Source organism: Paeniglutamicibacter antarcticus (assembly GCF_039544305.1).
Classification (GTDB): Bacteria; Actinomycetota; Actinomycetes; order Actinomycetales; family Micrococcaceae; genus Paeniglutamicibacter; species Paeniglutamicibacter antarcticus_C.
On record NZ_BAABLK010000015.1, the window covers coordinates 57,672 to 114,952 of the forward strand.

53 protein-coding genes and 1 tRNA gene (1 of these 54 only partly in view) are annotated in these 57,281 nt (G+C 63.6%); 12 read left to right on the top strand and 42 right to left on the bottom strand.

The features are described 5' to 3' along the window. Positions 1–156: 156 nt before the first annotated feature. Genes ABEA12_RS04040 through ABEA12_RS04050 form a run of 3 tightly spaced genes read right to left on the bottom strand, consistent with a single transcriptional unit; the run spans position 157 to position 3,644 of the window. A complete protein-coding gene (locus ABEA12_RS04040; RefSeq protein ID WP_210100436.1) occupies positions 157–579 on the bottom strand; it encodes a PRC-barrel domain-containing protein in 423 nt (140 codons plus the stop codon). 60 nt (positions 580–639) lie between these two features. Next, positions 640–1,728 carry a transaldolase gene (tal, locus tag ABEA12_RS04045; RefSeq protein WP_210100435.1) on the bottom strand — a complete coding sequence of 363 codons (1,089 nt, stop codon included), beginning with the start codon at positions 1,726–1,728 and terminating at the stop codon, positions 640–642. Between the two features lie 53 nt (positions 1,729–1,781). Next, the gene (locus tag ABEA12_RS04050) at positions 1,782–3,644 is read right to left on the bottom strand and encodes a transketolase (RefSeq protein WP_210100434.1); all 1,863 of its coding nucleotides are present in this window, start codon (positions 3,642–3,644) and stop codon (positions 1,782–1,784) included. Positions 3,645–4,336: 692 nt separating this feature from the next. Between ABEA12_RS04050 and gnd the strand changes: the two genes are divergently transcribed. Genes gnd through pgi form a run of 3 tightly spaced genes read left to right on the top strand, consistent with a single transcriptional unit; the run spans position 4,337 to position 7,808 of the window. Beyond that, positions 4,337–5,356, top strand: a complete 1,020-nt coding sequence (gene gnd / locus ABEA12_RS04055; protein WP_210100433.1) for a phosphogluconate dehydrogenase (NAD(+)-dependent, decarboxylating) — start codon at positions 4,337–4,339, stop codon at positions 5,354–5,356. A 58-nt stretch (positions 5,357–5,414) separates the two neighbouring features. Further along, entirely contained in the window at positions 5,415–6,089 is a 675-nt protein-coding gene (locus ABEA12_RS04060; RefSeq protein WP_210100432.1) for an HAD family hydrolase, read from the top strand. Positions 6,090–6,119: 30 nt separating this feature from the next. Further along, a complete protein-coding gene (pgi, locus tag ABEA12_RS04065) occupies positions 6,120–7,808 on the top strand; it encodes a glucose-6-phosphate isomerase (RefSeq protein WP_210100431.1) in 1,689 nt (562 codons plus the stop codon). Between the two features lie 230 nt (positions 7,809–8,038). Here pgi and ABEA12_RS18605 read toward each other — a convergent pair whose 3' ends face one another. The 10 genes from ABEA12_RS18605 to clpS form a co-directional block, all read right to left on the bottom strand. Then, positions 8,039–8,449: a hypothetical protein gene (locus ABEA12_RS18605; RefSeq protein WP_425571729.1), complete on the bottom strand. Its 411-nt coding sequence runs from the start codon at positions 8,447–8,449 to the stop codon at positions 8,039–8,041. 430 nt (positions 8,450–8,879) lie between these two features. Continuing rightward, the gene (locus ABEA12_RS04075; RefSeq protein WP_210100429.1) at positions 8,880–9,434 is read right to left on the bottom strand and encodes an RNA polymerase sigma factor; all 555 of its coding nucleotides are present in this window, start codon (positions 9,432–9,434) and stop codon (positions 8,880–8,882) included. A gap of 53 nt (positions 9,435–9,487) precedes the next feature. Beyond that, positions 9,488–10,174, bottom strand: coding sequence for a class F sortase (locus ABEA12_RS04080; protein ID WP_210100428.1), 687 nt, complete (start codon positions 10,172–10,174; stop codon positions 9,488–9,490). A gap of 5 nt (positions 10,175–10,179) precedes the next feature. Beyond that, entirely contained in the window at positions 10,180–10,998 is an 819-nt protein-coding gene (locus tag ABEA12_RS04085; RefSeq protein ID WP_210100427.1) for a DUF4397 domain-containing protein, read from the bottom strand. A 249-nt stretch (positions 10,999–11,247) separates the two neighbouring features. After that, positions 11,248–11,883, bottom strand: a complete 636-nt coding sequence (rdgB, locus tag ABEA12_RS04090) for an RdgB/HAM1 family non-canonical purine NTP pyrophosphatase (RefSeq protein ID WP_210100426.1) — start codon at positions 11,881–11,883, stop codon at positions 11,248–11,250. Further along, on the bottom strand, positions 11,880–12,635 hold the full coding sequence (rph, locus tag ABEA12_RS04095; protein ID WP_210100425.1) for a ribonuclease PH: 756 nt from the start codon (positions 12,633–12,635) through the stop codon (positions 11,880–11,882). The genes rdgB and rph overlap by 4 nt, the downstream gene beginning before the upstream one ends. 76 nt (positions 12,636–12,711) lie before the next feature. Beyond that, positions 12,712–13,623 carry an MBL fold metallo-hydrolase gene (locus ABEA12_RS04100; RefSeq protein ID WP_210100424.1) on the bottom strand — a complete coding sequence of 304 codons (912 nt, stop codon included), beginning with the start codon at positions 13,621–13,623 and terminating at the stop codon, positions 12,712–12,714. Then, positions 13,620–14,549 carry a glutamate racemase gene (gene murI / locus ABEA12_RS04105; protein ID WP_210100423.1) on the bottom strand — a complete coding sequence of 310 codons (930 nt, stop codon included), beginning with the start codon at positions 14,547–14,549 and terminating at the stop codon, positions 13,620–13,622. The genes ABEA12_RS04100 and murI overlap by 4 nt, the downstream gene beginning before the upstream one ends. A 65-nt stretch (positions 14,550–14,614) precedes the next feature. Beyond that, a complete protein-coding gene (locus ABEA12_RS04110) occupies positions 14,615–15,184 on the bottom strand; it encodes a DUF2017 domain-containing protein (protein WP_210100422.1) in 570 nt (189 codons plus the stop codon). 2 nt (positions 15,185–15,186) lie between these two features. Then, positions 15,187–15,483 (bottom strand): ATP-dependent Clp protease adapter ClpS, encoded by a 297-nt coding sequence (gene clpS, locus ABEA12_RS04115; RefSeq protein ID WP_210102516.1) that lies wholly within the window; start codon positions 15,481–15,483, stop codon positions 15,187–15,189. 295 nt (positions 15,484–15,778) lie between these two features. Between clpS and ABEA12_RS04120 the strand changes: the two genes are divergently transcribed. Next, positions 15,779–17,092 carry a nicotinate phosphoribosyltransferase gene (locus tag ABEA12_RS04120; protein ID WP_210100421.1) on the top strand — a complete coding sequence of 438 codons (1,314 nt, stop codon included), beginning with the start codon at positions 15,779–15,781 and terminating at the stop codon, positions 17,090–17,092. A 23-nt stretch (positions 17,093–17,115) separates the two neighbouring features. Then, positions 17,116–17,751: an isochorismatase family protein gene (locus tag ABEA12_RS04125; RefSeq protein ID WP_210100420.1), complete on the top strand. Its 636-nt coding sequence runs from the start codon at positions 17,116–17,118 to the stop codon at positions 17,749–17,751. Positions 17,752–17,848: 97 nt separating this feature from the next. Here ABEA12_RS04125 and ABEA12_RS04130 read toward each other — a convergent pair whose 3' ends face one another. From ABEA12_RS04130 to ABEA12_RS04155, 6 genes are all read right to left on the bottom strand, one after another. Further along, complete coding sequence (locus ABEA12_RS04130) at positions 17,849–19,645, bottom strand: DEAD/DEAH box helicase (RefSeq protein WP_210100419.1); 1,797 nt, start codon at positions 19,643–19,645, stop codon at positions 17,849–17,851. 92 nt (positions 19,646–19,737) lie between these two features. After that, the gene (locus tag ABEA12_RS04135; RefSeq protein WP_210100418.1) at positions 19,738–20,043 is read right to left on the bottom strand and encodes a DUF3039 domain-containing protein; all 306 of its coding nucleotides are present in this window, start codon (positions 20,041–20,043) and stop codon (positions 19,738–19,740) included. A gap of 97 nt (positions 20,044–20,140) precedes the next feature. Beyond that, a complete protein-coding gene (locus tag ABEA12_RS04140; RefSeq protein WP_210100417.1) occupies positions 20,141–21,703 on the bottom strand; it encodes a transporter in 1,563 nt (520 codons plus the stop codon). After that, positions 21,685–22,464: an ABC transporter ATP-binding protein gene (locus ABEA12_RS04145; RefSeq protein ID WP_210100416.1), complete on the bottom strand. Its 780-nt coding sequence runs from the start codon at positions 22,462–22,464 to the stop codon at positions 21,685–21,687. Before ABEA12_RS04145 ends, ABEA12_RS04140 begins: the two co-directional genes overlap by 19 nt. Positions 22,465–22,635: 171 nt before the next feature. Next, positions 22,636–23,562: a tetratricopeptide repeat protein gene (locus tag ABEA12_RS04150; RefSeq protein WP_210100415.1), complete on the bottom strand. Its 927-nt coding sequence runs from the start codon at positions 23,560–23,562 to the stop codon at positions 22,636–22,638. 230 nt (positions 23,563–23,792) lie between these two features. After that, the gene (locus ABEA12_RS04155; protein ID WP_210100414.1) at positions 23,793–25,493 is read right to left on the bottom strand and encodes a hypothetical protein; all 1,701 of its coding nucleotides are present in this window, start codon (positions 25,491–25,493) and stop codon (positions 23,793–23,795) included. 223 nt (positions 25,494–25,716) lie between these two features. Between ABEA12_RS04155 and ABEA12_RS04160 the strand changes: the two genes are divergently transcribed. Further along, positions 25,717–27,000 (top strand): AI-2E family transporter, encoded by a 1,284-nt coding sequence (locus ABEA12_RS04160; protein WP_345466552.1) that lies wholly within the window; start codon positions 25,717–25,719, stop codon positions 26,998–27,000. 16 nt (positions 27,001–27,016) lie between these two features. Here ABEA12_RS04160 and ABEA12_RS04165 read toward each other — a convergent pair whose 3' ends face one another. After that, on the bottom strand, positions 27,017–27,367 hold the full coding sequence (locus ABEA12_RS04165) for a hypothetical protein (RefSeq protein ID WP_210100413.1): 351 nt from the start codon (positions 27,365–27,367) through the stop codon (positions 27,017–27,019). 114 nt (positions 27,368–27,481) lie between these two features. Here ABEA12_RS04165 and nucS point away from each other — a divergent pair, with 114 nt between their 5' ends. The 3 genes from nucS to ABEA12_RS04180 all read left to right on the top strand — a co-directional run bounded on the left by nucS (position 27,482) and on the right by ABEA12_RS04180 (position 30,113). Continuing rightward, positions 27,482–28,177, top strand: a complete 696-nt coding sequence (nucS, locus tag ABEA12_RS04170) for an endonuclease NucS (RefSeq protein WP_210100412.1) — start codon at positions 27,482–27,484, stop codon at positions 28,175–28,177. Between the two features lie 150 nt (positions 28,178–28,327). Continuing rightward, positions 28,328–29,578, top strand: a complete 1,251-nt coding sequence (locus tag ABEA12_RS04175) for an N-acetylglucosamine-6-phosphate deacetylase (protein ID WP_210100411.1) — start codon at positions 28,328–28,330, stop codon at positions 29,576–29,578. 331 nt (positions 29,579–29,909) lie between these two features. Continuing rightward, positions 29,910–30,113: a cold-shock protein gene (locus ABEA12_RS04180; RefSeq protein ID WP_210100410.1), complete on the top strand. Its 204-nt coding sequence runs from the start codon at positions 29,910–29,912 to the stop codon at positions 30,111–30,113. 142 nt (positions 30,114–30,255) lie between these two features. On the opposite strand, the gene ABEA12_RS04185 is transcribed toward ABEA12_RS04180, so the two are convergent. The 20 genes from ABEA12_RS04185 to argS all read right to left on the bottom strand — a co-directional run bounded on the left by ABEA12_RS04185 (position 30,256) and on the right by argS (position 52,024). Further along, positions 30,256–30,693 carry a DUF2550 domain-containing protein gene (locus ABEA12_RS04185; protein ID WP_345466557.1) on the bottom strand — a complete coding sequence of 146 codons (438 nt, stop codon included), beginning with the start codon at positions 30,691–30,693 and terminating at the stop codon, positions 30,256–30,258. Positions 30,694–30,700: 7 nt separating this feature from the next. After that, complete coding sequence (locus ABEA12_RS04190) at positions 30,701–30,985, bottom strand: F0F1 ATP synthase subunit epsilon (RefSeq protein WP_210100409.1); 285 nt, start codon at positions 30,983–30,985, stop codon at positions 30,701–30,703. Positions 30,986–30,987: 2 nt separating this feature from the next. Next, a complete protein-coding gene (atpD, locus tag ABEA12_RS04195) occupies positions 30,988–32,445 on the bottom strand; it encodes a F0F1 ATP synthase subunit beta (protein WP_210100408.1) in 1,458 nt (485 codons plus the stop codon). 55 nt (positions 32,446–32,500) lie between these two features. Continuing rightward, entirely contained in the window at positions 32,501–33,394 is an 894-nt protein-coding gene (locus ABEA12_RS04200) for a F0F1 ATP synthase subunit gamma (RefSeq protein WP_210100407.1), read from the bottom strand. Between the two features lie 78 nt (positions 33,395–33,472). Then, a complete protein-coding gene (gene atpA / locus ABEA12_RS04205) occupies positions 33,473–35,110 on the bottom strand; it encodes a F0F1 ATP synthase subunit alpha (protein ID WP_210100406.1) in 1,638 nt (545 codons plus the stop codon). Positions 35,111–35,225: 115 nt separating this feature from the next. Next, on the bottom strand, positions 35,226–36,038 hold the full coding sequence (locus ABEA12_RS04210; protein WP_210100405.1) for a F0F1 ATP synthase subunit delta: 813 nt from the start codon (positions 36,036–36,038) through the stop codon (positions 35,226–35,228). Further along, entirely contained in the window at positions 36,038–36,592 is a 555-nt protein-coding gene (locus ABEA12_RS04215) for a F0F1 ATP synthase subunit B (RefSeq protein ID WP_210100404.1), read from the bottom strand. Before ABEA12_RS04215 ends, ABEA12_RS04210 begins: the two co-directional genes overlap by 1 nt. Positions 36,593–36,668: 76 nt before the next feature. Then, positions 36,669–36,884 (bottom strand): F0F1 ATP synthase subunit C, encoded by a 216-nt coding sequence (locus ABEA12_RS04220; protein WP_210100403.1) that lies wholly within the window; start codon positions 36,882–36,884, stop codon positions 36,669–36,671. A 96-nt stretch (positions 36,885–36,980) separates the two neighbouring features. Further along, positions 36,981–37,787 carry a F0F1 ATP synthase subunit A gene (atpB, locus tag ABEA12_RS04225; protein ID WP_210100402.1) on the bottom strand — a complete coding sequence of 269 codons (807 nt, stop codon included), beginning with the start codon at positions 37,785–37,787 and terminating at the stop codon, positions 36,981–36,983. A 313-nt stretch (positions 37,788–38,100) separates the two neighbouring features. Next, positions 38,101–38,598, bottom strand: a complete 498-nt coding sequence (locus ABEA12_RS04230; RefSeq protein ID WP_210100401.1) for a hypothetical protein — start codon at positions 38,596–38,598, stop codon at positions 38,101–38,103. Positions 38,599–38,765: 167 nt separating this feature from the next. After that, positions 38,766–39,884 (bottom strand): MraY family glycosyltransferase, encoded by a 1,119-nt coding sequence (locus ABEA12_RS04235; protein ID WP_210100400.1) that lies wholly within the window; start codon positions 39,882–39,884, stop codon positions 38,766–38,768. Next, entirely contained in the window at positions 39,881–40,804 is a 924-nt protein-coding gene (locus tag ABEA12_RS04240; protein WP_210100399.1) for an L-threonylcarbamoyladenylate synthase, read from the bottom strand. The genes ABEA12_RS04235 and ABEA12_RS04240 overlap by 4 nt, the downstream gene beginning before the upstream one ends. Positions 40,805–40,825: 21 nt before the next feature. Continuing rightward, entirely contained in the window at positions 40,826–41,695 is an 870-nt protein-coding gene (prmC, locus tag ABEA12_RS04245) for a peptide chain release factor N(5)-glutamine methyltransferase (RefSeq protein ID WP_210100398.1), read from the bottom strand. Between the two features lie 5 nt (positions 41,696–41,700). Beyond that, entirely contained in the window at positions 41,701–42,786 is a 1,086-nt protein-coding gene (gene prfA / locus ABEA12_RS04250) for a peptide chain release factor 1 (protein WP_210100397.1), read from the bottom strand. Positions 42,787–42,917: 131 nt separating this feature from the next. Further along, complete coding sequence (gene rho / locus ABEA12_RS04255; protein WP_210100396.1) at positions 42,918–45,278, bottom strand: transcription termination factor Rho; 2,361 nt, start codon at positions 45,276–45,278, stop codon at positions 42,918–42,920. Positions 45,279–45,587: 309 nt separating this feature from the next. Next, positions 45,588–46,523 (bottom strand): homoserine kinase, encoded by a 936-nt coding sequence (gene thrB, locus ABEA12_RS04260; RefSeq protein ID WP_210100395.1) that lies wholly within the window; start codon positions 46,521–46,523, stop codon positions 45,588–45,590. A gap of 35 nt (positions 46,524–46,558) precedes the next feature. Next, positions 46,559–47,659 carry a threonine synthase gene (gene thrC, locus ABEA12_RS04265; protein ID WP_210100394.1) on the bottom strand — a complete coding sequence of 367 codons (1,101 nt, stop codon included), beginning with the start codon at positions 47,657–47,659 and terminating at the stop codon, positions 46,559–46,561. Further along, entirely contained in the window at positions 47,660–48,946 is a 1,287-nt protein-coding gene (locus ABEA12_RS04270; RefSeq protein WP_210100393.1) for a homoserine dehydrogenase, read from the bottom strand. A 7-nt stretch (positions 48,947–48,953) separates the two neighbouring features. Next, positions 48,954–50,375, bottom strand: coding sequence for a diaminopimelate decarboxylase (lysA, locus tag ABEA12_RS04275; protein ID WP_210100392.1), 1,422 nt, complete (start codon positions 50,373–50,375; stop codon positions 48,954–48,956). Between the two features lie 8 nt (positions 50,376–50,383). Further along, positions 50,384–52,024: an arginine--tRNA ligase gene (gene argS, locus ABEA12_RS04280; RefSeq protein WP_210102513.1), complete on the bottom strand. Its 1,641-nt coding sequence runs from the start codon at positions 52,022–52,024 to the stop codon at positions 50,384–50,386. Positions 52,025–52,220: 196 nt separating this feature from the next. Between argS and ABEA12_RS04285 the strand changes: the two genes are divergently transcribed. From ABEA12_RS04285 to cls, 3 genes are all read left to right on the top strand, one after another. After that, positions 52,221–52,296 (top strand) — tRNA-Arg (locus ABEA12_RS04285). Positions 52,297–52,809: 513 nt separating this feature from the next. Further along, a complete protein-coding gene (locus tag ABEA12_RS04290) occupies positions 52,810–54,276 on the top strand; it encodes a carboxylesterase/lipase family protein (RefSeq protein ID WP_210100391.1) in 1,467 nt (488 codons plus the stop codon). Positions 54,277–54,377: 101 nt separating this feature from the next. Next, positions 54,378–55,886 (top strand): cardiolipin synthase, encoded by a 1,509-nt coding sequence (gene cls, locus ABEA12_RS04295; protein ID WP_210100390.1) that lies wholly within the window; start codon positions 54,378–54,380, stop codon positions 55,884–55,886. Positions 55,887–56,104: 218 nt separating this feature from the next. Here the strand turns inward: cls and ABEA12_RS04300 are convergent, their stop codons facing one another. Together ABEA12_RS04300 and ABEA12_RS04305 are read right to left on the bottom strand one after the other, a co-directional pair. Beyond that, the gene (locus ABEA12_RS04300; RefSeq protein WP_210100389.1) at positions 56,105–56,896 is read right to left on the bottom strand and encodes an ABC transporter ATP-binding protein; all 792 of its coding nucleotides are present in this window, start codon (positions 56,894–56,896) and stop codon (positions 56,105–56,107) included. Next, a protein-coding gene (locus ABEA12_RS04305; protein WP_210100388.1) for an ABC transporter permease crosses the window boundary here: on the bottom strand, positions 56,889–57,281 show its end. 531 nt of this gene lie beyond the right edge of the window; the window shows 393 of its 924 coding nt (coding positions 532–924); the start codon falls outside the window, past its right edge; its stop codon occupies positions 56,889–56,891. Before ABEA12_RS04305 ends, ABEA12_RS04300 begins: the two co-directional genes overlap by 8 nt.

A 57,281-nucleotide genomic window follows, 5' to 3' on the forward strand; every position in this document is an offset into this window, starting at 1 on the left:
TGGCGACCAACCCGGCCGGGCCGCACAGGTTATGGATCGGCGAGCCCAGATCACCGATGGACCCGCCGGGCATGTCCTAATCGATGCGACCGGTTTCCCCGTTCCAGGCCCGTTGCGATGCCCCAAGCTTGGTCCTGGGCCTCCGGCATCCGGACCCTAGAATTGGAAGGGGATGCCGGGAACCGAATATCCCCCCATCCAGTAGGGCGTATAGCCGTAGTAGTCGAAAGCGTCTTGGTGGTAGGAGCGGGTGCCCACCAGCTCGGGGTCATACGGCGGTGCACCGGCCACGCGTTCACGGGTCTGGTCGATGTGGACCTCCTCCTTGGCGATGCGTGCGATCGCATCGACGGGAATGAAGGACTTGCTCACACCCATTCCCAGGAACCCGCCGGATTCCACCAGCAGGAAGCGGACCGTGTTCTCGCTCTGGTCGATCAGCAGGTCCTCGACCTTTCCGATCACCTCGCCTTCCTTGTCCTTCACCACGTACCCGCGGATATCCAGGTCACCGAGCTTGATCGTTTCCTTGATGTCGCTAAGTTTCACCAGCTGGTCGTTCTGGTCATGCTTTCCCATGGTTCGTCCTTCCCGAAAATGGTGTCCGATGCCGCGCGCGAATCCCCGCCGCATCGGTTTCTAGTGACCGCTGCCGGCCAGATTGTTGCCCTTGGCGGCAATGCTGCCCAGAAGGTTCTTCCACGAGGCCTCAAAAGACTCGGTTCCCTCGCGTAGGAGCTCTTTGGCCAATGCCTCGTGCTCGATGCCGAACTCAGCGAAAGATGCCAGTGTCTGCTTGGCGCCCCGGGGGCTGGACTCCTGCAGGTCCCCCACCACGCCGTGCTCGCCAAACGCCAGCAGCGTGGCCTCGGGCATGGTGTTAATGGTAAATGGTGCGCTAAGCGCCTCGATGTACAAGGTGTCCGGAGCATTCGGGTTCTTGGTGGAGGTGCTGGCCCAGAGCAGGCGTTGCGCCCTGGCACCTTCATTGGCCAACCGGCCCCAGCGCGGGGAATCAAACAACCTACGGTACCCCTGGTAGACCTGCGTCGAGACCGCGATGCCCAACCGGTCCTCGAGATGGCCCGGAACCCGCCCGGCGACCGCCTTATCCCACCGGCTGACGAAGACCGAGGCCACCGAGTGGACCACGGGATTCCGGCCGGCGGCCACCCGCCGCTCGATGCCCCTTAGATATGCCTCAGCGGCGTTCTGGTATTGCCCGGCCGAGAAAAGCAGGGTCACGTTGATGGGTACCCCGGCGAAGATGCACTCCTCGATGGCCGGCAGTCCCTCCGGGGTCCCGGGGATCTTGATGAAGATGTTCGACCGTCCGGCCTTGGCATGCAGAGCCTTGGCTTGTTTTATCGTGGCACCGGTGTCATGTGCCAGCAGCGGGGATACCTCCAGGGAAACCCAGCCGTCCACCCCGTCGGTTTGTGCGTGTATGGGGGCAAAAATATCCGCAGCACGGCGCAGGTCGGCGATGGCCAACTCGAAGAAGACTTCCTCATCCGGGGTCCCGGCGCCCTTGGCTGCCGCGATGTCCTGGTCGTAGTCCGAACCGGTCCCGATGGCCTTCTCGAAGATTGTCGGATTGGAGGTCAGCCCGGTGATCGAGTCCTCTTTGACATAGTGCTCAAGTGTGCCCGAATCCAGGAGGCTTCGGGTGATGTTGTCCAGCCAGAGGCTTTGGCCCGACTCATGCAGCTGCTGTGTGGGTTTCATCGTGCGTCCTTGTTTCTCGGGGGTTTGATTGTTCACCGGAACTTTATGCTCTTTCATTGCCCGGCAAGTTTCCGTGCGGCTGCCACGATATGCCGGGAAGAGATCCCTGCTGCGTCCAGGAGTTCGGCCGGCTTGCCCGAGGTGGGCAGTGACTGCACCGCGAGGTGTGCGATATTCAGTGCTGGCACGGAGGCGTCCGCCAATGCTTCAAGCACGGCACTGCCCAGTCCCCCTTCGGGGTAGTGGTCCTCCACCACGACCAGGCGGCTGCCGGTGGCCATGCACGCCTCCACCAGGGCATCACGGTCAATCGGCTTGATGGAGTAGGCGTCGATGACCCGGGCCTGGATGCCCAGTCCGCCAAGCTCCTTGGCCGCTGCCAGGCATTCGTGAAGCGTCACTCCTGCCCCGATCAGTGCCACTTGGTCCCCGGGGGCGGCATGGTGCACCTTGGAACCGCCGATCGGGAAGGCTTCCCCGGCCGGGTAGATCACCGGGTAGGCGCCCCTGGTGGTGCGCAGGTAAACGATTCCCCGGGTATCTGCCATCGTCGCGGTAAGAGCTGCCGTGCAGGTGGCATCGCCCGGGTAAAGGACAACGGACCCGAACACGGCGCGCAGGGAGGCAAGGTCCTCCAACGCCATCTGGGATGGTCCGTCTTCCCCGATCTCAACCCCTGCGTGGGAACCGACCAAACGGATATTGGCACGCGAGATCCCTGCCATGCGGATGAAGTCGAAGGCGCGTGAGAAAAAGACGGCGAAGGTGGAAGCGAACGGGATGTAACCGCGCACCGCCAGGCCGACGGCCGATGCGACCAGCTGCTGCTCGGCGATGAACATCTGAAAGTACCGCTCGGGGCATACCGCCCCGAAGTCCTCGGCGTGCGTGGAGTTCCCGACTTCCCCGTCCACCACGACGATCTCCGGGCGGGCCGCCAGCGCGGCGATGGCTGCCCCGAAGGCCACCCGGGTGGCAACCTTTTCACCAAGTTCGAAAACGGGAAGATCGATTTTGGCGCCCGGGTCCGGCCTGATGGCCGGTTCCACCTGGCCATCGGCGGGCGAAGGGGAAGAGATCCGCAAATCCGTGGCTCCGCCCAAGACCTTGATCGCCCGTTCTGCCATGTCAGGGGGCAGCGCCTTGCCGTGCCAGCCGTTCTTGTCTTCAAGCTCCGGGACCCCCTTGGCCTTGATGGTCCTGGCCAAGATCACCGTCGGCTGGTCAGTGCCTTCGCGTCCCTGGCCCAATGCGGCATCGATGGCTTCCAGATCGTGGCCGTCGATGACGATGGCGCGGGCGCCAAAGGCCTGGACCCGGGCGGCATAGCGCTCCAGGTCCCATTGAAGTTCGGTGGGGCCTCGCTGGCCCAGACGGTTGATGTCCACGATCGCGGTCAGGTTCCCGAGCTTGTAGTAGCTGGCTTTGTCCAGTGCCTTCCAGATCGATCCTTCGGCCGTCTCGCTGTCCCCGCACAGCACCCACGAATGGTAGTCCAGTTCATCGAGGTACTTCCCGGCCAAGGCGATGCCGACGGCGTCGGGCAGGCCCTGTCCCAGGGAGCCGGTTGCCACATCGACCCATGGCAGCGCCGGGGTGGGGTGCCCGGCTAGGCGCGCGCCCAGCCGACGGTAGGTATTGATGAGCTCATCTGCATTGACCACCCCGACGGCCCGGTACATCGAATACAGCAACGGGGAGGCATGGCCCTTGGAGAAAATCAGGTGGTCGTTTCCCGGTAAATCGGGCCGGTCCCAGTCATAGCGCAGGTGTCCCACCAGCAGCACGGCCATCAGGTCCGCCGCCGACAAGGACGAGGTGGGATGCCCGGAACCTGCGCTGGTGCTGCAACGGATGGAATCCACCCGCAATTGCCTGGCCAGGTTGCTGCTGAGCTCGAGCTGGTCTTGATCCATCGTTGCGTTCCTTACCGTGCGCGGCCGGCAACCGATGCAACGTATCGCGTGCCGGGAACAGCCGGCTCTTCCTGGCACGGGGGCACTGCTCACGGATCGTATCAGCGGCACCTAGCCCCCTTGTGCTGGCTTTCAAGCCACCAAGGAGGCACGGGCGCCAGCGTCCTGGTTGCGGTACCTGCTATTCAATCTACGCCCGAGGACCACCGCATTCTAGGGTAGGTGTTGGTCCCTTGGAGCTGTTGGGCAAATCAATGAAAAGCTTCGTGGTAGCCGTTGACTCCTGAAAGGATTGAAGCCTAGATTTAATGTGTTCGACCGGCCCCCGCGGCCAACTCTTCGCGAGAGCCCCCGGGATAAGAATGACTACGACGAGAAGAACCGCAAACACAGCCAACGCGTTTCCCGCGTGCAGGTGCCACCCAAGGCGATGGCACCAGATGTTTGCGTCGCTCAGCGGGTGCTCGAAACGGCAGGCGATGCAGGTCCAAGCACGTGACCGCCGTGGATGCGGTGTACCTCGCAGCCACTTGGCAACCCTGTCCCGCGAAGAATCTCCCCACACTCCGCGCGGGGACGAACACCACCACGGCCTTCCCTTCCCCGCGGCCGTGCACCGGTGCGCTGAAGCGGGATCCGCAATCACCAAAAAGTCCTGGGTTGCGCCCGGGAACAGAGGCTAGGAGAGCGCCATGCAGATAGGAATGATCGGTCTGGGCAGGATGGGTGCGAACCTTGTCCGGCGGCTATCGCGCGACGGGCACCAATGCATCGTCTACGACCCCGATCCCAAGGCGGTCAAGTCCCTTTCCGGCGAAGGTGCCACCGGAACGGGTTCGGTCCAGGAACTGGCCAAGGCCCTGGCCGCGCCCCGGGCGGTGTGGGTGATGGTGCCTGCCGGCAAGATCACCACCTCGGTGATCGATTCGCTGGCCAACGCACTGGACTCCGGGGACATCGTCATTGACGGCGGCAACTCCTACTACCGCGACGACATCCGCCATGGGAAAAAACTCGCCAAACATGGGATCCGTCTCCTCGACTGCGGCACCAGCGGCGGGGTGTGGGGGCTGGATCGCGGGTACAGCCTGATGATCGGCGGGGAAGCGGACGCCTTCGCCCAGGTAGAGCCGGTCTTCGCTTCGCTGGCCCCGGGTGTGGAAGCCGCCGAACGCACCCCCGGACGTGACGGGGAGGTGTCCACCTCAGAACAGGGATACCTCCACTGCGGGCCCAGCGGAGCCGGGCACTTCGTGAAGATGGTCCACAACGGCATCGAATACGGAATGATGGGCGCTATCGCCGAAGGCATGAACATCCTGCACAAGGCGAACATCGGAAGCCAGTCCCAGAACGGCGACGCCGAGACCGCACCCATGGAGGATCCGCAATACTACCGCTACGATCTTGACCTTCCCGAGGTCGCCGAGGTGTGGCGCCGTGGCACCGTGATCGGTTCCTGGCTGATCGATCTCAACGCGGCGGCGTTGCGCCAGTCCGCCGACCTTCAGGACTATGCCGGAAGGGTCTCGGATTCCGGGGAGGGGCGCTGGACGGCCATCGCGGCCATCGACGAAGGCGTTCCGGCACCCATCCTCAACGCCGCACTGGACTCCAGGTTCTCCTCGCGGCGTCTCGACGAGTTCGCGGACCGTGCACTGTCGGCAATGCGCAAGGAATTCGGTGGGCACGACGAGAAACCCTCCACCTAGCCAGGTCCCGCGCCCAACGCGGAGACGAGCACACCAGAAGCAAGGGGAAGCTGGCGTCATGAAGCAGCCGATAGCGGTACTGTTCGACATCGATGAAACCCTGGTGCACACCGGTGGATCCGGAACCCGGAGCTGGGCGTGGGCCTTTGAGAAGCTCCACGGGGTACGTGCCGACATCGGCGAGCACAGTTCCGCCGGGGAGACCGATCCCCAGGTGGGCCGTGCAACGTTCAAGGCGGTGCTGGGCCGCGATCCGACCCACCAAGAAATGGCACGGCTGTATTCAAAGTATCTCTGGCATCTTTCCGAGGACATCTGGGCCGCGGAGGGCTACAAGGTTCTGGAGGGTGCTCGGGAGCTGCTGGACCGGCTCTCCGATGCCGGGGTGATCCTCGGGGTGATCTCCGGGGCCATGGAGGGCGCTGCACGGATCAAGATGGATCCGGGGAAACTCAACCGCTACTTTGTCTTTGGCGCCTATGGCTCTGACTCCCCGGACCGAGCCGAAGTGACCCGGTATGCCATCTCCAAGGCGGCGCGGCTGCACGGCTGCGACCTTGCCCCTTGGGAGGTGTTGGTCGTCGGCGACACCCCGCACGACGTCGAATCCGCACGTGCCGCCGGTGCCACCGCCGTCGGGGTCGCCACCGGCAACTACGGGCCCGACGAGCTGCGCGCGGCCCAGGCCGACCACGTACTGGCCTCGCTCACCGAACCGTTTCCGGGCCTCTAGAGCGCTCACTGCACCACCAGGAGGAAGACGATGTCCACGTCAAGCACCGAAAACCACGAGCCCGAATGCTCCGCCGATGCCTCCGGCCGCACGGGGCTTTCCGCCTGGCGCGCCCTGCATAGCCACGCCGAAGCGATGCGCGGGGTGACCCTTCAAAAGCTATTCGACGCTGATCCGGAGCGCTGCGGCGCTCTAGCCCTCGAGACTCCGGGGCTCTATGCCGACTTCGCCAAGAACCGGATCAACGGCGAGACCCTGGAATTGTTGTTCGACCTTGCAGAGCAGTGCGGTTTGCGCCAAAAGATCGCGGCCATGTTCGAGGGGCAAAAGATCAACGTCTCGGAAGACCGCGCCGTGCTGCACACCGCATTGCGCGCACCGCGTGAGGCAAGGATCCTGGTTGACGGCGTGAACGTGGTGCCCGAGGTCCACCAGGTGCTGGACAAGATGGCGGCCTTCGCCACCAATCTCCGCAACGGGCAATGGACCGGACACACCGGCCAGCGCATCCGCAACGTCATCAACGTCGGGATCGGTGGGTCGGACCTGGGTCCGCGGATGGCCTGCCAGGCGCTGCGTGCGTTCAGCGACAGGGGCCTGCGGCTCGAGTTCGTCTCCAACGTCGACGGAGCCGAGTTCACCGAAGCGACCCGGGACATGGACCCGGCACAGACGCTGTTCATCATCAGTTCCAAGAGCTGGCACACCCTGGAAACGCTCACCAACGCCGCCACCGCCCGTGAATGGATACTGTCTGGACTCGGCGGTGACAACTCGGCCATCGCCCGGCACTTTGTCGCGGTGTCCACCAATACCCACGGCGTCACCGAATTCGGTATCGATCCGGAGAACATGTTCGGTTTCTGGGACTGGGTGGGCGGGCGGTATTCCATCGATTCCGCCGTCGGCCTGTCCTTGATGGTCGCGATCGGCCCGGAAAACTTCACCGAGATGCTCGGCGGTTTCCACGACGTCGACGAGCATTTTCGCACCGCACCGCTCGGGCGCAACATCCCCGTGATCATGGGGCTGGTCTCCGTTTGGTACAACAATTTCCTGGGTGCCGCGTCCCAAGCCATACTCCCCTACAGCCACTACCTCGCACATTTTCCCGCCTACCTGCAGCAGCTGGAAATGGAAAGCAACGGGAAACATGTCACCGGCTCCGGTGAGCAGGTGGACCAGCAGACCGGGCAGGTCATCTGGGGTGAGCCGGGGACCAACGGTCAGCACGCGTTCTATCAACTACTGCACCAAGGAACCAAGTTGGTCCCGTGCGACTTCATCGCCGTGATCGAGCCGCTGAGCGATCTTGGCCACCAGCACGACCTGCTGGCGGCCAATGTTTTTGCCCAAGCTGAAGGGCTGGCATTCGGCCGAACGGCCGCGCAGCTGCGCGAGGCCGGCTCACCGAAGGACCAGATCCCGCATCGTATCTGCAAAGGCAACCAACCATCCACCACCTTGCTCCTTGACCGCCTCGACCCACGCAGCCTGGGCACCTTGATTGCCTTGTACGAGCACAAGGTCTTCACCGAAGGCGTGATCTGGGACGTGGATTCCTTCGACCAATGGGGAGTGGAACTGGGCAAGCTCTTGGCCGGCACCATTGCCGAGGAGCTCACCGCCGATGAGGTCCCCTCGATGGACCACGATGCTTCCACCGCAGAGCTGGTCCGCCGCTATCGCTCCGGCCGAGGCCGCGGTAGCACCGGGTAAATTCCTTCGTGCACCAAAGAATTTCCGCTTCCGGCCGGAGAGCAACAACGTCCATGCCGCCGGCACGGCTCCGCGGGGTTGGGTCGGCAAGGAAAAAATATCGGCACGAGCACGATCTAGTTTCTACACAGGTATCGTCTACGCACCCCATGCTATTTCCGTTCAGGAACGGTGACGTCGGGTCGACTGCGCAAGCAGTCCCAAATTCCCACGTGGCAGCGGGCGGTTGATCAGCCGACCGCTCCCAGTTCGCCGCGCACGATGCTGTCGGTGCTGTGGGAGGGATCGCCGTCAAAGGGTTCGTTGGACACGTCCACGATGTTGTATTGCGCAAGGTCCACCCCGGGAGGCAGGTCAAAGACCCCTTGGTCGCCGTTGAGGGCACCGACGCTCAGCAATCCAGGTGTCTTGCCCGCCAGGTCCAAAAGCCAAACCTCACGGAATCCCGAGACCTGATTATCCGGAAGGTCAACCACCAACTGCAGTTTCCCGGCGCTGTCTTCCACACGCGCCGTGCCGCGGGCGTTCCATCCGGGCAACGGCTCCAGGGCCGCCTGTTCGACGACGTCGGTTTTGTCGCGGCCGCTGAATTGCACGATCCCCACGGCAACTACCCCGCCGAGCACGAAGCTGATCGCCACTGCGCCGGCAATCCAGACCTTCGTCCGTTTGCGTCCGCGTCCACTGCCCCTCTCGCGAGGTGAGGCCGGATGCGTACTCCGCGATATGCGGGGCGAATTCTTCCCGTGCGCCCGTAGATGATCAACGCCAAACCCAGCCGCGGGCATTGCGGTTCCATCGTCGGATCGGGCACTTCTCGAGCTCGTCTCGCCAGAAACAAGGGATGGTTCTTGCGAAGAAGCACTCAACTCTTCATCCAGCTCCAGGGCGATGCGCTCCCATACGCTGGCCGGCGGTCGCTCAAGTGAGTCTTCGCTGCGCGCCACCGAACCCACCGACGAAAACGCCTCGGCCTCGACCGAGCAATCCGGGCAGGAATCCAGGTGCAGACGTGCTCCAGGCTCTAGGCTGGCCAAGCCGTTCAAGGCGATGTCGGCAAGTTCATCATCATCAAGATGTCGCATCGCTCACCGCCATTGCTTCCCGGAGCTTTCTCAGGCTCCTGTTGATGTGTGACTTAACCGTTCCCAAGGGCAGGTTCATTCTCTCAGCGATGGTCGCGTGTGTCAGATCGCCTAAGAAAGCCAAATGAAGGATCTCCCGTTGCGGCGATCCCAACCGCTCAAGCGCATCTAGCACGAGGACGCGGTCAAGCACGTTGGACTCTGTATCGGTCGTGCTTTGCTCTGCATGGACCGTTTCGACCACCGCTGATTCGTTTCGTCGGGAACGGGTACGCAGGTCATAGAGATCGTGGATCTTGTTCCGCGTGATCCCCACCAGCCAGGGGCCCAGTGCCGCCTTGGCGGGGTCAAAAGCCCCGCGGGAACGCCATGCGGCTACGAATACCTGCTGAGCGATGTCCTCGGCATCCTGCCGGTTCTGCACCGCACGCAGTGCCAAGGTGAAAACCAGCGGGGAGAACCTTTCGTAGACGCCCCGCATGGCTTCGGGATCACCGGCGCAGAAGGCTCGGCCAAGCGCCTCGACATCCTGCGAATCCATCCCCACCTCCACCCAAGGGCCCTGCGCAGAGCGCTGAGGCCATGGCATGGATACTATCCTGCCGGGATGGCCGTGACAATGATGTTGTCGTCGTAGCTTTGTCGGTCCTTGTCCCAGCGCCCCCCGCAGGTAAAAAGCACGAGTTTCCGCTCCCCCGTATCGGAGAAATACGGACCCAGGTCAAGGGTTTCCTTGTGTAGTTGTTCCACGTCAGCGACTTTCCAGAGGCTTGTCGCACCCTTCGTGTCGACGATTTCGATCGTTTGGCCCGCGCGCGATTCACGCAGGTCGTAGAGCGGTCCGCGAGGGGTCGGAATGGATCCCGCGTGCGCGGCAATGATGGTGCTCCCGGATTTATCCGATGGAGCCGCCGAGTACCGGTACCAGCCCGCGATCGCCGCGTCATCGGGCACTTCCATGGCCCCGTCCTCGGCAATGCCCACCTCCGATGCGAGCATGTCGGCCTTGATGGCGGGATAGCGGATCCGGGCAGGTGCAGGAAGGGCCTTGCCGGCGGGCTTGACGCTTGCGTCCTTGACCTGGATCTCGGGCAGGACCTGCACAGGCGCAGGGGCCGGCGCCGTTCGCTTCATGGGGGAAAGCGATGACGACGCCGGCGCACTGACGGTGGCGACCCCCCTGGGGGGAAGGAGGCCGCCGGCGGTGCGCGGGGACACACTTGAAGTTGCGCCCCCGAGCACGATCAGGGCCACCGCGGCGATGCCGGGAAGCCGGTTCATGATGCCTACTTTCGGATGGTTGCCGGACGCAGCTTGCGACCGAAGAAGGCGAAGCCTGCCAAAAGGATCGCGCCGAAACCAACGAGCAGTCCCTGTGCGGCCATGGGGTCCTTGACCTCGGCGGTGCCGGTCGGCACCCCGCCCGGGGCCGAGCCGAGTCCGGAGATCGACTGGGTGGCCAAGGCAAGGTTGTCATCGTCCAAGCTGCCCCAGGCGTAGACAATCGTGCCGGTGCCTTCCTTGACCATGACGTCGGCGGGTCCGATCAATGGATCGGTGGTGCCGGCAGCGGCGACGGACGCGGAGACTGTGCCTGCGGGCAGAACGAGCTTTTCCTCATTGGGGTTTTCCAGCCCGGTGATCACCGCGTCCTTGCCGGCGAGCACATCGACGGCCGGTGCGGCTGCCACGTGGCGGACCGTGAGACGTCCGTCTCCCGCCTTGACCTTGGAGGTGTCATTGGTGAACAGGGTGGCGGTGGGCTTGCCGTCGGCGCCCAAGTGCGCCGCTGCGGTGTAGCTTCCACCCGCGGCAAGCTTCAAGTCAACGGGGCCGATGGCCGGGGAGCTGTCATCCTTGGCATCCGCTGCGGTGATGGCCACCGTGTAGGTGCCCTCGGCAAGTTCCAGCGGGCCTGCCATGTCGCCGGGCTTGAAATCATCAAGGGTCAGCTTGCCGTTGACGTAGACATCGACCGGGAGGTCCGGGACCCCGTGGAAAACGGAGAGCTGCGCGTCGCTCGGGGCAGCATACCCGGGCGCCGCCCCGAGGCCGATCATGCTGAATCCTGCGACCGCTGCGATGATGGTGGTTCTCTTGCGCATGGTGTCTACCTTCCAGATGCCCCATCAGGGGAGTTGGTGTGATATCCCTTACTTCCCCCGAAGTCGGCACCTTGGATGCAGAAGATGCAAAGAAGTTTTTTAATAGCCGTTCCTCGTCTCCGGCCACATGCGGCACATCATTTCCCATGGCCTGGGATCCGTCAGCCTGTGCGCAAGAGGGCGACCCGCCGCCGGCGCAATGCCGGTCACGGGTCGCTTCTATGGCTGCCGACGAGGAGGCGTCAACCTCTACGTTGCATCTTGCCCGGCAAGTGCCTTCACGATCTGCGGCAGCAACGCCCGGAAAGCGCGGCCGCGGTGGCTGATCGCGTTCTTTTCCTTAGCGGAAAGTTCTGCCACGGAGACCTCGTAGCCGGCAGGCTGAAGGATCGGGTCGTAGCCAAACCCGCCGGTGCCCCGGCGCTCATGCAGCAGCGTGCCGGCAAGGTGCCCAAGCTCCACAGCCACCAGGCCCGCGGGGGTTGCAAGGGCAGCGGCGCAGACAAACGAGGCGCTGCGGTGTTTCTCAGCGATGTCGCCGAGTTGTCCCAGCAGCAGATCAATGTTCGCTTCGTCGTCCCCGTGCTTGCCGGACCAACGCGCGGAGAAGATTCCCGGGGCCCCTCCGAGCACGGCGACCGAAAGGCCGGAATCATCGGCAATGGCCACCAGCCCGGTGGCGTCGCATACCGCACGGGCCTTGAGCAACGCATTGCCCTCGAAGGTCACTTCATCCTCAACGATATCCGGGGCCCCCACCGCGCCGGCGTCGACGACCTGGGTGTCGACATCAAGTCCCGGGACCTGGTCGCGCAGCAGCTCGCGAAGTTCCCTGAGCTTGCCTTGGTTGTGGGTGGCCAGTACCAGCCGCGGGGCTGGACTCACGCGTCTTGGCCCAGGGTTGCGCGCTGGATGCTTCCCAGCTCGGTGGTGCCCAGCAATGCCAGGTCAAGCAGGGAGTCCAGTTCGGCTCGGTTGAATGCTGCGCCCTCTGCTGTGCCCTGGACCTCGACGAAGTCACCTGCACCGGTGACCACGACGTTCATGTCGGTCTCGGCGCGCACGTCCTCCTCGTAGGGAAGGTCCAGCATCGGGGTGCCATCGATGATTCCCACGGAGATCGCAGCGACGGAATCGGTGAGCACCGTCGCGTTCTTGCGTACCAGCTTGTTTTCCCTGGCCCATTCGATGGCCTCGGCCAGTGCGATGTAGGCTCCGGTGATCGCCGCGGTGCGGGTTCCGCCGTCTGCCTGCAATACGTCGCAGTCCAGCACTATCGTGTTCTCACCCAATGCCTTGGTATCGATGACCGCGCGCAGCGATCGGCCGATCAGCCGGGAGATCTCATGGGTGCGTCCGCCGATCTTGCCCTTGACCGACTCGCGGCCGTTGCGGGTGTTGGTGGCCCGGGGCAGCATGGCGTACTCGGCGGTGACCCAGCCGGCGCCCTGGCCCTTGAGCCAGCGCGGCACGCCCTCGGTGAAGGAGGCGGTGCACAGCACCTTGGTGTTGCCGAATTCGATCAAGGCCGAACCCTCGGCTTGCTTGGACCAACCACGGGTAATGGTGATCTCACGGAGTTGGTCGACTGCGCGCCCGTCGGCGCGCACTGTTGGGGTGCTTGGTGCTGAAGTCATGGCTTCAAGTCTAGTCTCCGTGCCGTGCCCGCCACGTCAACCCGACCAGGTCGATGCAGATCGGTAAAGAGTGTTGCTACTTGCGCTTGGACCTGGACTTGGTTCCCTGCCACTCGCGGTTCGGAGACGAGCGCACGATGGAGACCGGTGCAGTGGGAAGGGACTTGGGGGTGCCCAGCTGCGAGCCGGAGAACACCCCGTAAGTGACACCGGAGACCGCCACGGCGATGCCCCCGGAGTAGACCTCCTTGGCCTCGTTGACCACGGTGTTGATATCCGTCCACACGGGGATGTGGGTCAGCAGCAGGCGTTCGGCCCCGGCCTCGGTCGCTGCCTGGCCGGCACGGCGTCCAGTGAGGTGTACGCCCTTGATCGCATCGTCGCGGCCCTCCTCGAAGGCCGCTTCGCACAGGAACATGTCGGCCCCACGGGCCGCTTCAACGAGTTCCGGACAGGAGTCCGTGTCGCCCGAATACGTCAGCACGCTGGTTTGCATCGTCCCGTCGGCCATCGGCTCGGTGGCCTCCACACGAAGGGCGTACGATTCCTCGATGGGGTGGCGCACCGGGTAGGGGGTGATGGAAAACGGCCCGATCTTCACCGGTTCGTGCGCGCTCCAGTGCTGGAAATCGAAGTCGGGGTGCATTCCCTCTTCCAGCGCAAGACCATAGGCGGTGGCCATCCTATCCGCCGTGGCGGCAGGTCCGTGCACGAGCATCCTCTCCCGACCCCAGCCCGCCGGGTCCCAGCGGATGGCCACGTGCATGCCGCACAGATCCATGCAGTGGTCCGGGTGCAGGTGCGAGATGAAGATCGCGTCAAGATCCTTGATGTCCGTGTATCGCTGCAGCACGCCCAACGCCCCGGAGCCCAAATCCAGCAGGATTTTCCAGTCGCGTTCGCCGTCGAACGCGGTGATCAGGTAGCAGGAGGCAGGTGATCCCGGACCGGGGAAAGACCCGGTACAGCCAATGATCGTCAGCTTCATGAGGCACTCGCTTTCGAATGGGCCACCATCTGCGGGGTAATCATCGAGATGGAGCCGGTCGGATAGTGGGCTGCGACGTGGTCGACTTGTTCGACCGCGAGCACTTCCGGGCCCAGGAAGCGCCTGGCCAGGATCTCAAAACTCGTTGCGTCGCCCGTGGCGAGGAACTGGTGCGTGGGTTCTTCTTCCCCGGTGCGTGCCAGGTCGTTGCCCATCAGCGCGCGATAGACGTCCTTGGCCGTTTCCTCGGCGCTGGAGACCAGGGTGACGTCCTGGCCCATGACGTAGGAGATCGCGCCGGTGAGCAGCGGATAGTGGGTGCAGCCCAGCACCAGGGTGTCCACGCCGGCTTCCTTGAGCGGAGCAAGGTAGGCCTCGGCGGTTTCCATGAGCTCGGTCCCGGTGGTGATCCCGTTTTCCACGAACTCGACGAAACGTGGGCAGGCAACGGAGGTGATCGAGTAGTGCGGGGCTGCGGCGAACGCATCCTCGTAGGCACGGGAGCCGATGGTTGCCAGGGTCCCGATGACCCCGATCTTTCCGTTGCGTGTCGCCGAAACGGCGCGGCGCACGGCCGGTTGGATGACTTCGACCACGGGGATCCCGTAGCGAGCGGTGTAGCGTTCGCGTGCATCGCGCAACACGGCGGCGGAGGCGGAGTTGCAGGCAATCACCAGCAGCTTGACCCCGGCATCGACCAGTTCATCCATCACGCCCAAGGCGTTGGCCCGCACTTGGGCGATCGGCAGCGGCCCGTAGGGTGAGTTCGCGGTGTCCCCGACATAGAGCGTGGATTCGCCCGGGAGCTGGTCAATGATGGCGCGTGAAACGGTCAGGCCGCCGACCCCGGAGTCGAAGATCCCCAACGGGGCATCTGCCCGGGGCCGCTCGGATGGTCGCTTATCGCTAGGGGACACACTTGTCATGGTCTAAGAAGCCTACGTGGTTTATCGGGCCAACAGCCAGCAAGCCCGACACAGTGTTGCCCGGCTCACAATGATTTCAGCAGTGCCTGCATCAGTGATTCCTGCAGCCAGCTGACGAAGTTGTAGACCAGCGCCAAGTATTCATCGACGCTTTCGGCTTTCGACCAGTCATCCTGGGCATGGATCCGTGCTGCGTCTTGCTCGTCCACCAAACCCAGCCGTTCGGCCAGCACCAGGCGTACATCGTTCAGCGCGGCGGCAAAGCGCGGGGCCGTTTCGTCGCTGAGCAGGACGTTGCCTGATTCGAGCAACAGTGCTGCTTCACGCAGCGCACCGATCTTAGACTCACGGATGCCGCGTTCGGAAAGCCGGCGGAATTCCAGCGAGACTTGCGCGTCATCCGGGTCGGCATCGGGCAGCAGGCGCTTGGTGGCGCTGTCCGTGGGGGCGGCGAAATCGGCCTTGTGTGCGTGCGGGTCCAGCCCGACCATCGCCCAGAGCGGATCCTCGTCCTCGGTCCGTTCGGGTTCCAGCAACGTGATGACGTCCTGGAATAGGCCACGGAGCAACTGGCGTTCGGCGGCCTCGAAGCTCGCCGAGTATCCGCGTCGTGTACTTCTGAATGCCCGTGCCATATCTAGGCAGCATCCGCCTTCGCCAGGGTGGCCCACAGTCCGAAGCCATGCATGGCGCTCACGTCGGTCTCGATTTTCTCGCGACTTCCGGTGGCCACGGTGCTGCGGCCGTCCTGATGGACCTGCATCATCAGCTTCTCCGCTTTCGACTCGGAGTAGCCGAAGTAGGAACGGAAGACGTAGCTGACGTAGCTCATGAGATTGACCGGGTCGTTCCAGACAATCAAGTTGTAGGGCTGATCTAGTTCGTGTGCTTGTACCTGCTCCACGTGCTCAAGCACATCGGGCATCGCAGTCATGGTTGGCATAGAATCCATTCTACGACCGGGCAGCAAAGATGCGAACCCGGCAGCGCAGCCAGCGGCGTATGGCGCCGCTTCATCACCAGTGCAAGCGCGCGGACACGGAACCCGGAGCGCCCTGTTGGGCGTGACGGGTCTAGAGTGACTACTAACGTTTGCGTATTCGATGCCGTTTGGGCCCCGCCAGCTGCGGCCCCGTGGCTGTGCGGCCAACGAGCCGGTCAACGGCGCAAACACCCGCCTTACGCGATTTCCGTCCCAATCCCCCCCCGTTGCGAGGAGCCCACCTGCTATGTGGCAGCAGTCAACCTCATTGTTCACCGACCACTACGAATTGACGATGCTGCAGGCTTCCCTGCACTCGGGAGCAGCCCACCGCCCCAGCGTCTTTGAGGCGTTCGCCCGCAGGCTGCCCGAGGGCAGGCGCTACGGCGTGGTGGCAGGCACCGGCCGGATCCTGGAGGGAATCAAGGACTTCCGTTTCACTGACGAACAGCTTCGCTTCCTCTCGGACACCAAGGTCGTGGACGCCACCACCGTGAAGTACCTGGAGAACTTCTCCTTCGGCGGAAACGTCCACGGATACGCCGAAGGAGAAATCTACTTCCCCAACTCCCCGGTGCTCAGTGTCGAATCGACGTTCGCCGAGGCCTGCGTGCTGGAGACCTTCATCCTCTCGGCGCTGAACCACGACTCGGCCATCGCCTCTGCCGCATCACGCATGATTGCCTCCGCGGGAGAGCGTCCGTGCATCGAAATGGGATCGCGGCGCACGCAGGAGCATTCTGCCGTTGCCGCGGCACGCGCCGCAGTCATCGCCGGGTTCCACGCGACATCGAACCTCGAAGCGGGGCACCGCTACGGGATCAAGACCGTGGGAACCGCGGCGCACTCCTTCACCCTGCTCCATGATTCAGAGCGCGCCGCGTTCCAGGCCCAGGTTGCCTCCCTTGGTGCGGACACCACGTTGCTGGTTGACACCTACGACGTGGAAGCCGGTGTGCGCACCGCCGTGGAGGTGGCCGGCCCGGAGCTCGGCGCCGTACGCCTGGATTCCGGGGACCTGGTCGAGCAGGCGCGCTGGGTTCGGACGCTGCTCGATGACCTGGGCAACGAGAACACCCGCATCATGGTCACCTCCGACCTCGACGAATACGCGATCGCCGCGCTGCAATCGGCCCCCGTGGACGCCTACGGAGTGGGCACCTCGCTGGTCACCGGTTCCGGGTACCCCACGGCCTCGATGGTCTACAAGCTGGTTTCCCGCCAAAACGACAACGGCGAGTTCGTCGATGTCGCGAAGGCCGCGACGAACAAGACCTCCGTGGGCGGACGAAAGTACGCAGTACGCCGATTGAACGAACGTGGACGGGCCACAGATGAACTCATTGGCATCGGAGAGATCCCGCCAACGGATGCGAACGACCGCGCGCTGCTGACCCAATTCGTGAGCGCGGGCGAGATCGATTTCAGCTACGCCGGGGCCGAAGGCGTACGCCGTGCCGTGGCGCGCCACAACGATTCGATCCAGGAGATGCCCGGTAGTTCCCGCCGCCTGCAGCGCGGCGAACCAGTGATCCCCACCCACTTCATAGACGAAAACTAAGCACGGCGGAAGGATAAGGCCATATGAGCCAAGAACCAATCAGCGAGCCAGGGCAACCGGCACCGCGGGCATTGATCATTGTCGATGTGCAGAACGACTTCTGCGAGGGCGGGTCCCTGGGCGTGGAAGGCGGAGCGGCCGTTGCCACCGCGATTGCCACCGACCTGCGCGAACGCGCCGAAAGCTATACGCAGGTGATTGCCACGCAGGACTGGCACATCGATCCGGGAACCCATTTTTCCACCGAACCCGACTTCCTCGATTCCTGGCCGGTGCACTGCGTTGCCGGGCAATCAGGTGCCCTGATGCATCCGGCTCTTGCAGAGGCATCCGAATTCATCGGCCACTACTTCCGCAAGGGCCGGTTTACTGCTGCGTACTCGGGATTCGAGGGGTTGTTGGCCGAGCCGGGCAGTGCCGACGCCGATGAGTCCGGGGCGCTGCTGGGAGACTGGCTGCGCGAATGCGGCATCACCGATGTGGACATCGTGGGCATCGCCACCGACTTCTGCGTGCGCGCAACCGCCCTTGACGCGAAGGCCCAGGGGTTTTCCGCCACGGTGATCTCCCCGCTGACCGCTGCAGTGCACCCGGAGAAAACCGCCGACGTGCTCCAGGAGCTGCGCGACGCCGAGGTCACCGTCCTGTCGCTGGGCTAGGCCGGCGGCACGAGCCACAAGGCCCCGAAGCCCAAAACGCCGTATGGCCAGGAAACCGGAACCCTCCGTCTTCCTGGCCATACGGCGTTTTTCGTGGCTATTTCTTTCCGATGAACCAGCCCTGCAGCTTTGCCAGGCGCTTTTGAAGCTGCTCGGCATTGGCCTGGGCCACGGCAGGTCCCCCGCACACCTCGCGAAGCTTGGTGTGGATGACACCGTGCGGGGTGCCGGTGCGCGCACTCCACGCCGAGACGTTCTTCGAGAGCGTCGACCGCATCTCCATCAACGCCCGGTGATCCACCTGCGGCTCCGGGGCTTCTTCTTCCTCGGACTTGCGGCCCTGGCGCCGTGAGACCTGTGCGGCCTGTCGCTGGCGCAGCAGCACGCCCATCTGGTCGGCATCCAGCAGCCCGGGAATCCCCAGGAAGTCCTGCTCTTCCTCGGAGCCCACTGCTCCACCGGTGCCGAACTCGCCGCCGTCAAAGAGCACCCTGTCGAAGGAGGCGCTGGAGTTCAGCGCCTCGAACTTCTGGCCCATCAGTGCGTCGCTGGCCTTCTCCTCGCGGTTGGCCTCCTGAACCAGGGCATCCTCGGGATTGTAGTCGGGGTCCTGGAAGTGCTGCTCCGGGCGATCCAGCGCATGGTCCCGCTCGGTTTCCATCTCATTGGCCAACGCCATGAGCACCGGCACCGAGGGCAGGAAGATGCTGGCCACCTCGCCGCGCCTGCGGCTTCGCACGTAACGACCGACGGCCTGGGCGAAGAACAGCGGGGTAGAGGTGGAGGTGGCGAACACGCCAACGCAGAGCCGCGGCACGTCGACGCCCTCGGAGACCATGCGCACGGCAACCATCCAGCGGGAATCGCCGGCGGAATATTCATCGATCTTCTTCGAGGCACCCGAGTCGTCGGAGAGGATCACGGTCACCTTCTCCCCGCAGATCTTTTCCAGCTGCTCGGCGTAGGCGCGCGCGTCTTCATGGTCGGTGGCGATCACCATCGCCCCGGCGTCCGGCACCGTGCGCCGCACCTGGGTCAGGCGCTTGTCGGCGGCAGCAAGCACCGCAGGGATCCAGTCCCCAGCCGGGTCCAGTGCAGTGCGCCAGGCATGGGCGGTGATGTCCTTGGTGAAGCCCTCGCCGAGCTGGGCTTCCATTTCCTCGCCCGAGCTGGTCTTCCAGCGCATGTACCCGGAGTAGGCCATGAACAGCACCGGGCGCACCACATGGTCCTTCAGGGCGCTGCCGTAGCCATAGGTGTAGTCGGCCTTCGAACGACGGATGCCGTCGTGGCCCTCGGCGTACTCGACAAAAGGGATCGCGGCGGTGTCCGAGCGGAACGGTGTACCGGTCAGCGACACGCGGCGGGTGGCGGGCTCGAAGGCCTCGCGGATACCTTCTCCCCACGACAACGCATCACCACCGTGGTGGATCTCGTCCAGGATCACCAAGGTGCGTGCAGCCTCGGTCTTGGCGCGGTGCAACAGCGGCTTGGAAGCAACCTGGGAGTAGGTCACCACGACGCCGATGTAGTCCGCTCCGTGGCGGCCATCGGAATTCTTGAAGTTCGGGTCCAGCGCCAGTCCCACGCGAGCCGCTGCGTCGGCCCATTGCTTCTTGAGGTGGTCTGTGGGCGCGACCACGATGATGCGATTGATCGTCTTGGCGTCCACCAGCACTTTGGCCAGTCGCAGTGCAAAGGTCGTCTTGCCGGCACCGGGGGTTGCCACGGCCATGAAATCCCGTGGATTGGTGGTGAAGTACTTGTCCAAGGCTTCCGCCTGCCAGGCACGAAGCTTCGCTCCGGTGCCCCATGCCGCCCGCTCCGGGTATGCCGGAGGGAGGCGGTCCTCCATGGGCAACTTATCTGCAAGTGAGAACAGGGTATCGGTCATGCATCCACCTCCACGGCGCTGGAATATTCCCCGCTAGGGCGCAAAACAGCGCGCAAGCGGGTTGGGTCAACTTGTGCTGCGTGGAAGAAACGCTACTTCTTGTCCTTGTCCCCGCCGCCGGAGAGTCCTTCGTAAATTTCCTTGCACTCGGGACATACGGGGAACTTCTTCGGATCGCGGCCCGGTGTCCAGACCTTCCCGCACAGGGCAATCACGGGGTCCCCGGAAAGGGCCGACTCCATGATTTTCTCCTTTTGCACATAGTGCGCGAAGCGTTCGTGGTCGCCCGCTTCGACCTCCTGCGCGGATTCGGTGCGCTCAATGGTGGCGGCACCGCCACCGGAAGTAGTGTGCGGGTCATTGCGGAACGGATCTACGGGCATGCTCATAAAAAACATTCTAACAAGCCAAACCTCCCGGCACGGCAGCCGGGGGGGCAATCGTGGCCAATCTCCCTAAAGGACCCACCTCAAACCACCCGATTTCCCGGGCGCGTCAGCGGTTGACCATGACCGCCTGCATTAGCTCCGGCATGCGCCGATCAAGCCACCTGCCGCCGAGCCGGATTCCCACGAGTAGCAAGGCTGCTCCTTCGGCCAGGCCCACGACCAAGGCGAGCCACCCGAACAGCATATCCCCGGTCAATACCTGTGCCGCCAACAACCCGATGGCGGGCAGCAGCAGCACTGACATGATTGCGAACGTGGCAAGCTGCACCAGCGCCAGGCGCGCCCCGGCACCCGGAGGCGTCTTGAACGGGCTGTCCCCGGGCAGCGGAACGGAATACGTGAAACGCGCCGAGGCAACGGAGGACACCCCCAGTCCGGCAAGAAGTCCGCACAACGAAATACCCAGCACCGCCGGCATCAACTCCACCCGTCCCACGAAAACCGGTGGCAGGATCGCTGCCAGCAGCGTCACCGGCAATGCGAAGACGCCGCAGGCCAGCACGCGACCGGTCCGGTCTGCAACCCCGGAGATTCCGGTGAGCACGTGCAACGAGAAAGCGGTCGAGTCGTAGGACACGTCGGCTGAAATCGCGAACGCCATCAAGATGCCCAGCAGCGGACCGAGGACCAGCATGATTTGCGGATCGTTCCGCGCCACGAACCAGACCAGCACCGGCATCAAGGGCACGATCACGATCGAGGCCGCGTAGCGCGGGTCCTTGAGCCAGTATGTGAGGCAGCGCGCGGCGACGGCTCCTACGGGGCTGGAGGGGAAGATCGAAAATGCACCCATGCCCACGGCCTTGGAACTGCTCCGCGGAGGCATCGGGTTTTCCATGGATTTGTGCAGCCCGCGTTCCCACGCCCAGAGCACGAGGCCCAGGTAGGCCAGCCCGAGCAGCAGCCGCAGCGCCCCGAGCATCCAGTCTCCGGCCGCCAGGTCCCCGGGCAGCGCCGCGAAGACCCCCAGCGGGGTGAAGCCCAGCACCTCAACGACCCTCGGCGCCCAGGCGAGCGCCGATTCGAAGCCGTTGGCCGCTGTGGCGATGATCGGTCCCAGCAATATCAGCGGGACCACGGCAATGATCCCGGCGACGTCCCGGAACTTGCGTGATCCGGTCACCCTGGTCATCGAGGTGGTGGTCAGCCGGGCCACGGCCAAGGCCATCACCGCCGCGAGCACACCGCCCAGCAGCGCTGCCAGCAGGGTTGCCGGATGGTGGCGCCAGGCCAGGAACTGGCTGGCCAGCAACACCAGCGTCAGCAGCCCCGGGACCCCGATGAAGCCCGAGAGCAGTAGCCCGGTGGCCAAGGTGCGGCGCGGGATCCTGAAGGTGGCGAAACGCGCCGGGTCCAGGGTCAGATCCACCCCGAACGCCACCAGCGGGATGACGGCCCACCCCAGGGTGATCAGCGAAACGGCGGAGACCAAGATGAGGTTGGAGATTTCCGGGTCCTGGTCCGCCAGGAACACCATGCCGGCGATCAGCGACACGACGACGCCGAGGCCGTACAGCGCACCGATGCCGACCCCCACCAGCTGCCAGGGGCTGCGCCTGAAGGAGTTGCGCAGCAGCACGAGCTTGAGGCCTAGGAGGTGTGCAACCATGGGAGCCCCTCGTTGTGTCCCGGTCCGCCAACGAGTTCGACGAAGCGTTCTTCCAAGGTGGTTTCTCCACGGACCTCGTCCACGGTACCGACGGCCAGCAGGTTGCCCTCGGCGATCACCGCCACGTGCGAGCACATCCGCTGGACCAGGTCCATGACATGGGAGGAGACGATGACGGTGCCGCCGTGTGTGACATAGTCGGCGAGGATATTGCGGATGTTCGCCGCGGAGACCGGGTCAACTGCCTCAAAGGGCTCGTCGAGCACCAGCAGTCGAGGGGAATGGATCAATGCGGTGGCCAGCGCGATCTTCTTGGTCATTCCGGCGGAGTAGTCAACAACCAACTTGCTGCCGGCATCCTCCAAGTCAAGTACGCGAAGCAGGTCCTCGGTGCGCTCCTCGACCGTCGCCCGGTCCATGCCGCGCAACAGCCCTGAATACGTCACCAGCTGCCTTCCGGACAACCTGTCGAAGAGCCGTACCCCGTCGGCGAGTACGCCCATGGCGGCCTTGGCCCTCAGCGGATCCGCCCAGACATCGATGCCGTGGACCCACACTTGTCCGGCATCTGGACGCAGCAGCCCCGTGGCCATGGACAAGGCGGTGGTCTTGCCCGCGCCGTTGGGTCCGACCAGACCGAAGAAGGACCCTGACGGGACATCGAGGCTGATGCCGTTGACAGCGACCTTTTCGCCGAATCGCTTGCCCAGGGATCTGATCGACAGGGCCGGGGTGACCGGTTCCGGGTTCGAGTAGCTCATGACTCGAAGCTAACAGGCCGGAGGGGGTTTTGGCCTCATCCCTGCGGACTAATCCCCGCACCAGGCACGTTTGCCCGCACCCGATAGGCGATCTGGACGCGGCAGATCAAGCCCCGGCCTCACCGCAATCAGCGAAGAGGCCGGCCAGGGCCCAAGGAGCGATTCAGGATCCTAGAAAAGTACGCGGGCCAACTTCTGGCGCGAGGCGACCACACGCTCGTCGCCAACGCCGACCACCGAGTACAGCTCGACCAGCCGGGCGCGCCCGGCTTCCTTCTCGTCACCGGAGTGACGGCCGATGAACCCCACGAGCCGGGCGAAGGCATCCTCGACGTGTCCGCCGATGAGGTCCATATCGGCCACTTCCATCTGTGCCGCGAGGCCATCGGGGTTCTCGGCACCGGCGGCACGCACCGCGGCAAGGTCCTTGCCCTCGGTGCGCATCAGCAGGCGTACCTGGTTCAGCCCGATGGAGGCGTCGTTGTCGTTGGGCTTCTCGTTCAACGCCTGCTTGTAGGCGGCTTCCGCCGCTTCCAGATCACCTGACTCGATGGCGTCCAATGCTGCCTGGTGCAGCGCAGGAAGCACCACGGCTGCTTCTTCGCCGGCTGCGGCAGCGGAAGTGCCTAGGGGCGCGATGGTGCCGGCAACACCGTTCTGGACACCCAGTGAGAGAAGTTCCTCGATGAGCGACTGGATCTGTGCCAGCTCGGCGTTCCCCTGGAACAACGGCACCGGCTGGCCGTTGATCAGCGCGATGACGGCCGGAACCTGGGTCACCTGGAACGCCTGGGCGATCGCGGCTTCCTTCTCCGCGTCCACCGTGGCCATCGCGAGGGTGCCGCCCTTGGCATCCACCACCGAGGCCAGCAACTCATCGAGCTGCACCGATGCCGGGGAACGGGGGCTGCCCAGGGAAACGACGACGGGCACCTGCTGTGACAGGGCGACGATCTCCGGGAAAAACTCTTGGTCCACGGAGCGTACCCACGTAGGGACGCCGGCATCGCCGGTTTCGTTGAGCTGCTCCGGTTGTGGTTGCTTGAAGGCCGCCAGGTCAATGGCGCCGCGTGAGGAAGGTGCAGTGGGTTCAGGCATGCTGGTGGTCATTCCTCCACTTTAGGCCGCAGGAGCCCTCGGGGGAAACCCGTCAGCTGCCCGCTGACAAGCCGCGGTGCGCCCTTGACTTCGCACCCAACCCCTGTTTCCTTGCATGAAAAAAGACGTGGCACCCCCGGTACGCAGTGCCCATGGGCCGCATTCGGTGGTGCCACGCCTTGGGACCGGGAACGGGTCGTTCCCTGGATTCCGCAGGAGAAAGCGTGCTGCTACTTCAGCAGCTTGGCATCCTTGGTGATCACCTCGGCGGCAATCACCGAGATCTTGTCCTTGGAATCCTCTGCGGGGATGTGGAGAAGCACGGGCTCGCCGTAGCTGATCTCGATGCCCTTCTTGGTGTCCTTGACCCCGACGATCTTTGCGGTGGTCTCGTCAAGGCCGATGGTTCCACCGGATTCCTTGGGTTTGGCAGTGGTGGTGGAGATGAAGTTGCCCGAGACCAGCGCGCCGCCTTCCGGGGTTGCCATCACGATGGTGTCCTTGTCGTTGACCGTACGCTTGAAGGTGATCTTCGCATCCTTGTTGGCCTTCACCAGTGCATTCTGGTCCTTGGTGTTCAACGTCAGGAAGGCATTCTTGGCGAACTTGTCGGCGTCCTTGGACTTCTCGTTGTCCATGAACCCGGCGAGCTTCGACAGCGCGGCCTTGGGCTGCATTTCAACGCCCGAGGCATCGTCCTTGAGCAGCTTCACCGACTTTTCGCCCACGGCAATGCCCGGGAATGTGGAACCGGGCAGCATCGCGGTGGCAAAGGCGACCTTGTAGTTCTCACGCGGTCCCGCCTGGGTCAGCGTGAGCGCGGTGGGGATCGTGGAAGCGGCCGAGTCCTTGGCGGTGACAACCATCAAGGAACGCGGGAAGTTCGCACCGTCATCGGTGGGCACGGCGGCAGAGCGAATGACGGTGGTGTCGATGGGTGACGGGCCATCAAGCTTGATCTTCTCGTTGCGCAGCTTGTAGTTCTGCCCGCGCAGCGTCTTCAACGCACCGGTGGTGCGCTCCCCGAGGTCCTTCGCGTTCTTGGACTTGTCGGCCTTGGCCACCGAGGTCGAGACCTCGCCCAGGATGCGCTCAAGTTGCTGCTGCATCACCACGGGGAAGACCTGCTCGGTGTCCTGCGTCGAAGAATCAACCGGAACCGGAGACTGGCTGGCGGCCAATGCTGGTGTCCCGGGAACCAACGCCAGGGCCAGCACGGAGGCCGTTGCGACGACCTTGGCCACGGTGTTGGCACCGGGCTTGCCTGCTTCCGGAAGCGGGCCGGCCTTGGGGCCCATGCCAGCTGCGCGGCGGCCATCGCCCTTGGATCCGCCACGGGGCGGGGTACGGACCAGGGCCAGGGCGATCCCGGCGACCAGCAACAGCGAGCCGGCGATGATCAGCGGCATGGAGAACGGGGTTGCGGTGTCCCCGGGCCAGCTCACGGAGACGTCGGTGGGGGCTGCGGCCTTGCCGTCGGCGGCCAGCAGCAATGTCCAGGATCCCTCGTCCGGGTTCGTCCACCGGTAAGTCATCGACTTGTCCGCGATTTCGGTTCCCTGGAAGAGGTCGGCACCGGCGGGGTTGGGCACTTCGGCTTCCCCGGTCTCGGAGGTCGCCTCAACGACGTGGTCTTCGGTGTTGATGCCGGAAATCGTGGTGTGGGCGGCCTTGCCAACCCATGCCTGTGCATCGTCGGTGCGAACCAGCGATGCGGTGAACTTGCCGTCGGCCTTGATGGTGATGTCCGTCGGGTGTCCCGCGGCGGTCCCGATTCCCTCTTCGAGAAGTGTCACCGGGGCTGCTTCCGGGCTCTGGGCAAGGGAAGCGGTCAGCGTCTCGGGCGGAGCCCAAACGGTACGCTGTCCGATCCCTAGCACCAGGGCAGCCAGCCCTAGCAAGATAGCGATCGCTGAGAAGGTCTTTCGCACAATTACACCTAACGGATGGGGGGGTCGAGATTCGGCCTCGGGGTACCCTCCTGATCGTCAAAGAGGATGGCACGCCATAAGTCTAACGACTTGTTCCTCCGAGTGGTTCCTTGATGTGCCTAGCACCACGCTCCTCCGCGGCCCGGAAACAGGCTATTAGCGTTGCCGTCGAAGAGCGCGTCCAATGCCACCACTTCCAGCCCATGGGCATTAAGCTTGGGCTGTGACTACTCAAGACGGGGACGAAGCCGAAGTACCCACAGGTGCCAAAGGGTCATTGCCTGCACCTTCGAACATGCCCGGGCATCGCTCCGGTGCTGCCCCAAACCGCACACGCACCTGGCTGCAGCGCTTGGTGGGCTCGGCACAACAGACATTGGGCACGCGCGTCAAACCACCGGAAAACTTCGGGTTCCCTCCGGTCCCCACCAGCAACACGGGTGAGCAGCAGCCCGGAAACACCGAGGTCTCCCCGCAGGCAACACCCATTGCCTTCGGATTCCTTTTCGCCGTCGGGGTGGGCCTTGCACTGCTGGGTTACTTCCTGCTGACCAATGTGGGCCCGCTGGTCATCTGGATCGCCATTGCGCTGTTCATTGCCCTGGGATTGGACCCTATCGTCCGCTTCCTGGTGGCCCACGGGTTCTCCCGCACCGTCGGGGTCCTTATGACGATGCTGGCGCTCCTGGGTTTGGTTGCCGGCTTCATCAGCAGCATCATCCCGACGATCAGCGCCCAGACAACCCAGTTCATCGACGGCGCCCCGAAACTCGTTGACGACTTCCTCAGCTCGGAATTCTTCGTTTCGCTCGACAAGCAGTACCAGCTCTCGGACCGGCTCAGCGAAGAGATCGGGAAGTTCTTCTCCGACGCCGGCGCCGTCGGCGGGATCTTCGGCGGGGTGCTCGGAGTGGGCAGCGTAATCGCGCAGAGCATCTTCGGCGTGCTGATAGTGCTGGTGCTGGCCATCTACTTCCTGGCCTCCATGCCCGCGATCAAGTCCTTTGCCTACCGGCTTGCCCCGCATTCGCGCAGGGCCCGCGCCGAGGAACTCGGGGAGACGATCACCCGTTCGGTCGGCAACTACGTCATGGGCCAGGCGTTCGTTGCGCTGCTCAACGCCACGATCGCGCTGATCCTCATGAGCATCCTGAAGGTTCCCTTCGCCGCGCTGCTGACCCTTGTCGTGGCGATACTGGCATTCATCCCGCTGGTTGGCGCGGTGATCGCCGGAATCCTGGTTTCGCTGATCTCCCTGACCCTGGGCTGGCAGACAACCGCGATCTACGCGATCTGCTACTTCGGCTACCTGCAAATCGAGGCGTACTTCATCTCTCCGCGCGTGATGCAAAAGGCGGTCTCGGTCCCCGGTGCCGTAGCGGTGATCTCGGTGATCGCCGGAGGCTCGCTGGTGGGGGTGGCAGGTGCGCTGATGGCGATTCCCACCGCTGCTGCGGTCATGCTGATCCTGCGCGAGGTCTTCATCACCCGGCAAGACAACCGCTAAGGCCGGGGCCTCCTAATCAGTAGCGGAAAGAACGCGAATCCCAGCACTTGGGGTGCCAGTGACGACGCGCCGTGGCCGAGGCGTCATCCCCGGACCAATGGTCCGCGCGCCACGCCACGAGGTGCTCGGTCCCGGGATTGATGAAATGCCCGCAACCGGGGCACTTGTAGGTCTTGGCCGCCCCCACCGCCGAAATCCGCCGTACGTGCCACTGCCCGTCCGGCAAATCTTGCAGGCGCTGGACCCCGTAGCGCGCCTTTTCCAACCACGGCTCATCGCCCGGGTCCCCGGGCCGGGTCCACTTATTGACCCTGCCGGAACGAGGTTTGGGCGTGGAAGAGCGACGTGGACGATTCGAGCGGGCCATGAGGCAATTCTGCCCCAGTTGCCCGGTCGCTGCAGCCACGGCCACGCCCGGGCAATGCCCGTGGCAACGCTCCGGGCACCCTGCGCGGGGATGAAACCCGGTAGAGTTCACTGCGTGCGTTTAGTGATTGCCAAGTGTTCAGTTGATTACGAGGGCCGACTTCGAGCCCATCTCCCCCTGGCGACCCGCCTGCTGATGGTCAAGGCAGACGGGTCGGTGTTGGTGCATTCCGACGGCGGCAGCTACAAGCCGCTGAACTGGATGAGTCCACCGGCGGTGATGCGTGTTCTGGAACCCGACCAGGAGCAGGCTTCCGAGGGTGACGTCGAGATCTGGCATGTCGCCAACCAGAAATCCGACGACCGCCTGGTGGTGCACATCAAGGAGATCCTTCATGACACCGCCCATAACCTGGGCACGGATCCCGGGCTGATCAAGGACGGGGTCGAATCGGACCTGCAACGGCTGCTCGCCGACCAGATCGAGACCGTCGGTGCCGGCTACACATTGATCCGCCGCGAATACATGACGGCCATCGGCCCGGTGGACATCCTGGCCCGCGACGCCCAGGGCGCCACCGTCGCCATCGAGCTCAAGCGCCGCGGCGACATCGACGGTGTCGAGCAGCTCACCCGTTACCTTGAACTGCTCAACCGCGACCCGCTGCTCAAGCCGGTGCGCGGCATCTTCGCCGCCCAGAAGATCAAGCCGCAGGCCCGCACCCTGGCCACGGACCGCGGGATCGACTGCCTCGTCCTTGACTATGACGCCATGCGCGGTCTCGACGACGTGGCGGCCCGGCTCTTCTAGGCAGGCCCACCGGCTCCCCTAGGCACCAATGCCTCCGGACGGCCAAGCAGTCCGGCTCCGTGCCCAACTTCTGCCCACGTCAGCTGCCCCTGCAGCAACCTGTGGGCGCATATGCGGGTGCCGGAAGAGGCCCGGACCTAGACTGGGTCCATGACTTCCACCGATTCACTGAAACGTTACGCCCTGACCGGACGCCTCGTCTCCCCCGGCAGGGACATCACCACCGGCATCGTTGCCGTGGAGGGCAACCGCATTGCGTTCGCCGGAGACATGCGTGAATTCTCCTTCTTCGACGAATCCGGCAGCTACGAGGTCCGCCAAAGCCGCGAAGGCACCATCATCATCCCCGGCCTGATCGACCTGCATTGCCACGGCGCAGCCGGCGGGGACTTCCCCTCCGGGGACCGCGAGGGCATCGCCAAGGCCATCGAGCATCTGCACCGATCCGGAACCACCACGTTCCTGGCTTCGCTTGTCACTGCCTCGCGCCCCGACATGCTCGCCGCGGCTGCGGTCCTAGCCGAATTCGCCCAACGCGGAGAGATCGCCGGGATCCACGCCGAAGGACCGTTCCTGTCCAGCGCACGCTGCGGAGCCCAGGACCCTGACTTTCTCAGCGATCCGGAACCAGACTTCGTTGATGACCTCATCGATGCCTCTGCCGGCCAGCTACGCACTATGACCTATGCCCCCGAACGCCCCGGGACCGAGGCATTGCTCGAACAACTGGTCTCCCAGGGCGTGGTCCCCTCTCTCGGGCACACCGACGCCGATGCGACCACGACCACCGAATCGCTCTCCTTGGCCCGCGAGGAACTGGCAAGCGCCGGGGTCGACGGATTCACCGAACGTCCGACGGTCACCCACCTGTTCAACGGCATGCCTCCCATGCACCACCGTGCACCGGGCCCCGTTGCCGCCTGCCTAGGCATGGCCTCGCAAGGCAAGATCATCGTCGAGCTCATCGCCGATGGCGTGCATCTGGACCCGAATATGGTCCGCTCCATGTACGAGCTCGTCGGGGCCGACTCCATCGCATTGGTCACCGACTCGATGGCCGCCACGGGCCTGGCCGACGGCGAGTACGAGTTGGGTCCGGCCAAGGTGACTGTTTCCGGCGGTGAAGCACGCCTGAGCTCCAACGGCTCCCTGGCTGGCGGAACCGCAAGCATGCTCGATGTCCTGCGCGCAACGGTGGCAGCGGGAGTGGAACTCGGCGACGCGGTGCTCTCCGCGACCAAGGTGCCTGCCAGCGTCCTGGGCCTGATCGATGAAGCAGGCCGCCTGCACCAGGGCTTCGCCGCAGACATGCTGGTGCTCGATGCCGAGCTGAACCTGCTGCAGGTCATCCGCAACGGCGAATACCTGGAGCAGCTCCCGGCAGTCACCCAAAAGTCCTAACCACCAACCACTTGTTAGCAGTTCGAAACCGGGGCGGACGGCCAAATCGTCCGGGTTGGCGGTGCCCGAACCTCCACGGCAAGAACCCGGGAGCACGGGATATGAAGCCTCCGCCGGCTATCCATGCCGAAGGTGTTGACCCAAGTCACGCCACTGTGTGATGCTTGACTCAGTCTTTGTGTTGGTTAGCCATACCCGCCAAAGCAGTGCTGCGGGTGTGAAGTAGCTGGGGCGAAAGGGTAATTCCACGCCATGGATCTTCTCACTTGGGTACCTCTTGGTTGCTGCACAGTGCAGCAACCTGATTTTCGCACTAAATGAGGAGAAATACATGGCTCAGGGAACCGTGAAGTGGTTTAACGCCGAAAAGGGATTTGGATTCATCACTCCCGATGGCGCCGAGGCTGACGTTTTCGTGCACTACTCGGAAATCCAGACCAACGGTTTCCGCACGCTGGAAGAAAACCAGCGCGTGGAATTCGAAGTTGGAGAAGGCGCCAAGGGGCCCCAGGCCACCGGTGTTGTCGGTCTCTAAAGACTTCACAGAATCTTTGAACTGCTCGCCAACCAGGGAAAGGGCATAAACCGCTCCGGTAACTGAACGGCGACGTCGTAAGAAGACAAAAGCCTGGGGCGGGATGATCTCATCATCCCGCCCCAGGCTTTTTCTTGTTCGATCAGTCCTGCCGCCAGGTCCCGACACCGGCAACGGGGCCGGCTTCCAACCACGCCGAGAGTCCGTTGTAGGTTTGGTAGTCCATGGCGATCAAGATCTCTCGGTCTTCATAGCCCATCATGACGATGACGCTTCCTGGCTGCACCAGGTGCTTCTCTTCTTCTTCGGGCGCTCTCCAGGCGTTGATACGGATCGAGGAACGGACGAAGCGTTGCACAGGAATCGGGGAGACCGAAAAGAGCTTGAGGAACTCGAGCTCTCCGGGCCCGTAACGCGCAATGGCCATCATCCACTTCCCGGGGGTGGTGGAGATGGACGCGTCGAAAGTGCCAAGAGTGCGCCGCAACTGAATGCGGCGCACTCCCATGGCACCCAAGAACATCATCACAAGCAGCAGTGCTGCCAATACGATGAGTACAGGAATGCCGAGTTCGTTCAAGGTAGGACTATCGGGTTCCTGCCGAGGCAGAATCTGCCATGACAGCGTTATCGGCAACGATCACGACGCGGTCGGTATCAACGGAGAAGAACCCGCCGTCTACCTGGACCGTGAACCGGGACCCGGAAACCGGATCGATTTCCAGATCACCGGCAGCCAGGACGGCCAACATTGGAACGTGACCGGGAAGGATCCCGATCTCGCCGCTGCTGGTGCGTCCCTTGACCAGTTTTGCGGCTCCGGACCACACGAAGTGATCGGCAGCAACAATTTCGACTTGGAGTTCGGCCATGGTTACTTGGTCGATTCCTGGATCTTGGCCCACTGGCGTTCGACATCGTCCATGCCGCCAATGTTGAAGAATGCCTGCTCGGCGATGTGGTCGACATCGCCGTCGCAGATAGCTGTGAAGCCTTCGATGGTGTCCTTGATGGCAACCGTCGAGCCCTCGACACCGGTGAACTGCTTGGCAGTGTAGGTGTTCTGAGACAGGAACTGCTGCAAGCGGCGAGCACGCGATACAACGATCTTGTCTTCTTCGGAGAGTTCGTCGACACCGAGGATAGCGATGATGTCCTGCAGTTCCTTGTTCTTCTGGAGGATCTGCTTGACGCGCACTGCGGTGTTGTAGTGCTCGTGACCAACGTACTGCGGGTCAAGGATACGCGACGTGGAGGTCAGCGGATCGATGGCCGGGTACAGTCCACGCGAAGCGATTTCACGGGAAAGTTCCGTGGTCGCATCCAAGTGGGCGAAGGTCGCTGCGGGGGCCGGGTCGGTGTAGTCATCAGCAGGCACGTAAACGGCCTGCATCGAGGTGATCGAGTGGCCCTTGGTCGAGGTGATGCGCTCCTGCAGGAGACCCATCTCATCGGCAAGGTTCGGCTGGTAGCCCACGGCCGAAGGCATGCGGCCCAACAGGGTCGACACCTCGGAACCGGCCTGGGTGAAGCGGAAGATGTTGTCGATGAAGAGCAACACGTCCTGGTTCTGCACATCGCGGAAGTACTCCGCCATGGTCAGTGCCGAAAGGGCAACGCGCAGACGCGTTCCCGGAGGCTCATCCATCTGGCCGAACACCAAGGCGGTGTCCTTCAGGACGTTGGCTTCTTCCATTTCGACCCAGAGGTCGTTGCCTTCACGGGTGCGCTCGCCAACACCGGCGAATACCGAGGTACCACCGAAGTTACGGGCAACACGGGTGATCATTTCCTGGATCAACACGGTCTTGCCAACGCCGGCACCACCGAACAGTCCGATCTTGCCGCCCTTGATGTAAGGAGTCAGAAGGTCAATGGACTTGATGCCGGTTTCCAGCATTTCGGTCGAACCCTCAAGGCTCGCAAAGCTCGGGGGCTTGCGGTGGATCGGCCAGCGCTCGGTGAACTGGATCTCCGAGGCCGGAACATCCAAGGGCTCGCCCAGGACGTTGAAGATGTGGCCCTTGACTCCGTCGCCTACCGGCACGGAGATCGCGGAACCCGTATCGATCACGTTGGTACCGCGGACAAGTCCGTCGGTGGCCTGAAGCGCGATCGCACGAACCAGCGAGTCACCGAGGTGCTGGCTGGTTTCGAAGGTGATGGTCTTGGTCTCGCCGTTGAGGGTGATCTCAGCGGTAAGAGCATTATAAATGGCCGGCAGGGAGTCGGCGGGGAATTCGACGTCGACAACCGGGCCGATAACGCGTGCGATACGACCGGTTGCACCGGTGGTAGCAGCGGTACCCTGCTCGTTAAGTTGGGCAGTCATCTCTCTCACTTCACTTGTGTAGATGGCGTGGATGTAAGTCTGTAGGAAAGACCGGTTACGCGTTCAGCGCGTCAGCGCCGGCAACGATTTCGGAAAGCTCCTGGGTAACCTCGGCCTGGCGGGCGTTGTTACGAAGACGTGTGTACTTCTTGATCAGGTCGTTGGCATTGTCGCCAGCCGACTTCATCGCGCGCTGGCGGGCTGCGAGCTCGGAAGCCGCTGCCTGCAACATAGCGTTGAAGATACGTGACTCGATGTAGCGCGGAAGCAGTGCGTCAAGCACGTCCTCCGGTTCCGGCTCGTATTCGTAGAGCGGCAGCAGTTCATCGGCAGGAGTCTCGGACTCCTCCTCGACAACCTCTAGCGGCAGCAAACGAATAACCGTCGGTTCCTGTACGACCATCGACTTGAACTGGGTGAAAACAACATGGATCTCATCCACGCCACCTGATTCAAATTCGTCGGCGAAGTCCCTGAGCAGGACCTCGCGCAGTTCGCGTGCGGTTTCAAACTCCGGGGCGTCGGTTCCACCGGTCCACACCTTCGCGTAGTCGCGTCCACGGAAATCGAAGTACGCCTTGGCCTTGCGGCCGACCAGGTAGGTCTTGACGTCTTTGCCTTCTGAGTGGAGCAGTTCAACGAGGTGCTCTGCCTGCTTCAAGACGCCGGCGGAGTAGGAACCGGCGAGTCCGCGGTCCGAAGTCATCACCAGGACTGCCGCGCGACGGATTGACTCCGGCTCGGTGGTCAGCGGGTGATCGATTTCGGACTGTGACGCGACGGCAGTAACAGCACGGGTAATCGCATTGGCGTACGGCAGCGAAGCCGAGACTCGCGCACGTGCCTTGCCAATACGGGAAGTAGCGATCAGTTCCATCGCCTTGAAGATCTTGCCCATCGACGTTGTCGATGCAATCTTCTGGCGGTAGACCCGAATCTGGGCTCCCATGTTTGTCCTTTCCTTATCCCTTTGTAAGGGTTGCCGCACCGCGCTTCGCGGCGCGGCAACCCTTACTCAAAGGTGATGTCAGCGCTTTTGCTTGACAATCTTTTCCTGGTCGACGGAACCTTCGGCCATGGCATCGAATTCCTCGTTGCCGGCGGCGACGAGTCCGTCGTCGCCTTCACCGAAGAAGCCCTCCTTGAAGGAGACGATCTCCGTCTTAAGCGATTCAACGGTCTCGTCCTCGAGCTTGCCGGTCTCCGCAATCACCGTGAGCACGTTCGTGCGGTGGCGAAGGTGAGCCAGGAAGTCGGTTTCGAAGCGGCGAACGTCTTCAACAGGGACATCGTCGAGGTAGCCCTTGGTACCGGCCCAGACGGAGACAACCTGGTCTTCGATGGGGAACGGTGCGTACTGGCCCTGCTTGAGCAGTTCCATCAGGCGTGCACCACGGGTCAGCTGCTGCTTGGAAGCAGCATCCAGGTCCGAGGCAAACATGGCGAAGGCCTGCATGTCGCGGTACTGGGCCAATTCCAGCTTCAACGTACCGGCAACCTTCTTCATGGCCTTGATCTGTGCCGAACCGCCAACGCGGGACACCGAAACACCCACGTCCACTGCTGGACGCTGGTTGGCGTTGAAGAGGTCCGACTGCAAGAAGATCTGGCCGTCGGTAATGGAAATGACGTTGGTCGGGATGAAGGCCGATACGTCATTTGCCTTGGTTTCAATGATCGGAAGACCGGTCATCGAACCGGCACCGAGCTCGTCGGAGAGCTTTGCACAACGCTCGAGCAGGCGGGAGTGCAGGTAGAACACGTCGCCCGGGTAGGCTTCGCGTCCCGGCGGACGACGCAACAACAGCGACACGGCGCGGTACGCTTCGGCCTGCTTGGAAAGATCGTCAAAGACGATCAGGACATGCTTGCCGTCGTACATCCACTGCTGCCCGATGGCCGAGCCGGCGTACGGTGCCAAGTACTTGAAACCAGCCGGGTCAGAGGCCGGGGAAGCAACGATGGTCGTGTACTCCAACGCCCCGTTCTCCTCAAGGGTCTGGCGCACTGCGGCAATGGTCGAAGCCTTCTGACCGATTGCCACGTAGATGCAGCGGACCTGCTTGTTGGTGTCCCCCGAAGCCCAGTTGGCCTTCTGGTTGATGATGGCATCCACGGCCAAGGCGGTCTTGCCGGTCTGGCGGTCGCCAATGATCAGCTGACGCTGGCCACGGCCGATCGGGATCATCGCGTCGATGGCCTTCATGCCGGTCTGCAGCGGTTCGTGAACCGACTTGCGCTGCGTTACCCCCGGGGCCTGGGTCTCCAGTGCGCGACGACCGGTGGACGCGATGGGTCCCAGGTCATCGATCGGCTCGCCCAGCGGGTCAACTACGCGACCCAGGAAGGCGTCGCCCACCGGAACCGAGAGAATCTCGCCGGTGCGCTCGACACGCTGGCCTTCGGCGATGCCGGTGAAGTCGCCCAAGACGACGACACCGATATCGCGGGTGTCAAGGTTCTGGGCCAGGCCCAGGGTGCCGTCTTCGAAGCGAAGCAGCTCATTTGCCATGACGGAGGGAAGACCCTCCACCTTGGCGATACCGTCACTTGCCGTGGTTACGCGGCCGACCTCGGTGCGCTCAGCTTTGCCCGGTTCGTAGGACGCTGCGAACTCATTCAAGGCATGGCGGACGTCGTCGGCGTTGATGGTCAAATCGGCCATCTGCAGTCCCTGCTCTCCTAAGTTGTGATTGCCACGCACACTGTGTGTGCGGCAACCGAAATTTGATTCAGTCTATGGTGACTGGCTGGCAAGGCAGACCCGTAAAGGCGTCTGCCTAGCCTGCCAACCTGCGGCGCAGATCCGAGACGCGGGTGGCGATGGTTGCATCAACAACCTCATCGCCCACCTTCACGCGGATTCCGCCGACGAGTGCCGGGTCAATGGCCACGTTGATGTTCAGTGCCCGGCCGTAAAGGTTGTTCAGGCCTGCCTGCAGGCGCGTAAACTGCTCATCGGTGAGCTCACGAGTGACGCTCACCTGGGCGATCCAACGTTCCTGACGCTTTGCCACCAATTCCACGAAGCGCTCCACCAATGCCACGGGCTTGAGCCCGCGCGGCGAAGCGACGGCCTGGCGGATCAGCAGTGCAGATGCCGCACCGGCAGTCGGCACAAGCTTGAGCGCCAGGGCGGTCTTCGCTTGGGTCGCTGCCTGCGCATCATCAAGGGCACGCTGCAGATCGTGACTGGAACCCACAACACGGATGAACGCGAAGAGGTCTTCTTCGAGCCTCTCCAGGCCGGCGGAACCGTCAAGACGCTCGGCGACCGCGATGGCGGCAGTTGCCGCCAGGATCTCCAGTGCATCGCCAATGTCTCGTGCCGAGCTCCAGCGCGAGGAGGCCAGGTCCGCAACGGTGGCTTCGGCCTGGGCCGAAATCTTTCCGCGCAGCAGCTGGGCAACAATCCCGGCCTTGTCTTGGGCCGAACGGGCTGGATCAGTCAGTGCGCGACGCAGGCCGGCGTTGCTGTCCAAGACCCCGAGGGCCGCGAACAGCTCTTCGGACAATTCCAAGGACGCATGTGCAAGCTTGGTTTCCAACGACGTCAGTGCCGCGGACAGAGACTCGCTCGATACACTTGCCATTAGTTCGATGCACCCGCGTTCTGCTGGTTTTCCAGATCGGCCAGGAACGTATCGACCACGCGAGCTGCACGCTCGTCATTCTCAAGAGCGTCATCGACGATCTTGCTAGCCAACGAGGTTGCTAGGGTGCCGACTTCGCTGCGCAGCGAGGTAACTGCTGCGATGCGCTCGGCTTCGATCGCGCGGTGGGCCTGCTCGGTGATCCGAGCCGACTCGTCCGCTGCCTTGGTCTTGAGTTCCGCAAGAATCAGGGCACCTTCTTCTCGCGCGTCCTCGCGGATGCGGTTGGCTTCGGTGCGTGCTTCCAGCAGCTGGGCCTTGTACTGCTCCAGGACGGCGGTGGCTTCGGCCTGTGCGGCTTCTGCCTTTTCAAGTCCACCCTCGATGGCCGTGACACGGTCCTGGTAGGACTTCTCGAATGCCGGGGCAATGTACTTGACCACCAAGAACAGCAGGACAGCAAAGCCTGCGGCGGTGACAAGAATTTCCCACGGGTTCGGAAGCAGCGGGTTTGCGGCCGCATCTGCAGCGAGGATCAATTCGTTGCTGATCATTCTCACTCTTCCTTATCTCTTAAGTTCCAAATTGCAATGGCGCCTGCGACAGTGGCAGGGCCACCACCAAAGGGAACTAGGCGCCGATGACGAAGGCGAAGACCAAGCCCAGGATGGCAAGGGCTTCGGTCAGGGCGAAGCCCAACAGAGCGATGGGCTGCAGGATGCGCTGTGCTTCCGGCTGACGAGCTACGCCATTGATGTAGGCGGCGAAGATCATGCCCACGCCGATGGCGGAGCCGATAGCTGCCAGGCCGTAGCCGATCATGTTAAGGGAGCCGTGGAGTTCCATTTCGTTCCTTTCAAGATACCGACCCTTTGTCGGCAGGTTGTGAGGTCATTCCCTGTTGAAGGGGAAAACTGTGTTGCTGGTCTAGCGGGCCCTTATTTAGTGGGCGTCTGCATCCAGGGCACCCTGGATGTAGATGGCGGTCAGCAGGGCGAAGACAAACGCCTGCAGGACCATGATCAAGAGTTCAAGGAAGTACATTGCCACCGAGCCGACGATCACCAGGACGCCGACACCGTTCATGGCCAGGGAATCCTGGACCACGATCAGGTGGCGTGCACCGGTTGCCGCAAGCATCACGATCATGTGGCCGGCAAGCATGGTGGCCATCAGACGCAAGGAGTGGGTCAACGGGCGGACGATGAAGTTGGAAATGATCTCCAACGGCACCATCAGCGGCATGATCCAACCAGGGACGCCCGAGGGGACAACGGCCAGCTTGAAGTAGCGGATGCCGTGGTTCTTCACGCCGACTGCGATCCAGGTGCCATAGATGATGAGCGCCATGGCATAGGCGGAGCCCGCGTGGGAGAAGGAAGGAAGCTGAAGGAACGGGATAGCCCCGAACAGGTTGTTCAGCAACACGAAGAAGAAGGTGGCGAACAGCAGCGGGACCCATGGGCGGAAGTTCTTTTCGCCGATGATGTCGCGGCCGATGCCGTTGCGGACGAAGCCGTAGGCACTTTCGGCCAGGAACTGTGTCTTGCCTGGAACAAGCTTCGGATTCTTGATGGCGGCCTTGAAGAACCACACGATCAAAATGACCGAAAGGATGATCATGATCATCTGCTTGCCGAAACCGGTACCGTACTCGGCTAACCAGGGCAGCACCTCAGGAAGGTGGGTGTCGGATATCGACGGCGGGATATATGGTTCTGTGGCCGTCGGAAGCGCAAACGCGGTCAACGCGCTGTCCTCTCTGCAGTTTCGGTCGTGGGGCAAATTCGGTGTTTCGGCGCAGTGCACCGCACACCGTGTGAAGTTCTAATGGTCGATCTCATCGTGTGGCGGAAACCCGCGGCGTCGATGCCGCACATGGTGGCGAGCCAGAAACAATCCTGCAGTTGCGCCTAGCAGCGCACCGAGGAAAGCAATCCAGCGGGTGTCCAGCAAAAGATCCAGACCCCACCCTATCAAACCCCACGCTATGAGCCCGCCAATTGCGTAGTTGACATACTCTCGGGCGGGGGCCGGATTAGGCCCCTGTCCGGGTGCGGTTTCAGGGTTGTCCATTCCCGCCTCCGGCCGAAGCCGGGGACGAAGGTTCCTCGGTGTTGAAAATGGGAAGCCTTGCCTTCGAAAAAGCGCGGATCTCCCCCGCTTGCCAAAGAACCAAGGACCCCAGGGCACCCCACATGAAGTAGGGAACCAGGACCCAGTGAGGCAGACCGGAGAAGATGACAAGCAACGCCATGGCGACGAGCTTGGCAACGTACATGAACAAGAACGCCGGAATGGCCCAGGAGCTGTGATAGCGCCCCGCCCATTCGGCGACCAGCAGGCTGACACCGAAGAACACGACGATCAGCGCGCACCCAAAGGCGAGCGAGCCCGCTTCAGTTGCGCCGAACACGGGCCACGCAACAAGGCAGGCCACCAAGCCAACACCAACGGTGTAGGCGAGGCAGGTCTTGAGGATCCCCAGCCACGGGGAACGCGGAGCCGAGGATGCGACCAGCGCACCATCGGCCTTGGAACCGCGTTCCGGCTTGGTCATGTGTTCCAGTTCCCTTGTATACAGCAGCGCCTGTTTTGAACCGGCACATGCACGACATGGAGATTGCTTAGGGGGGTGCTCCGCGGTGAAGCGGACTCTCGAATTCTACACGAGATAGAAGAGTGGCTCGACCCGTTGCCCGGACAATAAACCGACCAAGCCGGAGACTATTCCCCGGAGGGCTGGGTACTCTTCTCGCGGAGCTTGCCAACCCACGGCCACCAGGTGAGCAACGTCACGCAAATGAAGGCCGCAACATAGAGCGGGATGGCGATCGCTCGGTTGGCCAAGGAGATGACAACGACCCCCGAGGCAATCAGCAGCGCCCAGAGGTACAAGATGAGGACCACTGCCCGCGGGCTGTGCCCGAGGTCCACCAGCCGGTGGTGGATGTGCCCGCGGTCGGCGCTGAACGGGGACTTGAACTTGGCCGTCCGCCTGATCACCGACATCAACAGGTCAAGGTAGGGCAGCACGATCACGGCGACCGGCAGGATCACCGGCATGAAGGCCGGGACGTTGCGGAAACGGAAGGCGTCGTCCCCCAGCACGTCCCCGGTGACCGCGAGCGTCGCCACAGCGAATAGCAGCCCGATGGCCAGCACCCCGGTCTCACCCATGAAGATGGATGCGGGCTGGAAGTTATGCGGCAGGAAGCCGAGCGTGGCACCGAGCAGCACGGCGCAGAGCAGCGCAGAGAAGTTGGCGTAGTCCTCGGCACTGACGCGGGTGGTCAGCAGGTAGCTGTATACAAAGAAGGTTGCGGCCCCGATGGCCGATATTCCCGCAGCCAGGCCGTCCAGTCCGTCGACGAAGTTGATCGCGTTCATCGTGCCCACGATGATCAGCACCGTCACGATGACCTGGAGCACCGTGGAATCGAAGTGCAGCGTGCCCACCGGCAGCGCCTTGAGCAAGATCCCGTGCGAGACGATGACCAGCCCGACGGCGATCTGGCCAATGAGCTTGATCCACCACTTCAAATCGATCAGGTCATCCAGAACCCCCATCACCAAGATGATGCCCAGGGCGATCAATACGCCCTTTATGGGTTCGGGCGACCTGAAGATCCCTGAGAAGAACGGGATCTGCCAGGCCAACGAGACCCCCAGGTACAGGGCGCCGATGATGGCGACCCCGCCGAGCTTGGGCGTGGGTGTGCGGTGGAAGTCCCTGGCGCGCACAGGGGTCGGGGGCATGAGGTACACGCCCAGGACCCGGAGCAACGGAGTGAGCAGATACGAGGTCATGAACGTGACCCCGATCAGCAGGAGGTAGCTACTCATGACGCCCGGGCGGACTCCCCTGGTCCGTCGCCGTCTTGGCCGTCGGTGTCTTGGACGTCGGTGCCTTGGGCATCGGTGTTGATCGTCATTGGCAGATCGGAACCGGATTCGTGGACGATATCCGTTTCCGGTGCACCGAACTCGGTTCCGTCGTTGCCGGGGCTCCGGTCCGTTTCGGCAACGGGTCCGTCAGGGCCACTGCCGTCCAGGAGCGAATCCGCGGTGGAATCGGCGGTGATCGACGGATCGGCCTGGCCGTGGCTGTCGAGCAGCTCCGGGATGACGGCACGAAGTGCTTCGAGGGACAACGCGCCGACACGTACAATGCGCGGCGGGTCCAAGGTGCAGTCGATGATGGTGGAGCTCAGTGCCTCACCGGATACCGGGCGCGCCCCGTCCTCGAGGTAGACCTCCACGGTCTCACCGAGCTGCTCGAACGCGGCGGCGGCTGTTGCCCCGGCCGGGGTGCCGGTGCGGTTCGCCGAGGAAACCGCAAGCGGTCCGGTGGCGCGCAGCAACGCGCGGGCGACTTCGTCATCGGGAACACGTAACGCAACGGTGCCGCGGGTCTCCCCCAGGTCCCAGGCCAGGGACGGCTGGGCGTGCAGGATCAGGGTCAGCGCCCCGGGCCAGAATTCGTCGGCGAGCTTGCGTGCGCCGGCGGGAACATCCACTGCCAAACCGTCGAGCGTCGATGCCTGCGCGATCAGCACCGGTGGCGGCATGGAGCGGCCGCGCCCCTTGGCGGCAAGCAGGGTCGCCACGGCCTGGGACGAAAACGCGTCGGCGGCAATGCCGTAGACGGTGTCGGTGGGCATCACCACGCAGCGGCTTTGGGCCAGGGCGGCGCGTGCAGCCTCAAGACCAGCCTCAAGTTCCTGGGGATCGCGGGCATCAAAACGTGAAGTCACGTGTGTCATTCTTCCATGGTTCGTGGGTGGCTAGCGTCGGATGCCGCTGGTTGCCCGGTTCCTGCCGTTCAGGTCTTGGTGGGTGCACACCTGGTCCCAGGCGCCGGAGGCGGCAAACATCGCCGCAATCGCCTCGGCCTGGACCTCGGCGTGTTCCATGATGAAGTAGCCTCCGGGGCGCAGCAGCCGTGCCGCGGTGGATTGTGCGGCATTGGGCAGGACCATGCCGTCCGCACCTCCCCCGTACAACGCCATGTGCGGATCGTGATCCCGGGCCTCGGGTTCGCGCGGCACCGCGTTGGCGGGGATGTAGGGCGGGTTGGACGCCACCACGTCGCACCTTGAATCCAGCTGTCCGAAGGCGTCCCTCAGGTCTCCCTTCACCAGTTCAACGCCCAGGGGCTCGAGGTTGCGTTTGGCGTAGGGGTAGGCCTGATCGGAAAGTTCCACGGCGTAGACCTTGGCGTGGGGCACCTCGTGGGCAAGCGATCCGGCGATGGCACCGGAGCCGGTGCCCAGATCGACCATGACCGGGTGCTCGATGCCAGCTGCGGCGTCGATGGCATGTTGGACCACCGTCTCGGTTTCCGGCCGCGGCACGAACACCCCAGGGCCCACGGCCAGTTCCAGGTACCGGAAATGCGCGACCCCGGTCAGGTGCTGCAGCGGCAGGCGGGTGGCCCGCTTGGCGACGAGCTCAGCGAACCGTGCGGCCTGCGTATCCGCGAAGGTAGCATCGAGCATCACCGAGGTGGCCAGCTCGCCGCGGGAGATGCCCAGGACATGGACCGCCAGCAACTCGGCGTCCACCCGCGGGGAGGGAACGCCGGCTGCTGCAAGCGTAAGCTGCGCCGTGTGAAGCGCCTGGGCCAGCGGCGTGCCGGTTCGCGGCTGCGTCACCAAGGTTACTTGTCCTTGTCTCCGCCAATGGCGTTCAGGCGGTCCTGCTCATCCATTTCGATGCAGGAGTTGATCAGCGGTTCCAGCTCGCCGTTCATCACGTGGTCAAGGTTGTAGGCCTTGTACCCGGTGCGGTGGTCCGCGATCCGGTTTTCCGGGTAGTTGTAGGTGCGGATGCGCTCGGAGCGGTCCATGGTGCGCACCTGGGACTTGCGGATGTCGGAGTTCTCCGCGTCGATGATTTCCTGCTGGTGGGCCAGCAGGCGTGAGCGCAGCACGCGCATGGCGGCCTCGCGGTTCTGGATCTGCGACTTCTCGTTCTGCATGGCCACCACGATGCCCGTGGGGATGTGGGTCAGGCGCACCGCGGAGTCGGTGGTGTTCACGGACTGCCCGCCCGGGCCCGAGGAACGGTACACGTCGACCTTGAGGTCGTTGGCGTGGATGTCCACTTCCTCTGGCTCATCGACCTCCGGCAGCACCAGCACGCCGGCCGCCGAGGTGTGGATGCGGCCCTGGGACTCGGTGACGGGCACGCGCTGGACGCGGTGCACCCCGCCCTCGAACTTCAGGTGCGCGTAGACGCCCTGCGCCGGGTCGTTCGACTTGCCCTTGATGGCCATCTGCGCGTCCTTGTAGCCGCCGAGGTCCGACTCGTTGAAGGAGAGCAACTCGGTCTTCCAACCCATGTGCTCCGCATAGCGGGTGTACATGCGCAACAGGTCCGCCGCGAACAGTGCCGCCTCGTCTCCGCCTTCCCCGCCCTTGACCTCGAGTATCACGTCGCGCGAGTCGTTGGGGTCGCGCGGGATCAGCAGGCGGGTGAGCTTCTCCTCCAGGATGGGCAGGGTCTTCTCGAGCTGGACGACTTCCTCGGCGAAGTCCGGGTCCTCGTCTGCCATCTCGCGGGCGGCCTCGAGGTCCTCGGAGGACTGCTTCCAGCGCTTGTGGGCCTCGACGATTCCGTTGAGCTCCGCCGAGCGGCGGCCAAGCTTGCGGGCCATCGCCTGGTCCTGGTAGACGGCGGGATCAGAGAGACGGGCCTGGAGGGCGGCGTGCTCATCGAGCAGGACCTGTACGGACTCAAACATGCTTTCAACTTCTTTCACTACGACTGGTTCCCAGTGTAGGGAACGAAATGCATTGACGGGGTTAACGACCAACGCCCAGTTTCACCGCGTACCGGATGACCGGGTGCGGTGAAACTGGGCGTGAAACGCAGCTAGGCGTCGAGCTTGGAGGCCAGCGTGGTCTTGTTGATGACCATCAGGAACTCGGCATTCGAGGCGGTCTCACGGATCTTTCCGGTCAGAGTTTCCAGCGCCTGCTGGGTATCGAGCCCCGAGAGCACGCGACGCAGGCGCCACATGATCTTGATTTCCTCGGGGGAAACCAGCTTCTCTTCGCGGCGGGTGCCGGATTCGTTGACATCGACCGCGGGGAAGATGCGCTTGTCGGCAAGTTTGCGGGACAGGCGCAGTTCCATGTTGCCGGTGCCCTTGAACTCCTCGAAGATGACTTCATCCATCTTGGAGCCGGTCTCTACCAGAGCGGTGGCAAGGATGGTCAGCGAGCCGCCGTTTTCGATGTTGCGGGCAGCACCGAAGAAGCGCTTGGGCGGGTACAGTGCCGAGGAATCGACACCGCCGGAGAGGATACGTCCCGAGGCCGGGGCCGCCAGGTTGTATGCGCGGCCCAGGCGGGTCATCGAGTCCAGCAGGACCACGACGTCCATACCCATTTCCACCAGGCGCTTGGCGCGCTCGATGGCGAGCTCGGCGACGGTGGTGTGGTCATCTGCCGGGCGGTCGAAGGTCGAGGCAATGACCTCGCCCTTGACGGTGCGCTGCATGTCAGTGACTTCTTCGGGACGCTCGTCGACAAGAACCATCATGAGGTGGACCTCAGGGTTGTTGACGGTGATGGCGTTCGCGATCGACTGCAGGATCAGCGTCTTGCCGGCCTTGGGCGGGGAAACGATCAGGCCGCGCTGGCCCTTGCCGATCGGGGCAACCAAGTCGATGACGCGGGGGCCGATGAGCTTCTGGTCGGTTTCCAGGCGCAGGCGTTCGGTCGGGTACAGCGGGACCAGCTTGGAGAAGTCAACGCGGTTGGTGTTCTCCTCGGCAGGCTTGCCGTTGATCGCGGTGAGCTTGACCAGCGCGTTGAACTTGGCACGCGAGCTGGCGTTCTCGTTCTCGCGCGGTGCACGGATGGCACCAACCACGGCGTCGCCCTTGCGCAGGTTGTACTTCTTGACCTGGTTCAGCGTGACGTACACGTCCGACGGGCCGGCGAGGTAGCCGGAGGTGCGGATGAAGGCGTAGTTGTCCAACACGTCCAGGATGCCCGCAACCGGCAGCAAAACGTCCGAATCGTTGAACTCGGTGTCATCGACATCGGGCTGGTTGCGGCCTCGGCGGTTGCTGCGGTTGCCGCGATCGTTCCGGTCATTGCGGTCGTTTCCGCGGTCATTGCGGTCGTTTCCGCGGTCATTGCGATCGTTTCCGCGCTCGTTGCGATCGTTTCCGCGCTCATTGCGGTCGCGGTTGCGTTCACGGTTGCGCTCGTTGCGTTCACGGTTGCGCTCGCGGCGGTTGGTTGCCCTGTCCTCTGAACTCTCGTTGGACTTCGAGTCCTTCGAGCGATCACTGGACTTGGAGTCGTTGGACTTTACATCTTGCGACTTGGAGTCATGCGACTTCGACTCGCCGGACTTGTCCTCCGGGGATTCGGTGTTCTCACCGTGCTCGGAGTCGTTGTTGTTCTCGCGACGGTTGCGGTTGCGGTCCCTACGGTTGCGGTTGCGTTCGCTGCGGTCGTTGCGATCACCGCGGTCGTTACGGGATTCGTTGTTGTCCTGGTTCGAGTCCGATGACTCCTCCGATGCCTGCTCGGAAGCCGGTGCGGCTTCGGCAGGGGCTTCGGTGGAGGTCGTTCCGGTGGACTCGGCGCGGCGGTTGCGGGTATTGCGGCGAGTCGGACGCTCCGTGGCATCCTGCGACTCGGTGCCCTGGGCTGCGGCCGACTTCGTCTCCGGTGCGGTGGAATCGGCGGATTCGGTGGCTGGCTGCTCGGCGGCCCGGGCAGGCGCGCTCTCGGTCGCCGGGGACGCGGTTCCGCTGGAATCGGCGCGACGGCTACGGGTACGACGAACCGGGGGTGCGTCGGTCTTTGCCTCGGCGGCCGGGACCGCTTCGTTCTCGGAGTCAGCCTGGACAGGCTTCTTCGCCGCCTTTGCCGGTGCCTTGGCCTCGGTCTTTACCGGGGCTTTGGCTGCGGTCTTAGCAGACGCCTTGCCCTCGGTCTTTGCCGGGGCCTTGGCCTCGGACTTCGACTCTGCCTTTGCGTCACGGTCGGCTACCGAACCACCGCGTTGGTGGTTGGAGATCGCGGTGACAAGATCGTTTTTCCGCATCCGCGAACCGCCGGTGATACCCAGCTGGGACGCAAGCACCTGCAGTTGAGCAAGTTTCAGGCCGGCAAGTCCGCCGCCCTTGGATGCGCTGTCTTCTTCCACGCCTGCATTCAGGCTGGTGGTTTCGGTCACGAAGGTTCCTTCCCCTCGTCGGGCGGATCGCATCAGAGAGATCCGCAACTTTTAACTGCCCCTTGTTACCGCGTCAGATGCGGAAAAAGGTTCGGCCATGCACCGCCGCGTGTCAGGCGGCCAGTGCGTCGGTCGATCGTGAGAAACACCAGGGGATTGAATCACCAACGGTGTTGGCGGGTTCAATCGGATGATGTGGGTGTGCCTGCTCGCCTAGCGAAAACGGTTTGTGGTGATCGAATTCCCAAAGATCCGCTCGCCGTGGCGAAGGAAGGAATTGATGGCTGCACTAAACGCAATGAAACATCCAATGAAATCCGGATGGTTCTTTTCAGGCGGGTGCTAGAGCAGTTCTACTCTAACACCCGTTGGCGGCACGGATTCAATCCGGACACGCCAAACGGGGTTCGGGTTCCTTGAGGCAAAGGCGGAAATCGCTTCGGAGGCCTCCTGCGCGCGGGATTCTCCGTCGCAAAGCACCAGCACCGTGGGGCCCGCACCGGAAATCACTGCCGCGTGGCCTTCGGCACGCAGCTGCGCAATGAGCAATGAGCTCTGCTCCATGGCCGGGGCGCGGAAGGACTGGTGCAAGAAGTCCTCCGTACCCACCAACAGTGACGCCGGATCATGCGCGAGCGCATGGATCAGCAACCCGACCCGTCCCCCGTTGGCCGCGGCCACTGCGTGCCCCACGGTGGCGGGCAGCAACCCGCGGGCAGTTGCCGTGGACAGCTCGATGTCGGGGATCGCGATGACCGGGACGATGTCCGGGTGCAGCACCCCTTGCACCGTGCCGTAGCCGGCGTCGGTGGTCCAAGAGAGCGTCAGCCCACCGTAAACGGCAGGGGCGACGTTGTCCGGGTGGCCCTCCCAGCGCGAAGCGTCCTGGAAGATCTCTTCGGTCCCGACTTGCGAGACGGCCGGCAGCAGTGCGTTGGCCATGGCCAACGCACTGACCATGGCCGCGGCGCTGGATCCCATCCCTCGGCCATGCGGGATGTTGTTGGTGGCCTCCAGGCGAAGGCCGCACGGCTCAAAGCCCAGTTCGGCCCAGCGCTCCAAGATGGTCTTGGCGATCAGGTGCGTCTCGTTAGTGGGCAGCGATTCGGCGCCCTCGCCGGTGACGATTACTTCAACCCCCGGCGCCGCCACGGTGTGAGCCACCAGGGTGTCGCACACCGAGAGCGCCAGGCCCAGCACGTCGAACCCGGGACCCAGGTTCGCGCTGGTGGCCGGCACGTGCACGGCAATGGACTGTCCAACTTGGATCTGTGCCATGAAGTGCTGGTTTCCCTTGCTTTGGTAATCCGGGACTAGGCCAGGCCGAGGGCCGAGGCCACCGACACGACGTCGAACCCGACCTTGGTCGGGGTCACCGCGGTACCGTCCTCGGTCTTCAGCGCCCAGTCCGGGTCCTTCAGTCCGTGGCCGGTGACGGTGATGACGATCTTCTTGCCCGTCGGCACATTGCCCGCCGCGTGGTGCTTGATCAGTCCGGCAACGCCTGCGGCGGATCCTGGTTCCACGAAGACGCCCTCGCGGGCGGAGAGCCACCGATGGGCGTTCAAAATTTCGGCATCCGTCACCGAATCGATGATTCCCCCGGAGTCATCGCGGGCTTCTTCGGCCTGCATCCACGAAGCCGGGTTGCCGATGCGGATGGCGGTGGCGATGGTGTCCGGTTCGGTCACCGGGTGGCCCAGCACGATCGGTGCCGCTCCGGCTGCCTGGAAGCCCCACATGATCGGGGTCTTGGTGGACACCGGGGCCAGCACCTGGCCTCCCTGGTTGGTGTACTCCGAGGCGTACTCCTTGTAACCCTTCCAGTAGGCGGTGATGTTCCCCGCGTTGCCCACCGGCAGCACGTGGTAGTCGGGGGCGTCGCCCAAGGAGTCGACGACCTCGAAGGCTCCGGTCTTCTGGCCTTCGATGCGTGCCGGGTTCACCGAGTTCACCAGGAACACCGGGTAGTTTTCGCTGAGCTTGCGGGCGACCTCCAGGCAGTTGTCGAAGTTGCCGTCCACCTGCAGCAACTGTGCTCCGTGGGCGATCGCCTGGGAGAGCTTGCCCATGGAGATCTTGCCGTCCGGAACCAGCACCGCACAGGTGAGTCCGGCCGAGGTAGCGTAGGCGGCGGCGGAGGCCGAGGTGTTTCCGGTGGAGGCGCACACCACTGCCTTGGCCCCGGCTGCGACCGCTGCTGTCATGGCCATGGTCATCCCGCGGTCCTTGAAGGATCCTGTCGGGTTCATGCCTTCGACCTTGAGGTAGACCTCGGAGCCGGTGAGTTCGCTCAGTGCCGGGGCGAACACCAACGGGGTGCCGCCCTCGCCCAGGGTGATGATCCGGGTGTTTTCATCGACGGGCAGGCGTTGGGCATATTCGCGGATGACTCCGCGCCACTGGTGGGCCACTTAGTTTCCTTCAACTCGCAAAACGGATGTTACTTCTTTGATGGCGGCCAGATCGGCGACGGCTGCCAAGGTGGCGGCAAGCGCCTTTTCGGTGGAACGGTGGGTGACTAGGAGCAGCTCAGCGGTGCCTGCGTTGGATTCCGGGTTCGAGTCCTGGCGCAGCGTCTCGATGGAAACCCCATTGCTGGCGAAGATCTGCGCAATCGATGCCAGCACGCCGGGCTCGTCGTTGACTTCCAGGCCGATCCAGTAGCTGGTGGTGATGTCACAGAAGTCCATGACCTTGACCGGCTGCTGCGCGGAGATCGCCGGCAGCGGGCCGCCGGAGGCCATGCGACGGGCCACCGCGACAGTGTCTCCCATGACGGCCGAGGCCGTGGGCGCTCCCCCTGCGCCGGCGCCGTAGAACATCAGTTCCCCGGCGTTCTCTGCCTCGACGAAGACGGCGTTGAAGGCACCGTGGACGGCGGCAAGCGGGTGGGTGCGACGCAGCAACGTGGGGTGAACTCGCACCCCGATGCCCGCCTCGGACCGCTCGGCGATGGCCAGCAGCTTGATGACCATGCCTGCGTCCTTGGCCGCAGCCACATCCGCGGCAGTGATCTTGGTGATGCCTTCGCAGTGCACGTCTTCGAAGGCGAAGTCGGTGTGGAAGGCCAACGAGGCGAGGATCGCGGCCTTGGACGCGGCGTCGTGTCCCCCGACGTCGGCCGTCGGGTCCGCCTCGGCGTAGCCAAGGTCCTGTGCTTCTTTGAGAACGTCGTCGAACTGCGCGCCGGTGGAATCCATCGCGTCGAGGATGAAGTTGGTGGTGCCGTTGACGATGCCCATGACCTTGGTGATCTTGTCCCCGGAAAGCGAGTCCATGATCGGGCGCAGGATCGGGATGGCTCCGGCGACGGCAGCTTCATAGCGCAATTGTGCATTGTTTTCAAACGCCAAGGCGTTCAGCTCCCCGCCTTGGGCGGCGAGCAGTGCCTTGTTCCCGGTGATGACCGAGGCCCCGCGCGAAAGCGCCCGGCGGATCAAGGAACTTGCCGGTTCCATGCCGCCGAGCAGCTCGATGACGATGTCGGACTCATCGATCAGCGCCTCGGCGTCGGTGGTGAACAAATCGGCGGGAACCTCGACATCGCGCTTGGCACCGATGTTGCGCACGGCGATGCCGGTCAGTTCAAGGGTGGCACCGGCCCGGTCGGCCAGCACCTCCGCGTCGGTAAGGAGGATGCGGGCCACTTGGGCTCCCACGTTGCCGCAGCCCAGCAGGGCCACCTTCAATGTCTTCACGTATGTACTATGCTCCCAAGTCGCGGGCCAACAGATCGGCTTCGGTTTCCCTACGGATAATGGCGCGGGCGACGCCCTCGCGCACCGCCACCACGCCGGGTCGGCCCAAGTAGTTGTAGTTGCTGGACAATGCCCAGCAATACGCCCCGGTGCCGGGTACCGCCAGCAGGTCGCCGGCGGCGACATCCTCGGGCAGGTAAACGTCCCGTACGACTATGTCACCGGATTCACAGTGTTTGCCAACCACGCGGGAAACAATCGGTTCACTTTCCGTCACACGCGAGGCCAGCACCGCCGTGTAGTCCGCGTCGTAGAGCACCGGGCGGGCATTGTCGCTCATCCCGCCGTCCACCGAAACGTAGCGCCGTGGTTCCAGGGTGCCCTCGGGGGTTTCCACTTGGACGGATTTGCGCACCCCGGTCTCGTAGAGGGTGAAGGTCGAGGGCCCGGCGATCGCGCGTCCGGGTTCGATGGAGATCCGCGGGATCCCGATGCCCAGTTCGGCGGCGGTGGCCTTCACCACGTAGGCCATGGCCGCGGCCAGTTCCGTCGGCTCGCGCGGGGTGTCGGCCTCGGTGTAGGCAATGCCGTAGCCTCCGCCCAAGTCGAGTTCGGGAAGTTCAACGCCGTGGACCGCCTTGATCCGGGCCAGGAAGCCCATCATCTTCTGTGCTGCCAGGGCAAAGCCCTCCGCCTCGAAGATCTGCGATCCGATGTGCGCATGCAGTCCCAGCAGGTTCAGTTCCGCGTTGCCCAACGCATAGGCGACAGCGGCCTCGGCCGGGGAATCTTCCTCGCCGACCGGGATCATCGAGAGGCCGAACTTCTGGTCCTCGTGCGCGGTGGCAATGAACTCGTGGGTGCTGGCGTGCACCCCGGGGGTCAGGCGCAGCATCACGTTGGCACGCTTGCCGGTGACCTTGGCGATCTGGGCAACGCGCTCGAGCTCGTCAAGGGAATCCACGACGATGCGGCCGATTTCGGCTTCAAGCGCGGTGCGGATCTCGGTGACCGACTTGTTGTTCCCGTGCAGCGAGAGGTTGGCTGCCGGGACCCCCGCGACGCGGGCCACCGCCATTTCCCCTCCGGAGCTAGTGTCCAGGCGCAAACCCTCGGCGGTGACCCAGCGGGCCACCTCGGTGCTCAGGAACGCCTTGCCGGCGTAGTAGACATCGACCCCGCCGCACAGGTCCTTGAACGCTTCGTCGAAGGCGTGCTTGAAGCCTCGGGCGCGGGCACGGAAGTCGTCCTCGTCCAGCACGAACAGCGGGGTGCCGAATTCCTGTGCCAGCGTCGAAACCTCGATGCCCTGGACGGCAAGTTCACCGGATCCGGACCGGGCGACGCCGGCCGCCCATTGGATCGGGCGCAGTTCATTGACGTCGGCGGGGTATGAAAGCCAGGCCGGCGCGAGAGGTGAAATAGCCAAGGGGTTCCTTACATCTTTTCCGGTGCTGAGACACCCAGCAGGTCAAGGCCGTTGGCCAGGACCTGTGTGGTGGCGTCGTTGAGCCACAAGCGGGTCGAGTGGATGGGTTCGATGGTGCCCTCGCCAACCGGGGTCACGCGGCAGGCCGCGTACCAGGAATGATAGGCCCCTGCGAGCGTTTCGAGGTGGCGGGCCACGCGGTGGGGTTCGCGATGGGTGGCTGCCTGGGCGACAACCGAGGGGAACTGGCCCAGGGCGGCCAGCAGGTCATTTTCGGTTTCGTGCACCAGCAGCGCGGCGTCGAAGCCGTCGCGCGTGACACCCTTTTCCGCCGCGTTGCGCGAGGCGGCACGCGAGCGGGCGTGGGCGTACTGGACGTAGAACACCGGGTTGTCATTGGTGTTCTTCTTGAGCTGTTCCGGGTCGATGGTCATCGGCGAATCCGCCGGGTAGCGGCCCAGCGAGTAACGCAGCGCGTCGGCGCCGAGCCAGTTGATCAAGTCGCGCAGCTCGATGATGTTTCCGGCGCGCTTGGACAACCGGGCTCCGTTCACGGAGATCAGCTGGCCGATCAGCACCTCGATGTTCAGATTTGCGTCATCCCCGGCACAGGCGGCGATGGCCTGCAGGCGCTTGACGTAACCGTGGTGGTCGGCACCGAGCAGGTAGATCTTCTCGGTGAAGCCGCGGTCCTTCTTGGACAGGTAGTAGGCGGCGTCCGCGGCGAAGTAGGTCGGTTCCCCGTTGGCACGGATCAGCACGCGGTCCTTGTCGTCCCCGAAGTCGGTGGTACGCAGCCAGACGGCACCGTCGGTGTCATCGATATGGCCCTGTTCGCGCAGGCGGGCCACGGCATCGGCGACCGCTCCGGCGGAGTGCAGTTTCTGCTCGGAGAAGAAGACGTCGAACTCGACGCCGAAGTCGTTCAGCGTCTCCTTGATGTCAGCCATCTGCGCCTTGTAGGCGGCCTGGCGGACAATCGGCAACGCGGCGTCCTGGGTGAGTGTGCGGATATCCGGGTGTGCGTCGGCCACCACGTCGGCAAGTTCCTTGATATATCCGCCCGGGTAGCCACCCTCGGGGACCGGCAGTCCGTGCAGGCGGTTGTACACCGAGAGCGCGAAGATGTTCATCTGGTTGCCAGCGTCGTTGATGTAGTACTCGGAAGTGACGTGCGCACCGCTGGCCGCCAGCACGCGGGCAATCGAATCGCCCAAGGCGGCCCAGCGGGTGTGGCCGATGTGCAGTGGTCCGGTGGGGTTCGCGGAAACGAACTCCATGTTGATCTCGTGTCCTACCAGTGTCTGGTTGGTGCCGTATGCGGCGCCGGCCTCCACAATGGTCTTGGCCAGTTCGCCTGCGGCGCCGGCCTCGAGTGTGATGTTCAGGAAGCCCGGGCCGGCGATGTCCACCGAGGCGACCCCGGCGGTTTCGGCCAGCCGGGTGGCGAGGACCTGGGCGAAGTCGCGCGGGACCATTCCCGCCTTCTTGCCCAGCTGCAGGGCGATGTTGGTGGCCCAGTCACCGTGGTCGCGACTCTTCGGTCGCTCCACTCGCACATTCTCGGGTACGTCAACGGAAATCTGCCCCGCGTCGAGAGCGGCACGGAGGCAAACGGAAATGGCTGTGGAGAGTTCTTCAGGAGTCACCATCCAAGGATAACCGGGGCCGCGGACCGCGGGCGCCGATGTGACGGCGCGACGTCGCACACATCGGGCGCGGATTCGTGTACCGGGACGCGACAGGCCGGTGGTCAATTTGTTGTTCCGCACCTGGCACCTGCTAAGCTCGTCTACGTTCCCAGCCGGATATGGTTCCATGAACCGCATAGCTTTTCCGGCAAACGCCCTCGTAGCTCAGGGGATAGAGCGTCCGCCTCCGGAGCGGAAGGTCGAAGGTTCGAATCCTTTCGAGGGCACCATCGAAAAGACTCCTGTTCATCCAGCCCAGGCTGGGCGGACAGGAGTCTTTTTCATGCCCGCAACAGCCTGCCTGCGGCCGGCCAAACCTGCCCGTTGCAACGACCCCTGGAATTCAAGGCTGAACAGACCATGGCTCATTTAAATTAAGCAGCCCCCGTGGTGACGGCGAATCTCCACGGGGGCCTAACCGCCGCTCCTTTGAGAAAAGGTGCTTTGGCTACCCACGACACTACAGCCACAGCCCGTCGGGCCACCAATTGAACGTGCGTGTCTTGCCCCACACCCATCCGTGACATGGCCAAACATCCTCGATGCTGCCTCTTGCCGGGCACCTCGGACCGTTTGGGACCGCGACAGCCGGAGAAGCCGAACTGCATCGGGAACCCGGTGTGCCGCTCCGGGGTTGGTGTCGATCTCCAGCACCAAGAAAGGCTCCTCCCCCTGCCGCTTGGGCCCCACCGCGGCTAGTGTGGCTTTAAGATTGTTGGTGCTGGAACAGAAAAGTGGTCATCATGGGCGCTGCTGGTGATACCTCCGGGGTCTCGCTGATACGCGACACGCCAAGCGGTCCGGTGGAAGGCGTCCTGTCCGGATCCGTCGAACGCTTCCTGGGCATCCCCTATGCCAGTGCCCCCGTCGGCGAGCAGCGCTTCGCGGTTCCCATCCTCCCTGCCTCGTGGAGAACACCGTTTTCCGCCACCAAGCACGGTCCCACCTCTGCCCAGGCCCCTTACCCGGGTACATTGGGAAAGTTGCTGCCCACCCGCATCATTTCCGGGGAGCAGTCCCTGAACCTGAACATCTTCGCACCGGCGATGAACGGCTCCGCGCTGAGACCGGTATTGCTATGGATCCACGGCGGATCGCTGCAACATGGATCCAATGCGCTGCCGGGCTACGACGGGTCCAACTTCGCCCGTGACGGCGTCATCTTCGTCGCGGCCAACTACCGGCTGGGCGCCGAGGGTTTCTCCGTGCTCAAGGATGCGCCGTTGAACCTTGGCCTGGCCGATGTCATGGCGGCACTGGAATGGGTCAAGGCCAATATCGCCTCCTTTGGCGGGGACCACGGGCGGGTTACGCTCATGGGCCATTCCGCCGGAGGATCCCTCGTCGCAGCCCTGCTGGCCCACCCCCGCGCCGTGTCCTTGGTCTCCCGCGCCATTATCCAAAGCGCCCCGCTGGCGGCGCAGCCGGTGAAGCATGCCGGAGAAATAACCCGCAAGATCGCCGCCGAGCTTGGCATCGCGGCCACGCGGGATGGGTTTTGTTCCCGTTCCCCGGCCGAACTGGTGCGGGCACAGTCGAAGGTAGCTCCGGGCTCCAACCCCCTGGAGGGCGGTCCCTCCTACTCGGTGGCGATCAAGGCTCCGTTCGTCCCTGCCGATCCGTTCCAGGCGCTGCTTGCCGGTGCCGCCAAGGAGATCCCCCTGCTGATGGGCACCACCACTGCGGAGGCCCGGCTATGGCTGGCCCACTCGGGATACGACGCCAAACCCACAGGGATTCAGCTGGGGTTGTTGCACCGCAAGGCCGGGGTCCCGCGCGACGCCCACAAGCTCTTCGCCCGGAACCGTCCTGCCGAAAGCTCCGCAGAGGTCCTGGGGGCGTTGGCCACCGACATGCTGCTGAGGGTTCCCATGTACAAGCTTGCCGATGCCCGCCATTATGCCCAGGCCTCCACCCATGTGTACGAGTTCGCTTGGCCGAGCCCCGTGTCCGGGCTCGGTGCAGCCCACGGCACCGAACTGCCGTTTGTCTTTGACAACCTGGACGCCGAGGATGCCATCGCACTGGTCGGAGATACAGCCCCGCACTCCCTTGCCAGCGCAATGCATGAAATCTGGGTGTGTTTCGCCACACGGGGCGTCGCGGACTGGCCCGCGTGGGACCTTCGCCGCCCGGTGAAGACCTTTGACGGGAAGAAAAACCCGGTGGTGCTCTCCCCGCGTGAGGACGAGGCCGCCGCCCTGGACTGAGGACCGGGACCCGTGTCGCGCAACAATGGCCTCTCCCCAATACGCTCATCGGCTAGCGTACCTAAGGAACATGCTGTCGGGATTCGGGGAAAGTTGAAAATATGTTTACAGGTGCCTGGTGGTGGGCAGCCGCGTTATTGGTCATTGATTTGGTCATTCGTGTGCTTGCCATAATATTCGTGCCGCGCAATCGCCGGCCGACCTCGGGCATGGCCTGGTTGCTGGCCATCTTCCTGATCCCCTACGTCGGGGTCATCGTCTTCCTGCTCATCGGCTCCCCCAAGCTTCCGCGCAAGCGCCGCGAGGTGCAGAGTGAAATAAACTCCTTCATGCGCGAGGTCGCGGCGAAGGAACACCGCCCGGACACCCGCATAGGCAACCCGGCATGGTTCAATTCGTTGGTCGAGATGAACACCACTTACGGCGGGCTGCCGCTGCTGGCCGGGAATTCCGGGCGGCTGCTGGGCAACTACGAGCAAACCATCGCCGCCATGACGCAGGCGGTGGACTCTGCCACAGACTACGTGCATGTGCAGTTCTACATCCTCAGCGACGATGCGACGACCGCGGAGTTCTTCAATGCGCTGGAACGGGCGGTCAAACGCGGTGTTCGGGTCAACGTCCTGCTGGACCACTGGGCCTCGCGCGGCAAAGCGCACTACAGGCAGACCAAGGCCCGGCTCGATGAGATGGGCGCCCGCTGGACCCTGATGCTTCCGCTGCTTCCGCTGCAGGGCAAGTTCCAGCGTCCCGATTTGCGCAACCACCGCAAGATCCTGGTCATCGACGGCGTCGTGGGATACATGGGTTCGTTGAACATGATTTCGCGGGACTACAACGTGAAGAAGAACATTGCCCGCGGCCTGAAGTGGAAGGAACTGGTTGTTGAGCTGCATGGGCCGGGGGTTTCCGCGCTAGATGCCGTGTTCATTTCCGACTGGTATTCCGAAACCGGCGAAGCCCTCACCATTGGTGTGCGCCGGAAGGAAGCGGTGCCCAGCGGCGACTCGTTGCTGCGGCTCAGCGGAGCGGTGGTCGATCATCGTGAGCATCCAGGGACCATGCTCACCCAGGTGGTGCCCTCGGGCCCGGGCTTCGAGAAAGAGAACAACCTTCGCCTGTTCCTGGGCATGATCCATGCGGCACAGGAACGGGTAGTGATCACCTCGCCCTACTTTGTGCCCGACGAGTCGCTGCTCTACGCGATCACCTCGGCGGTCGCCCGGAATGTTCCAGTTGACCTGTTCGTCTCCGAGATCGGGGACCAGGCGCTGGTCTACCACGCGCAACGCTCCTACTACGAGGAGCTGCTGCGCGCCGGGGTGCGGATCTACTTGTACCCGGCGCCGTACATCTTGCATGCCAAGCATTTCACCATCGATTCCGACGTGGCCCTGATCGGGTCCAGCAACATGGACATGCGCTCGTTCGGCCTGAACATGGAGGTTTCGATGCTGGTGCGCGACGCCGGTTTCGTTGCGCAGATGCGCGCCGTAGAGGACGAATACCGCGAAGCCAGCCGTTTGCTGACGCTCGGTGAGTGGCTCAAGCAGCCCTTGCGCTCCACCGTGCTGGACAACCTCGCCCGCCTGACCTCCGCGCTGCAGTAGGCCCCCGGGTCCGCTCCGCAGCGGTGGTTGACGCAGTCCCAGGCCCACCCCCGGGTGGAATGCACGACCTCGGCGACGCCCCCCATCAGGACAAGCGAAAGGCGGCGGTGCCGCCTTTGCCGCACTCCCCCTTAGCGGGGTTGTGAGGGTCCGGTGGCGCCGCCGCCTGCTTAGGGCCTTCGGGCTACAGTGAAAATGCCGTGGGCCCCTGGCCTTGGTTACTGCAGCATGGTCCGGTCATCAAGCTGTGCACCCTTGATTTTCTCGAACTCGTGCAGCAGGTCCTGGACCGTCATCTTGGCCTTCTGCTCGGCATCCAGGTCAAGAATGACCTGGCCGTCATGCATCATGATCAGTCGGGTGCCCAGGCGCAGCGCCTGTTCCATGTTGTGCGTGACCATCAACGTCGTGAGCTGGTGGCGCTCGACGATTTCCTGGGTCAGCCGGGACACCAGGGCCGCGCGCTGTGGATCCAAGGCGGCGGTGTGCTCATCAAGGAGCAGGATCTTCGGTCCGGAGAACGTGGCCATCAGCAGGCTCAACGCCTGTCGCTGGCCGCCGGAAAGCAGACCGACCTTGGCCTTGAGCCTTGTTTCCAGCCCCAGTTCCAGTGAGGCAAGCTCATCGACGAACCGCTCGCGCTTGTGCTTGGTGACGCCCGGGGCCAAGGCGCGGAAGGTGCCGCGTCCCAGGGCCAGGGACATGTTTTCCTCGATCGACATGTTCGGCGCTGTTCCGGCCATCGGATCCTGGAAGACCCGGCCGATGTAGTTTGCACGGCGGTGGTCGGAGATCTTTGTGACGTCCTTGCCGCTGATGCGCACGGTCCCGTTGTCCGGATGCAGCTTGCCGCCGACCATGTTGAGCACCGTTGACTTGCCGGCGCCGTTGGAACCGATCACCGTGACGAACTCGCCCTCGGCGAGATTCAGGTTGATGTTGCGCAGGGCCTTGCGCTCATTGACCGTGCCGGGGAAGAACGTCTTGTTCAGGTTCGTGATCTCAAGCATCGACGCTCACCTCGTTGGTCTCTTTGGGCTCCACGGACTTGCCACGGATGCGGATGCGTTGAGCGAACTTGCCGAAGCCCTTCCACTGGGGAAGGATCAGCGCCAGGACCACCAGCACCGCGGAAATCAGCTTCATGTCATTGACCTCCAGGCCCGCGTCAAGTGCCAGCTGGATGACCAGGCGGTAGATGACCGAACCGAAGATCACTGCCAGGGCAGCGATCCAGATGAACTTCTGGCCGAAGATCGCCTGGCCGACGATGACCGAGGCCAGCCCGATGAGGATCACGCCGATTCCCATGCCGATGTCCGCGAAGCCCTGGAACTGGGCAATGATGGCTCCGGAGAAGGCAACCAGGCCGTTGGAGATCGCCAGGCCCAGGAT

What these genes read in the sequence shown, in the direction of transcription:
- ABEA12_RS04180 (WP_210100410.1), top strand. Translation starts at nt 29,910, where the DNA reads ATGGCTCAGGGAACCGTGAAGTGGTTTAACGCCGAAAAGGGATTTGGA.
- rph (WP_210100425.1), bottom strand. Translation starts at nt 12,635, where the DNA reads ATGACTTCAGCACCAAGCACCCCAACAGTGCGCGCCGACGGGCGCGCA.
- thrB (WP_210100395.1), bottom strand. Translation starts at nt 46,523, where the DNA reads ATGGCACAGATCCAAGTTGGACAGTCCATTGCCGTGCACGTGCCGGCC.
- ABEA12_RS04050 (WP_210100434.1), bottom strand. Translation starts at nt 3,644, where the DNA reads ATGGATCAAGACCAGCTCGAGCTCAGCAGCAACCTGGCCAGGCAATTG.
- ABEA12_RS04130 (WP_210100419.1), bottom strand. Translation starts at nt 19,645, where the DNA reads ATGACCGATACCCTGTTCTCACTTGCAGATAAGTTGCCCATGGAGGAC.
- ABEA12_RS04080 (WP_210100428.1), bottom strand. Translation starts at nt 10,174, where the DNA reads ATGAACCGGCTTCCCGGCATCGCCGCGGTGGCCCTGATCGTGCTCGGG.
- ABEA12_RS04165 (WP_210100413.1), bottom strand. Translation starts at nt 27,367, where the DNA reads ATGGCCCGCTCGAATCGTCCACGTCGCTCTTCCACGCCCAAACCTCGT.
- ABEA12_RS04085 (WP_210100427.1), bottom strand. Translation starts at nt 10,998, where the DNA reads ATGCGCAAGAGAACCACCATCATCGCAGCGGTCGCAGGATTCAGCATG.
- ABEA12_RS04145 (WP_210100416.1), bottom strand. Translation starts at nt 22,464, where the DNA reads ATGAGCTACTCGAACCCGGAACCGGTCACCCCGGCCCTGTCGATCAGA.
- ABEA12_RS04215 (WP_210100404.1), bottom strand. Translation starts at nt 36,592, where the DNA reads ATGATCAGCAACGAATTGATCCTCGCTGCAGATGCGGCCGCAAACCCG.
- gnd (WP_210100433.1), top strand. Translation starts at nt 4,337, where the DNA reads ATGCAGATAGGAATGATCGGTCTGGGCAGGATGGGTGCGAACCTTGTC.
- ABEA12_RS04125 (WP_210100420.1), top strand. Translation starts at nt 17,116, where the DNA reads ATGAGCCAAGAACCAATCAGCGAGCCAGGGCAACCGGCACCGCGGGCA.
- ABEA12_RS04200 (WP_210100407.1), bottom strand. Translation starts at nt 33,394, where the DNA reads ATGGGAGCCCAGATTCGGGTCTACCGCCAGAAGATTGCATCGACAACG.
- clpS (WP_210102516.1), bottom strand. Translation starts at nt 15,483, where the DNA reads ATGACTGCGATGCCCGATGTGCTTGAGCACGTGGAGCAGGTACAAGCA.
- ABEA12_RS04235 (WP_210100400.1), bottom strand. Translation starts at nt 39,884, where the DNA reads ATGAGTAGCTACCTCCTGCTGATCGGGGTCACGTTCATGACCTCGTAT.
- murI (WP_210100423.1), bottom strand. Translation starts at nt 14,549, where the DNA reads ATGACAAGTGTGTCCCCTAGCGATAAGCGACCATCCGAGCGGCCCCGG.
- ABEA12_RS04230 (WP_210100401.1), bottom strand. Translation starts at nt 38,598, where the DNA reads ATGACCAAGCCGGAACGCGGTTCCAAGGCCGATGGTGCGCTGGTCGCA.
- atpA (WP_210100406.1), bottom strand. Translation starts at nt 35,110, where the DNA reads ATGGCCGATTTGACCATCAACGCCGACGACGTCCGCCATGCCTTGAAT.
- ABEA12_RS04300 (WP_210100389.1), bottom strand. Translation starts at nt 56,896, where the DNA reads ATGCTTGAGATCACGAACCTGAACAAGACGTTCTTCCCCGGCACGGTC.
- ABEA12_RS04120 (WP_210100421.1), top strand. Translation starts at nt 15,779, where the DNA reads ATGTGGCAGCAGTCAACCTCATTGTTCACCGACCACTACGAATTGACG.
- prfA (WP_210100397.1), bottom strand. Translation starts at nt 42,786, where the DNA reads ATGTTTGAGTCCGTACAGGTCCTGCTCGATGAGCACGCCGCCCTCCAG.
- ABEA12_RS04040 (WP_210100436.1), bottom strand. Translation starts at nt 579, where the DNA reads ATGGGAAAGCATGACCAGAACGACCAGCTGGTGAAACTTAGCGACATC.
- ABEA12_RS04140 (WP_210100417.1), bottom strand. Translation starts at nt 21,703, where the DNA reads ATGGTTGCACACCTCCTAGGCCTCAAGCTCGTGCTGCTGCGCAACTCC.
- atpD (WP_210100408.1), bottom strand. Translation starts at nt 32,445, where the DNA reads ATGACTGCCCAACTTAACGAGCAGGGTACCGCTGCTACCACCGGTGCA.
- ABEA12_RS04060 (WP_210100432.1), top strand. Translation starts at nt 5,415, where the DNA reads ATGAAGCAGCCGATAGCGGTACTGTTCGACATCGATGAAACCCTGGTG.
- ABEA12_RS04175 (WP_210100411.1), top strand. Translation starts at nt 28,328, where the DNA reads ATGACTTCCACCGATTCACTGAAACGTTACGCCCTGACCGGACGCCTC.
- tal (WP_210100435.1), bottom strand. Translation starts at nt 1,728, where the DNA reads ATGAAACCCACACAGCAGCTGCATGAGTCGGGCCAAAGCCTCTGGCTG.
- cls (WP_210100390.1), top strand. Translation starts at nt 54,378, where the DNA reads ATGTTTACAGGTGCCTGGTGGTGGGCAGCCGCGTTATTGGTCATTGAT.
- ABEA12_RS04075 (WP_210100429.1), bottom strand. Translation starts at nt 9,434, where the DNA reads ATGGATTCGCAGGATGTCGAGGCGCTTGGCCGAGCCTTCTGCGCCGGT.
- ABEA12_RS04100 (WP_210100424.1), bottom strand. Translation starts at nt 13,623, where the DNA reads ATGAAGCTGACGATCATTGGCTGTACCGGGTCTTTCCCCGGTCCGGGA.
- rho (WP_210100396.1), bottom strand. Translation starts at nt 45,278, where the DNA reads ATGCGATCCGCCCGACGAGGGGAAGGAACCTTCGTGACCGAAACCACC.
- ABEA12_RS04190 (WP_210100409.1), bottom strand. Translation starts at nt 30,985, where the DNA reads ATGGCCGAACTCCAAGTCGAAATTGTTGCTGCCGATCACTTCGTGTGG.
- ABEA12_RS04150 (WP_210100415.1), bottom strand. Translation starts at nt 23,562, where the DNA reads ATGCCTGAACCCACTGCACCTTCCTCACGCGGCGCCATTGACCTGGCG.
- ABEA12_RS04210 (WP_210100405.1), bottom strand. Translation starts at nt 36,038, where the DNA reads ATGGCAAGTGTATCGAGCGAGTCTCTGTCCGCGGCACTGACGTCGTTG.
- ABEA12_RS04240 (WP_210100399.1), bottom strand. Translation starts at nt 40,804, where the DNA reads ATGACACACGTGACTTCACGTTTTGATGCCCGCGATCCCCAGGAACTT.
- ABEA12_RS04110 (WP_210100422.1), bottom strand. Translation starts at nt 15,184, where the DNA reads ATGGCACGGGCATTCAGAAGTACACGACGCGGATACTCGGCGAGCTTC.
- ABEA12_RS04135 (WP_210100418.1), bottom strand. Translation starts at nt 20,043, where the DNA reads ATGTTTTTTATGAGCATGCCCGTAGATCCGTTCCGCAATGACCCGCAC.
- pgi (WP_210100431.1), top strand. Translation starts at nt 6,120, where the DNA reads ATGTCCACGTCAAGCACCGAAAACCACGAGCCCGAATGCTCCGCCGAT.
- ABEA12_RS04290 (WP_210100391.1), top strand. Translation starts at nt 52,810, where the DNA reads ATGGGCGCTGCTGGTGATACCTCCGGGGTCTCGCTGATACGCGACACG.
- ABEA12_RS04220 (WP_210100403.1), bottom strand. Translation starts at nt 36,884, where the DNA reads ATGGAACTCCACGGCTCCCTTAACATGATCGGCTACGGCCTGGCAGCT.